General features: G+C 63.1%; 51 protein-coding genes and 1 pseudogene (2 of these 52 running past the window's edge). 26 read left to right on the plus strand and 26 right to left on the minus strand.

The window, feature by feature from the left end:
- The 7 genes from NLY42_RS18350 to NLY42_RS18380 all read left to right on the plus strand — a co-directional run.
- Window positions 1–839, plus strand: partial view of an ABC transporter substrate-binding protein gene (locus NLY42_RS18350; protein WP_023670774.1) — the 3' portion only. The gene continues 166 nt to the left of window position 1, outside the view; only the last 839 of its 1,005 coding nucleotides appear in the window; its start codon lies off the left edge, out of view; the stop codon is at window positions 837–839.
- Window positions 840–841: 2 nt separating this feature from the next.
- A complete protein-coding gene (locus tag NLY42_RS18355) occupies window positions 842–1,666 on the plus strand; it encodes an ABC transporter ATP-binding protein (protein WP_023733788.1) in 825 nt (274 codons plus the stop codon).
- Window positions 1,653–2,504 carry an ABC transporter permease gene (locus NLY42_RS18360; RefSeq protein WP_023753453.1) on the plus strand — a complete coding sequence of 284 codons (852 nt, stop codon included), beginning with the start codon at window positions 1,653–1,655 and terminating at the stop codon, window positions 2,502–2,504. The genes NLY42_RS18355 and NLY42_RS18360 overlap by 14 nt, the downstream gene beginning before the upstream one ends.
- Before the next feature lie 198 nt (window positions 2,505–2,702).
- The gene (locus NLY42_RS18365) at window positions 2,703–4,004 is read left to right on the plus strand and encodes a cytosine deaminase (RefSeq protein WP_023753452.1); all 1,302 of its coding nucleotides are present in this window, start codon (window positions 2,703–2,705) and stop codon (window positions 4,002–4,004) included.
- Window positions 4,004–5,407 (plus strand): FAD-binding oxidoreductase, encoded by a 1,404-nt coding sequence (locus NLY42_RS18370; protein ID WP_031196359.1) that lies wholly within the window; start codon window positions 4,004–4,006, stop codon window positions 5,405–5,407. Before NLY42_RS18365 ends, NLY42_RS18370 begins: the two co-directional genes overlap by 1 nt.
- Before the next feature lie 286 nt (window positions 5,408–5,693).
- Window positions 5,694–6,275, plus strand: coding sequence for an NAD(P)H-dependent oxidoreductase (locus tag NLY42_RS18375; protein WP_023753451.1), 582 nt, complete (start codon window positions 5,694–5,696; stop codon window positions 6,273–6,275).
- On the plus strand, window positions 6,275–6,856 hold the full coding sequence (locus tag NLY42_RS18380) for an NAD(P)H-dependent oxidoreductase (protein WP_023753450.1): 582 nt from the start codon (window positions 6,275–6,277) through the stop codon (window positions 6,854–6,856). The genes NLY42_RS18375 and NLY42_RS18380 overlap by 1 nt, the downstream gene beginning before the upstream one ends.
- Before the next feature lie 169 nt (window positions 6,857–7,025).
- Here NLY42_RS18380 and NLY42_RS18385 read toward each other — a convergent pair whose 3' ends face one another.
- From NLY42_RS18385 to NLY42_RS18405, 5 genes are all read right to left on the minus strand, one after another.
- The gene (locus tag NLY42_RS18385; RefSeq protein ID WP_023753449.1) at window positions 7,026–9,473 is read right to left on the minus strand and encodes a GcvT family protein; all 2,448 of its coding nucleotides are present in this window, start codon (window positions 9,471–9,473) and stop codon (window positions 7,026–7,028) included.
- Window positions 9,470–10,651 (minus strand): pyridoxal phosphate-dependent aminotransferase, encoded by a 1,182-nt coding sequence (locus tag NLY42_RS18390; RefSeq protein WP_023753448.1) that lies wholly within the window; start codon window positions 10,649–10,651, stop codon window positions 9,470–9,472. The genes NLY42_RS18385 and NLY42_RS18390 overlap by 4 nt, the downstream gene beginning before the upstream one ends.
- Window positions 10,651–11,550 carry a homocysteine S-methyltransferase family protein gene (locus tag NLY42_RS18395; protein WP_023744691.1) on the minus strand — a complete coding sequence of 300 codons (900 nt, stop codon included), beginning with the start codon at window positions 11,548–11,550 and terminating at the stop codon, window positions 10,651–10,653. The genes NLY42_RS18390 and NLY42_RS18395 overlap by 1 nt, the downstream gene beginning before the upstream one ends.
- Window positions 11,547–14,000, minus strand: a complete 2,454-nt coding sequence (locus NLY42_RS18400) for a GcvT family protein (RefSeq protein WP_023753447.1) — start codon at window positions 13,998–14,000, stop codon at window positions 11,547–11,549. The genes NLY42_RS18395 and NLY42_RS18400 overlap by 4 nt, the downstream gene beginning before the upstream one ends.
- Before the next feature lie 94 nt (window positions 14,001–14,094).
- Entirely contained in the window at window positions 14,095–14,637 is a 543-nt protein-coding gene (locus NLY42_RS18405) for a helix-turn-helix domain-containing protein (protein WP_023753446.1), read from the minus strand.
- 282 nt (window positions 14,638–14,919) lie between these two features.
- On the opposite strand from NLY42_RS18405, the gene NLY42_RS18410 reads away from it, so the two are divergent.
- Window positions 14,920–15,624: a nitroreductase gene (locus NLY42_RS18410; RefSeq protein ID WP_023733781.1), complete on the plus strand. Its 705-nt coding sequence runs from the start codon at window positions 14,920–14,922 to the stop codon at window positions 15,622–15,624.
- A gap of 18 nt (window positions 15,625–15,642) precedes the next feature.
- Here NLY42_RS18410 and NLY42_RS18415 read toward each other — a convergent pair whose 3' ends face one another.
- From NLY42_RS18415 to NLY42_RS18435, 5 genes are all read right to left on the minus strand, one after another.
- Complete coding sequence (locus tag NLY42_RS18415) at window positions 15,643–17,085, minus strand: MFS transporter (protein WP_023733780.1); 1,443 nt, start codon at window positions 17,083–17,085, stop codon at window positions 15,643–15,645.
- Between the two features lie 153 nt (window positions 17,086–17,238).
- A complete protein-coding gene (locus tag NLY42_RS18420) occupies window positions 17,239–17,856 on the minus strand; it encodes a sarcosine oxidase subunit gamma (RefSeq protein ID WP_031244522.1) in 618 nt (205 codons plus the stop codon).
- Complete coding sequence (locus NLY42_RS18425; protein WP_023753445.1) at window positions 17,849–20,860, minus strand: sarcosine oxidase subunit alpha; 3,012 nt, start codon at window positions 20,858–20,860, stop codon at window positions 17,849–17,851. Before NLY42_RS18425 ends, NLY42_RS18420 begins: the two co-directional genes overlap by 8 nt.
- Window positions 20,857–21,153 carry a sarcosine oxidase subunit delta gene (locus NLY42_RS18430; protein ID WP_023753444.1) on the minus strand — a complete coding sequence of 99 codons (297 nt, stop codon included), beginning with the start codon at window positions 21,151–21,153 and terminating at the stop codon, window positions 20,857–20,859. The genes NLY42_RS18425 and NLY42_RS18430 overlap by 4 nt, the downstream gene beginning before the upstream one ends.
- Window positions 21,154–21,164: 11 nt before the next feature.
- Entirely contained in the window at window positions 21,165–22,424 is a 1,260-nt protein-coding gene (locus NLY42_RS18435) for a sarcosine oxidase subunit beta family protein (protein WP_023670368.1), read from the minus strand.
- A gap of 318 nt (window positions 22,425–22,742) precedes the next feature.
- On the opposite strand from NLY42_RS18435, the gene NLY42_RS18440 reads away from it, so the two are divergent.
- From NLY42_RS18440 to NLY42_RS18510, 15 genes are all read left to right on the plus strand, one after another.
- Window positions 22,743–25,232 carry a mechanosensitive ion channel family protein gene (locus NLY42_RS18440; RefSeq protein ID WP_023750170.1) on the plus strand — a complete coding sequence of 830 codons (2,490 nt, stop codon included), beginning with the start codon at window positions 22,743–22,745 and terminating at the stop codon, window positions 25,230–25,232.
- 145 nt (window positions 25,233–25,377) lie between these two features.
- The gene (locus NLY42_RS18445; RefSeq protein WP_023670370.1) at window positions 25,378–25,641 is read left to right on the plus strand and encodes a hypothetical protein; all 264 of its coding nucleotides are present in this window, start codon (window positions 25,378–25,380) and stop codon (window positions 25,639–25,641) included.
- Window positions 25,642–25,846: 205 nt separating this feature from the next.
- Window positions 25,847–27,280 (plus strand): UbiA family prenyltransferase, encoded by a 1,434-nt coding sequence (locus NLY42_RS18450; protein ID WP_023733775.1) that lies wholly within the window; start codon window positions 25,847–25,849, stop codon window positions 27,278–27,280.
- A 3-nt stretch (window positions 27,281–27,283) separates the two neighbouring features.
- Window positions 27,284–28,636 (plus strand): FAD-binding oxidoreductase, encoded by a 1,353-nt coding sequence (locus NLY42_RS18455; protein ID WP_023753443.1) that lies wholly within the window; start codon window positions 27,284–27,286, stop codon window positions 28,634–28,636.
- A gap of 124 nt (window positions 28,637–28,760) precedes the next feature.
- Entirely contained in the window at window positions 28,761–29,204 is a 444-nt protein-coding gene (locus tag NLY42_RS18460) for an EamA family transporter (protein ID WP_023699265.1), read from the plus strand.
- Window positions 29,201–30,208, plus strand: a complete 1,008-nt coding sequence (locus NLY42_RS18465) for an NAD-dependent epimerase/dehydratase family protein (RefSeq protein WP_023688098.1) — start codon at window positions 29,201–29,203, stop codon at window positions 30,206–30,208. The genes NLY42_RS18460 and NLY42_RS18465 overlap by 4 nt, the downstream gene beginning before the upstream one ends.
- A gap of 67 nt (window positions 30,209–30,275) precedes the next feature.
- Window positions 30,276–31,706, plus strand: a complete 1,431-nt coding sequence (locus tag NLY42_RS18470; protein WP_245263487.1) for an aspartate aminotransferase family protein — start codon at window positions 30,276–30,278, stop codon at window positions 31,704–31,706.
- A gap of 33 nt (window positions 31,707–31,739) precedes the next feature.
- The gene (locus NLY42_RS18475) at window positions 31,740–32,975 is read left to right on the plus strand and encodes a glycosyltransferase 87 family protein (protein WP_023753441.1); all 1,236 of its coding nucleotides are present in this window, start codon (window positions 31,740–31,742) and stop codon (window positions 32,973–32,975) included.
- Window positions 32,972–33,727 carry an FkbM family methyltransferase gene (locus NLY42_RS18480; RefSeq protein WP_023753440.1) on the plus strand — a complete coding sequence of 252 codons (756 nt, stop codon included), beginning with the start codon at window positions 32,972–32,974 and terminating at the stop codon, window positions 33,725–33,727. The genes NLY42_RS18475 and NLY42_RS18480 overlap by 4 nt, the downstream gene beginning before the upstream one ends.
- A gap of 153 nt (window positions 33,728–33,880) precedes the next feature.
- On the plus strand, window positions 33,881–36,442 hold the full coding sequence (locus NLY42_RS18485) for a GcvT family protein (protein WP_023753439.1): 2,562 nt from the start codon (window positions 33,881–33,883) through the stop codon (window positions 36,440–36,442).
- A 138-nt stretch (window positions 36,443–36,580) separates the two neighbouring features.
- Window positions 36,581–37,405 carry a M50 family metallopeptidase gene (locus NLY42_RS18490; RefSeq protein WP_023710779.1) on the plus strand — a complete coding sequence of 275 codons (825 nt, stop codon included), beginning with the start codon at window positions 36,581–36,583 and terminating at the stop codon, window positions 37,403–37,405.
- A 94-nt stretch (window positions 37,406–37,499) separates the two neighbouring features.
- Window positions 37,500–38,345, plus strand: coding sequence for a DUF1194 domain-containing protein (locus NLY42_RS18495; protein ID WP_023691008.1), 846 nt, complete (start codon window positions 37,500–37,502; stop codon window positions 38,343–38,345).
- A 99-nt stretch (window positions 38,346–38,444) separates the two neighbouring features.
- Window positions 38,445–39,395, plus strand: a complete 951-nt coding sequence (locus tag NLY42_RS18500) for an ABC transporter substrate-binding protein (RefSeq protein ID WP_023688106.1) — start codon at window positions 38,445–38,447, stop codon at window positions 39,393–39,395.
- A 101-nt stretch (window positions 39,396–39,496) separates the two neighbouring features.
- A complete protein-coding gene (locus NLY42_RS18505) occupies window positions 39,497–40,270 on the plus strand; it encodes an ABC transporter permease (protein WP_023670383.1) in 774 nt (257 codons plus the stop codon).
- Window positions 40,267–41,064, plus strand: coding sequence for an ABC transporter ATP-binding protein (locus NLY42_RS18510; RefSeq protein WP_023753438.1), 798 nt, complete (start codon window positions 40,267–40,269; stop codon window positions 41,062–41,064). Before NLY42_RS18505 ends, NLY42_RS18510 begins: the two co-directional genes overlap by 4 nt.
- Before the next feature lie 13 nt (window positions 41,065–41,077).
- Here NLY42_RS18510 and NLY42_RS18515 read toward each other — a convergent pair whose 3' ends face one another.
- From NLY42_RS18515 to NLY42_RS18525, 3 genes are all read right to left on the minus strand, one after another.
- The gene (locus NLY42_RS18515) at window positions 41,078–42,016 is read right to left on the minus strand and encodes a GlxA family transcriptional regulator (RefSeq protein WP_348524244.1); all 939 of its coding nucleotides are present in this window, start codon (window positions 42,014–42,016) and stop codon (window positions 41,078–41,080) included.
- 349 nt (window positions 42,017–42,365) lie between these two features.
- On the minus strand, window positions 42,366–42,500 hold the full coding sequence (locus NLY42_RS18520) for a hypothetical protein (protein WP_023681787.1): 135 nt from the start codon (window positions 42,498–42,500) through the stop codon (window positions 42,366–42,368).
- Window positions 42,501–42,863: 363 nt separating this feature from the next.
- Window positions 42,864–43,049, minus strand: a complete 186-nt coding sequence (locus NLY42_RS18525; RefSeq protein WP_023681786.1) for a hypothetical protein — start codon at window positions 43,047–43,049, stop codon at window positions 42,864–42,866.
- A gap of 202 nt (window positions 43,050–43,251) precedes the next feature.
- Between NLY42_RS18525 and NLY42_RS18530 the strand changes: the two genes are divergently transcribed.
- Window positions 43,252–44,151, plus strand: a complete 900-nt coding sequence (locus tag NLY42_RS18530) for a LysR substrate-binding domain-containing protein (RefSeq protein ID WP_023670389.1) — start codon at window positions 43,252–43,254, stop codon at window positions 44,149–44,151.
- Window positions 44,152–44,275: 124 nt separating this feature from the next.
- On the opposite strand, the gene NLY42_RS18535 is transcribed toward NLY42_RS18530, so the two are convergent.
- The 12 genes and pseudogenes from NLY42_RS18535 to NLY42_RS18590 form a co-directional block, all read right to left on the minus strand.
- Window positions 44,276–45,241 (minus strand): alpha/beta hydrolase, encoded by a 966-nt coding sequence (locus tag NLY42_RS18535; protein WP_023688109.1) that lies wholly within the window; start codon window positions 45,239–45,241, stop codon window positions 44,276–44,278.
- 251 nt (window positions 45,242–45,492) lie between these two features.
- A complete protein-coding gene (locus tag NLY42_RS18540) occupies window positions 45,493–45,660 on the minus strand; it encodes a hypothetical protein (protein WP_196813564.1) in 168 nt (55 codons plus the stop codon).
- 186 nt (window positions 45,661–45,846) lie between these two features.
- A complete protein-coding gene (locus NLY42_RS18545; RefSeq protein ID WP_032895446.1) occupies window positions 45,847–47,976 on the minus strand; it encodes an ASKHA domain-containing protein in 2,130 nt (709 codons plus the stop codon).
- Window positions 47,927–48,901, minus strand: coding sequence for a methyltetrahydrofolate cobalamin methyltransferase (locus tag NLY42_RS18550; protein WP_023681781.1), 975 nt, complete (start codon window positions 48,899–48,901; stop codon window positions 47,927–47,929). Before NLY42_RS18550 ends, NLY42_RS18545 begins: the two co-directional genes overlap by 50 nt.
- Before the next feature lie 80 nt (window positions 48,902–48,981).
- Window positions 48,982–50,073 carry a methylenetetrahydrofolate reductase gene (locus NLY42_RS18555; RefSeq protein WP_023681780.1) on the minus strand — a complete coding sequence of 364 codons (1,092 nt, stop codon included), beginning with the start codon at window positions 50,071–50,073 and terminating at the stop codon, window positions 48,982–48,984.
- On the minus strand, window positions 50,070–50,693 hold the full coding sequence (locus NLY42_RS18560; protein WP_023753436.1) for a methylenetetrahydrofolate reductase C-terminal domain-containing protein: 624 nt from the start codon (window positions 50,691–50,693) through the stop codon (window positions 50,070–50,072). Before NLY42_RS18560 ends, NLY42_RS18555 begins: the two co-directional genes overlap by 4 nt.
- The gene (locus NLY42_RS18565; RefSeq protein ID WP_023670397.1) at window positions 50,686–50,988 is read right to left on the minus strand and encodes a virulence factor; all 303 of its coding nucleotides are present in this window, start codon (window positions 50,986–50,988) and stop codon (window positions 50,686–50,688) included. Before NLY42_RS18565 ends, NLY42_RS18560 begins: the two co-directional genes overlap by 8 nt.
- A gap of 273 nt (window positions 50,989–51,261) precedes the next feature.
- Entirely contained in the window at window positions 51,262–51,777 is a 516-nt protein-coding gene (locus tag NLY42_RS18570) for a GNAT family N-acetyltransferase (protein ID WP_081731010.1), read from the minus strand.
- Window positions 51,765–52,031 carry a type II toxin-antitoxin system TacA family antitoxin gene (locus tag NLY42_RS18575; RefSeq protein ID WP_023735234.1) on the minus strand — a complete coding sequence of 89 codons (267 nt, stop codon included), beginning with the start codon at window positions 52,029–52,031 and terminating at the stop codon, window positions 51,765–51,767. Before NLY42_RS18575 ends, NLY42_RS18570 begins: the two co-directional genes overlap by 13 nt.
- Before the next feature lie 56 nt (window positions 52,032–52,087).
- A pseudogene (locus tag NLY42_RS18580) lies at window positions 52,088–52,869 on the minus strand (formyl transferase).
- Window positions 52,870–52,979: 110 nt separating this feature from the next.
- A complete protein-coding gene (locus NLY42_RS18585; protein ID WP_023670399.1) occupies window positions 52,980–53,555 on the minus strand; it encodes a DUF4893 domain-containing protein in 576 nt (191 codons plus the stop codon).
- 114 nt (window positions 53,556–53,669) lie between these two features.
- Window positions 53,670–54,299, minus strand: coding sequence for a DUF1638 domain-containing protein (locus NLY42_RS18590; RefSeq protein WP_023753434.1), 630 nt, complete (start codon window positions 54,297–54,299; stop codon window positions 53,670–53,672).
- Window positions 54,300–54,364: 65 nt separating this feature from the next.
- Between NLY42_RS18590 and NLY42_RS18595 the strand changes: the two genes are divergently transcribed.
- On the plus strand, window positions 54,365–54,505 hold the full coding sequence (locus tag NLY42_RS18595) for an entericidin A/B family lipoprotein (protein ID WP_023670401.1): 141 nt from the start codon (window positions 54,365–54,367) through the stop codon (window positions 54,503–54,505).
- Window positions 54,506–54,594: 89 nt separating this feature from the next.
- On the opposite strand, the gene NLY42_RS18600 is transcribed toward NLY42_RS18595, so the two are convergent.
- Window positions 54,595–55,293: a cobalamin B12-binding domain-containing protein gene (locus tag NLY42_RS18600; protein ID WP_023753433.1), complete on the minus strand. Its 699-nt coding sequence runs from the start codon at window positions 55,291–55,293 to the stop codon at window positions 54,595–54,597.
- 262 nt (window positions 55,294–55,555) lie between these two features.
- Here NLY42_RS18600 and NLY42_RS18605 point away from each other — a divergent pair, with 262 nt between their 5' ends.
- On the plus strand, window positions 55,556–57,036 hold the 5' portion of the coding sequence (locus tag NLY42_RS18605; RefSeq protein ID WP_023670403.1) for a trimethylamine methyltransferase family protein. 94 nt of this gene lie beyond the right edge of the window; the window shows 1,481 of its 1,575 coding nt (coding positions 1–1,481); its start codon is at window positions 55,556–55,558; its stop codon lies beyond the right edge, outside the window.

Here is a 57,036-nt window from a genome sequence, read left to right on the forward strand (position 1 = left end):
GCCTCGACGTGACGATTTCGCAGGGAGGTCCGCAGGTCAGCGGGCGGCCGCTGCTGCTGGCCGGCAAGCTCGATTTCTACATGGGCGGCAATCTGCTGTCGGCCTTCGACGCCGTCCAGCAGGGCATCCCGATGCGCGTCGTGGCCGCCGATTTCCAGAAGGACCCTCAGGTCATCATGTCCCACCCGGGGCAGGGGCTGGACAAGTGGGAGGATTTGAAGAACGCCGACCAGTACATTCTCGGCGACGAGGGCGTCCAGACCTTCTTCCAGTGGATGGTCATCGAACTCGGTTTCGATGCCGCCAAGCGCGTGCCCTACACCTACAACACCGCTCCATTCCTGGCCAACAAGAAGTCGATCCAGCAGGGTTACGTCACCTCGGAGCCTTTTGCGGTCAAGAAGGAAGGCGGCTTCGTGCCCAACCAGTTCCTGCTCGCCGACTATGGCTGGGACACCTATTCGACGACGATCGAGGTGATGCAGGACACGATCGACAAGCGGCCGGAGGTGGTCCAGTGCTTCGTCGATGGCTCGGCCAAGGGCTGGTACAACTACCTCTACGGCGACAACAAGGCCGCCAACGAGATGATCAAGAAAGACAACCCCGACATGAGCGACGAGCAGATTGCCTTCTCGATCGAGCAGATGAAGAAGTTCGGCCTGGCCGATTCCGGCGACACCGAAAAGCTCGGCATCGGCGCCATGAACGAAGACCGGATCAAGAGCTTTTATGACAAGATGGTCAAGGCCAAGGTCACGCCCGAGGGCATCGACATCAAGAAGGCCTATACGCTGGCCTTCATCAACAAAGGTGTCGGAATCGAGCTGAAGAAGTAATCGTGAAGCTGGAAAAGATGGCGCAGGCGCCCATGACGGCATCGGGTGAAGGCCCGATGCTGCTGACGCTGCGCCATGTCGGCAAGGTGTTTTCCAATGGCGTGACTGCATTGAGCGACGTCGATCTCGCCATCCGCGAGGGCGATTTTGTCAGCCTGCTCGGGCCGTCCGGCTGCGGCAAGTCGACGGCGTTGAGGCTGATCGCGGGCCTGTCGACGCCGACATCCGGTCAACTCGACTGGGGCGGTTCGATCGACCGCGCCAATATCGGCTTCGTCTTCCAGGAACCGACGCTGCTGCCCTGGGCCGATGTCTTCGACAATGTCTGGTTGCCGCTCAGGCTGAAAGGCGTGTCGCGCGCCAAGGCGGCGCCGGTGGTGACGGAGATGCTGGAGCGGGTGCACCTGACCGGTTTCGAAAACGCCGTGCCGCGCGAGCTTTCCGGCGGCATGAAGATGCGCGTCTCGATCGCACGCGCCATGGTGACGAAGCCGCGCATTCTGTTGATGGACGAGCCGTTCGCGGCACTCGACGAGATCACCCGCTTCAAGCTCAACAACGACCTTCTGGAGCTGTGGCAGGACGAGCGCTTCACCGTCGTCTTCGTCACCCACAGCGTCTTCGAAAGCGTGTTCCTGTCAAACCGCGTCGTCGTCATGGCGGCGCGGCCGGGCCGCGTCCATGCCGAGCTTGCCATCCACGCCTCCTATCCGCGAGACGAGGTTTTCCGCACTTCGCCCGACTATGCCGCGCTCTGCCGCCAGGCCTCGGACATCCTGGTCAACGCCATCAACACATCAGCCGGACCGCACCATGACGGCCATTGACCAGAATGCCGCAACGCTCGACGCGGAAGAGGCCGGCCGCGTACGCCAGGAGCGGCTGGAGCGGATCGGCCGGTGGGTCTTGCCGCTGGCGATCATGATCCTGGCGATCTGGCTGTGGGACCGCATCTGCGTGTGGAACGCGATCCCGCAATATATCCTGCCGCGCCCCGGCGTGGTGCTGTGGACGCTCTATAGCGATGCCGGGCTCCTGTTCTCCGCGCTGCTGGTCACGTTGCGCATAACCTTTCTCAGCCTGCTGCTCGCGGTCGTCGGCGGCGTCGGACTGGCGGTGCTGTTTGCGCAATCGAAATGGGTGGAGATGTCGTTCTTTCCCTTCGCCATCGTGCTGCAGGTAACGCCGATCGTGGCGGTCTTCCCGCTCATCAACATCTATGTGGACAACCAGACGGTGAAGCTTTTGCTTTGCGCCTGGATCGTTGCGTTCTTCCCGATCCTGTCCAACACCACGCTCGGCCTCAATTCGGTCGACCGCAATCTGCGCGACATGTTCAAGCTCAACGGCGCGACGCGCTGGCAGCAATTGCGCTATCTCAGACTGCCGGCGGCCATGCCGTATTTTCTAGGAGGCTTGAAGATAGCCGGCGGCCTGTCGCTGATCGGCGCCGTGGTGGCCGAGTTCGTCGCCGGCGCGCAGGGGCAGTCGTCGGGGCTGGCGTCGCGCATCATCGAGGCCGGCTACCGCCTCAACGCGCCAAGGCTGTTCGCGGCGCTGATCCTGATCTCGCTCACCGGCATATTGATCTTCCTGGTGCTGTCGCTGATATCGCATCTCATCCTGCGCCGCTGGCACGAGAGCGCGCTGAAGCAGGAGCGGTAGGGGGTTGGGTGACGTGATTGAGATGCTGGCGCGAAACACCCCCCTCTGGCCTGCCGGCCATCTCCCCCTCAAGGGGGGAGATTGGACGTCATCCGGGATTTCGCCAATTATCGACGTTGGAAGACGGGTGCTGTCGGAAAAGCTGCCAATCTCCCCCCTTGAGGGGGAGATGCCCGGCAGGGCAGAGGGGGGCGGTCCTTGATACCGACCTCTGGCTCGTACCATCTCACCAACGTCCGCCTTCACCGGTCGCTGACATCAGGTCTTGCCACCACTTACGATACCGACGGCTTCGCGCTGGCCGACATCGCCGTCGCCGACGGTAAGCTCTCCAGCATCGCCGCGCACAAGAAATCAAAAGCGCCAGCCACCGCCATCGACCTTGCCGGCCGCATCGTGCTGCCGTGCTTCGTCGATTGCCACACCCACATCGACAAGGGCCATATCTGGCCGCGCAAACCCAATCCCGACGGCAGTTTCATGGGCGCGCTCAATGCCACCGGCGCAGACCGTGCAGCGCGCTGGAGCGCCGAGGACGTGGCGCGGCGCATGGATTTCTCTTTGCGCTCGGCCTACGCGCACGGCACCAAGGCCTTGCGCACTCATCTCGACAGCGTGCCGCCACAGGAGGAAATCTCCTGGCCGGTGTTCGAAGCGATGCGGGAGAAATGGCGCGGCCGCATCGAATTGCAGGCAGCCTGCCTGCTCGGCATCGAAGGCGTGCGCGACAGAAAGTGGTTCGAGAGGCTGGCCAAGCGTGTGGCTGCGGCCAAGGGCGTGCTCGGCGTCGTCACCTATATGGTGCCGGATCTCGAAGAGCTTCTCGACAAGGTGTTCGCCGAGGCGAACAAGCACGGGCTCGATCTCGATTTCCACGCCGACGAGACCGACGATATCGCGGCGATATCGCTGAAGAAGATCGCCGAGGCGGCACTGTGGAACGGTTTTGAGGGCAACATGCTGGTGGGACATTGCTGCTCGCTGGCGCGCCAGCCGGATCTCGACGTGCTCGACACGCTGGACAAGGTCGCCAAGGCCAAGCTTGCCGTGGTGTCGCTGCCGATGTGCAATCTCTATCTGCAGGACCGGCGCGCCGACCAGACCACGCCTCGCTGGCGCGGCGTGACGCTGCTGCACGAGATGAAGGCGAGGGGCATCCCGGTCGCGGTCGCCTCCGACAACACCCGCGATCCGTTCTATGCCTATGGCGATCTCGACATGCTGGAGGTCTACCGCATGGCGACGCGCATCCTGCATTTCGACCATCCGGTCGGCGACTGGCCGCAGACGGTGGCGGCGACGCCGGCCAAGGTGATGCGGCTCGACGGTGTCGGGACACTGACAGCCGGTGGCAGCGCCGATTTCATCGTCTTCAAAGGGCGGAGCTGGACGGAATTGCTGTCGCGGCCCGAATCGGATCGCATCGTCGTGCGCGACGGCCGAGCGATCGACAGGCAATTGCCCGACTATGCCGAGCTCGACGAACTGATGGTGGAATGATGGATGTTTCGGCGCTCAAACGCGATCTCGACGGGATAAAGCTCGACGACAATCCGGCCATCGTCCAGCAGAAGAGCCGCGACTTCTACTGGTACAGCCCGGTGCTGAAGCAGCAGCTCGACCACGTCACCGGCGACCTGATCGTGACGCCCAGGAACGAGGCCGAACTGATCCGCGTGCTTGCCGCTTGCCACCGTCATGGCGTTCCGGTGACGCCGCGCGGCAGCGGCACCGGCAATTACGGCCAGGCGATGCCGCTGTCGGGCGGCGTGGTTTTGAACCTCGCCGAGATGAACGAGATCAAGGCCATAGCGCCGGGCCGCGTCGTCACCGGGCCGGGCGCGATCCTCGCCGACATCGACAGAGCGACGCGCGCGCATTCCGGGCAGGAACTGCGGCTGTCGCCGTCGACCTACAACACCGCCTCGATCGGCGGCTTCATCGCCGGCGGCTCGGGCGGCGTTGGCTCGATCAATTTCGGCGGTCTGCGTGATTTCGGCAATGTGCTGCGCCTGCGGGTCGTCACTATGGAGGCGGAGCCGAAGGCGCTCGAACTCGCCGGCGAGGACCTGCACAAGGTCACCCACGCCTATGGCACCAACGGCATCATCACCGAGGTCGAGATGCCGCTGACTGCAGCCTATGAATGGACCGACGTGATCGTCGGCTTCGACGCTTTCATGCCGGCAGCCCGCTACGGCAACGCGCTGGCACGCCAGGACGGCATCCTGACCAAGCTGATCACGCCGATCGCCGCGCCCGTGCCGCAGCTCTATTTCAAGCGCCACCAGAAGTTCTTCCGGGACGGGCAAAGCATCTGCGTCGTCATGGTTGCCCGGCATGGGCTAGACGCGTTCCTCGCCTTCACCCGCCGCGCCGGCGGCGAAGTCATCTTCAATGCGGCGACGGCAACGGACGAAGAGAAAAAGGGCCTGCCGCCGGGCTTCGAACTGGCGTGGAACCACACCACGCTCAGGGCACTGCGGGTCGATCCCGCGATCACCTATCTGCAATCGCTCTATCCGTTTCCCAACCAGCTGGCGCTGGTGGAGAAGATGGACGCGATGTTTCCGAACGAGGTCTTTTCGCATCTCGAATTCGTGCGCCTCGACGGCAACATCACCTGCTTCGGCCTGCCGCTGGTGAAATTCACCACCGAGGCGCGGCTCAACGAAATCATCCGGCTGCACGAGGAGAACGGCTGCCCGATCTTCAACCCGCACCGCTACACGCTGGAAGAGGGCGGCATGAAGCAGACGGATGAAATCCAGCTCGCCTTCAAGCGCGAGACCGATCCGCAAGGCCTGCTCAATCCCGGCAAGATGATCGCTTGGGAAAATCCGGATTACGACTATCGCTCGGGCCGGACTTTTTTGTTCAAGGGTTTGCAGAAAGCAGAATGAGCAGAGGTTTGAGCTTGAGCACCCCCCTCTGTCCTGCCGGCACAGGCCCTACGCTGCCGCTTCGGGCGTTCGTCGTTTGGAAAGCCAAGCAATTGGCTTCCCATCGGCTTCGCCGACCACTTCTCACCCCTCGCAAGGGGGGAGATTGGCAGCCTGAACGCCGCAGCCAATCTGACACGCTGACAATTAGTGAAAGCGATGCGGCAGTCCGATCTCCCCCCTTGAGGGGGAGATGCCCGGCAGGGCAGAGGGGGGTGCCTCGCGCCGACCCCGGCAATGCCTTCCCATGAAAGTCCTCGTCCTTTACGCACACCCGGTGGAGACCAGCTTCAATGCCAGCCTGCACCGCACGATCGTCGAGCGGCTGACGACCGCCGGCCATGAGGTCGACGATTGCGATCTCTATGCCGAGGATTTCGACCCCAGGCTGACGCGCGGGGAGAGGCTGGATTATCATAACCAACGCAGCCCTGCGGACCCGGCCGCGCCCTATGTCGAGCGGCTGCTCAAGGCCGAGGCGCTGGTGCTGTCATATCCCGTCTGGAACTACGGCTTCCCGGCCATCCTGAAAGGCTTTTTCGACCGCGTGTTTCTGCCCGGCGTGTCGTTCAAATTGGTCGACGGCAAGGCGCAGCCTTCGCTCCACAACATCCGCAAGCTGACCGCCGTCACCACCTATGGCGGCAGCCGCTTCCGCGCCATGCTGATGGGCGATCCGCCACGCAGATTGGTCAAGCGGATGCTGCGCGCGACGATCAGGCCCGGCGCCTCGGTGTCCTACCTCGCTCATTATTCGATGAACCTGTCGACCGACGAGACGCGGGCAGCCTTCATGGCCAAGGTCGCGGCCGGGATGGATGAATTCTGATGCGCGTGCTGGTGGTCTATTGCCATCCGGTGCCCGAAAGCTTTTGCGCCGCCATCAGAGATGCCGCAGTCGATGTGCTGAAGGCACGCGGCTGGGAGGTGCGGCTGCTCGACCTCTATGCGGAGAAATTCGATCCGGTGATGGGCTGCGAAGAGCGACGCGCCTACAATGAGCGGGCGCCGGAGGATCCGGCCCTAAAACCGCATTTCGAGCATCTCGCCTGGGCTGAGGCGATCCTGTTCATCTATCCGACCTGGTGGTACGGGCTGCCGGCCATGCTGAAGGGCTGGCTCGACCGGGTCTGGGCTTCCGATGTCGCCTTCAAGCTGGGCAAGGGGCGCATCACGTCGCTGATGACACATGTCACCAGGGTCGGCGTCATTACCACCTGCGGCGCGCCGACCTGGTGGAGCGTCGTCGTCGGCCAGCCCGGCCGCAAGACCTTGCTGCGCGGTATGCGCGCGCTGTGCGCCCGCCGCTGCCGGACGTTTTTCCTGGCGCACTACCTGATGGACGCCTCGACGCCAAGGACGAGGGCGGCGTTTCTGGTGAAAGTGCGGGCGAAGCTGGAGCGGTTTTGAGCTTCTTCACCCTCGCCCTTGTGGGGAGGGTCGCGCAGCAAATGCCGCAAGGCGGCATTTGCGAAGCGGGGTGGGGGGTCTCGTAGGGCGCACCCCCACCCCGTCTCGCAATCGCCGCTTCGCTCCGACTGCGAGCCGACCCTCCCCACAAGGGGAGGGTAAAAAGGTGCTACATCCTCGTCCGTTCCGCCTTGGGATCGTACATCGGCTTCAGCGATGCTTCCGCCGCAAAACGCTCGCCGGCGATCTCGATCTCGTAGGACGAGGCCAGCACATCCGCCTCGCTCTCGCCCTGGCAGGGCACATAGCCCAGTCCGATCGCGCCGCCGAGATGGTGGCCGTAATTCCCCGATGTGATCGGGCCGACGATCTTGCCGTCGCGCAGGATCGCCTCGTTGTGGAAGAGCAGGGGTTCAGGGTCTTTCAAACGGAACTGCACCAGCCGGCGCGACAGGCCGGCTTCTTTTCTCTTCAGCACCGCATCGCGGCCGATGAACTCGCCCTTGGCGGTTTTGACCGCAAAGCCGAGGCCGGCCTCCAGCACATTGTCCTCGTCGGTGATGTCGTGGCCGAAATGCCGAAACGCCTTTTCGATGCGACAGGAATCGAGCGTATGCAGGCCGCAAAGTTGCAGGCCGACATCCGCCCCCGCCTCATCGATCGCCTCGAAGACATGGGCCGCCTGGTCGGTCGAGACATAAAGTTCCCAGCCGAGTTCGCCGACATAGGTGACGCGGTGCGCACGGGCGAGGCCCATGCCGATCTCGATCTCCTGGAAGGTGCCGAACGGATTGTTCTCGTTGGAGAAATCGTTAGGGCTGACTTTCTGGATCAGCTTTCGCGCATCCGGACCCATCAGGCAGAGCACGCTTTCTGCCGCCGTCACATCGGTGATGACAACGAATTCCTCGCCGACATGCCGCCGCAGCCAGGCGAGATCGCGTTGCAACGTCGCGCCCGGCACGACGAGGAAGTAGGCGGTCTCAGATAGCCGCGATACCGTCAGATCGCTCTCGATACCGCCGCGCTGGTTGAGCATCTGGGTGTAGACGATCTTGCCGGGCGCCCCATCCATATCGTTGGCGCAGAGCCTTTGCAGGAAGGCGCAGGCGTCGCGGCCTTCGACACGGATCTTGCCGAACGAGGTCATGTCGAACAGGGCGACCTTGTTGCGGACCGCCAGATGTTCCTCGCGCTGGTTGTCGAACCAGTTCTGCCGCTTCCAGGAATAGCGATATTCGCGCTCCTGTCCCTCGCGGGCGAACCAGTTGGCGCGCTCCCAGCCGGCGACTTCGCCGAACACGGCGCCGCGCGCCTTCAGCTGTTCGTGCAGGGGCGAGCGCCTGACATTTCTGGACGTTGCCATCTGCCGGTAGGGGAAGTGATCCGCATAGAGCAGGCCGAGTGTTTCGGAGACACGCTCCTTGAGATACCTACGGTTCTTCTGGAATGGCTGGGCGCGGCGGATGTCGACTTCCCAGAGGTCGAAGGGCGCTTCGCCGTCATTGATCCACTGCGCCAGCGCCATGCCGGCGCCGCCGGACGAGACGATGCCGATGGAATTGTAGCCGGTCGCCATCCAGTAGCCCGACAGCTCCGGCGCTTCGCCGAGATAGTAGCGGTCGTCGGGGGTAAAGCTTTCGGGGCCGTTGAAGAAGGTGTGAATGCCGGCGGTTGCCAGCATCGGCATGCGATTGACGCCCATTTCGAGGATCGGCTCGAAATGCTCCATGTCCTCCGGCAACTGGTCGAAGCAGAAATCCTCGCTTATGCCGTCCATGCCCCAGGGCTTGGCCACCGGCTCGAAGGCGCCGAGCATCATCTTGCCGGCGTCTTCCTTGTAGTAGGCGCATTCATCGGGAACGCGCAGCACCGGTAGACGACCGAGCCCGGGGATCGGCTCGGTGACGAGATAAAAATGTTCGCAGGCATGCAGCGGGATGGTGACGCCGTTCTGGGCGCCGAGCTCGCGCGCCCACATGCCGGCGCAGTTGACGACGATGTCGGCCTCGATCGTGCCCTGGTCGTCGCCTTGCGCCCACGACACGCCGGTGACGCGACCGGCCTTGGTATGGACCTTGGTGACCTTCACATTCTCGACGATGGCGGCGCCACGCTGGCGGGCGCCCTTGGCCAGCGCCATGGCGATGTTGGCCGGATCGCACTGGCCGTCGAGCGGCAGATGCACGGCGCCGACCACATCGGACACGTTGAGATGCGGGTACATCTCCTTGACTTCACCAGGCGAAATCTCGCGCACATCGACATCGAAGGCGCGGGCGAGCGAGGCCTGACGGTAAATCTCGTGCTTGCGCTCCTCGGTCAGCGCCACGGTGATCGAGCCGACCTGGCGCATGCCGGTGCCGACTTCGGTCTCGGCCTCCAGCTTGACGTAGAGGTCGGCCGAATATTTCGCCAGCCGCGTCATGTTCTGCGAACCGCGCAGCTGGCCGATCAGGCCGGCGGCGTGCCAGGTCGTGCCCGAGGTCAGCTGCTTGCGTTCGAGCAGCACGATGTCGGTCCAGCCGAGCTTGGCCAAATGATAGGCTACCGAGCAGCCGGAGACGCCGCCACCGATAATAACCGCGCGGGCCTTGGTGGGAATGCTTCTGGTCATGCGGCCTCGCGGCGATAGCCGGATGCGAAGCGGCGCAGGCGTTTTGCGGCTTCCTGAAGCACCGGCTCCGGTTGGCAGAGGCTGATGCGGATGTGGCCGGCAGCGGCCTTGCCGAAGCTGGAACCCGGCATGACGCCGACACTCTCCTGGTCGAGAAAGGCCCAGGCGAATTTCTCGTCGTCGGGCTCGACGGCGGAGATGTCGAGCATGACATACATGCCGCCCTCCGAGCCGTGCACGCTGATATTGTTCATGCCGCGCACGGCGTCGAGCAGGACGGTGCGGCGCGCCGCATAGCGCTCGGCGATTTCCTTGACGCCATAGCGGTTCTCCAGCGCCTCGGCGCAGGCGATCGAGATGAAGGCCGGCAGGCCGTAGGTCGTCACCAGATTGAGATTGGTCAACAGCGTGATCATCTGCGTCGGGCCGGTCAGCCAGCCCATGCGCCAGCCGGTCATGCCGTGGCTCTTGGACATCGAATTGATGACCAGCGTGCGCTCGGCCATGCCGGGCAGGCCGCGCGGCGAGATGTGCTCGCCGCCGCCGAGCGTCCAGTAGACCTCGTCCGACAGCAGCCAGAGATCGTGCTCGCGGCAGATCTCGGCCAGCTCTTCCAGACGCTCACGCGAATAGACGGCGCCGGTCGGGTTGTTCGGCGTGTTGATCAAAATGGCGCGCGTGTTGGGCTTGAGCGCCGCGCGGATCATCTCGGCGTGCGGCTGGAAACCGTCTCCGGCCGGCGTCTCGACGACGGTGAAGCTGGCGCCGGCGGCGCTGAACGTGTTGGGATAAGTCGCGTAGTAGGGCGCCACCACGATAGCGTGGTCGCCCTGGTCGAGAACGGCCTGCACGGCAGCGTAAAGGGCGGCCTGACCGCCCGGCGTGGCGATCACCTGGTCGGCGCTCGTCTCGACCCCGGTGCAGGCGGTCGAGGCCGCCGCCATCGCCCTGCGCAGGCGCGGAACGCCGGGAAGCGGGGTGTAGTGGTGGTTGCTGCCGCGAACCGCCGTCACGCAGGCTTCGATGGTCTGGCTCGGCGTATCGAAATCATGGTCGCCGACCGACAGCATGATGATGTCCTGGCCCGCCTCCTTGCGGGCCCATGCCTCGGTGTGGACCTCCCAGCCATCCTTGCCCGAAGGCACGATGCCGGAAATGCGCGATGATGGTCTGGGCATCAGGATACTCCCGAGATTTCGTGGCCGGCCTGTTCGAGCCGGTCGCGCAAGGCGGCGATGTGGGCAGGGCCGACTTCGCAGCAGCCGCCGACGATGGTGGCGCCAGCGGCGACCCAGCCGAGCGCCTGGTCGGCATAGGCATCCGGATCAAGGTCGTGGCGTGCGTGCAGCACTTCCACCGTTCCACCATGCTTGAGCGCTTCGACAGAGGTGAAGCCATTGGCATAGGCGCCGACCGGGCCGCCGAGAGCAATCAATTCGGGCAGTGCCGCGGCGATAGCTTCTGGCCGGCAGCAATTCACCAGGCGCGCTGCAACCGTCAGGCCGTCGAGGGCGTCCGCCGCTGCCGCTATTGTTTCGCCGCTGCGCAGCCGCGGCGCGCCGTGATCGGCGAGCGTCCAAGACACCCAGACAGGTTTGCCGCTTTCCGACGCAGCGGTGACGGCCGCACGGCCTTCCTCGGCTGAGGCCATGGTCTCGCACAGGAACAGGTCGACGCCATCGGCCTGCTCGGCGACGATGCGGCGATAGATTTCCAGCGTCTCCTCGAACGATATGGTCAGCGCCGGCGCATAGCTGCCGAACAGCGGTGACAGGCAGCCGGCGATCGCTGCATCGCCTGCCTCCTCGCGTGCCTGTCTTGCCAATTCGATGCCGCGCTTCTGCAAGGGCCTGAAGAGGTCTTCTGCTCCTTCCCGCGCGAGCCGCTCCGGCGTCGCCGAATAGGTGTTGATGGTGATGACGCGAGCGCCGGCCCGGATGAATTCGGCATGCAGGCCACGCACCAGATCCGGCTCGTCGATCAGCACCCTGGCCGACCAGAGCGGCGTCGGCTCGGAGCTGCTGCGGCGGACCAGTTCCTGGCCCATGCCGCCATCGGTGAGAATGACTTTCTTCATGCTCTCAATCTTTCGTTTTTCGGATCCCACAGCGGCTCGTCTTTCTGCACGACCGCCTTGAAACGATCGCCAAAAATTTCAATCTCGATCGCGGTATCGGGTTCAGCCAGGTCGGCGCGCAGCATGCCGAGCGCGATCGATTTGTCGATGCGATGCCCCCAGCCGCCGGACGTCGTCTCGCCGACGATCTTGCCGTCATGCCAGAGCGTCGACACGGACGGCGCGTCGCAATCGCCGGGGTTTTCGACCACCAGCGTGACGAAGCGCTTCTTTACGCCTTGCTGCTTTTCGTTCTGCAGGGCTGCCTTGCCGCGGAAGTCGGGCTTGTCCCATTTTACGAAGCGCTCGAGCCCGCCCTGCAGGACCGTATAGTCGGTCGACAGGTCGCCCTTCCAGGTCCGGTAGCCCTTTTCGAGGCGCAGCGAATCCAGCGCATACATGCCGAACGGTTTCAGACCGTGTTTTTGTCCCGCCGTCCAGACGGCGTCGAAGATGGCGGCGGTGTCTCCCACCTTGGTGTGGATTTCCCAGCCGAGTTCGCCGGCGAAGGATACCCGCACCAGCTTCGCCCAGCGGCCGGCGATGGTGGTTTCCTGATGCGTCAGCCAGGGCAGCGAGAGATCCGCGCCACAGACCTCGGCCAGGATCTTGCGCGAATTGGGGCCGGCGAGGATTTGCGTCGAATAGTCTTCGGTCCTGTCGGTGAGGGTGAAAGCTGCGTCCTTCGGCAGGCGCGACTTCAGCCATTCGAAATCGTGCCACTGCGCTACCGCCGCGGTGATCAGGGTCATCTGCTCTTCGCCATGGCGCACCACCGACATCTCGGTGACGATGCGGCCCTTGTCGTCGGCGAAATAGGCGAGGCCGATGCGGCCGGGCTTGGGCACCAGGCCGGTGACCTGCAGCGCCAGCCATTCGGCTGCGCCAGGACCTTCGAGGTTGAAGCGCGAGAAGCCGGGCAGGTCCAGAATGCCGGCGGCGTCGCGCACCGCCAGGCATTCTTCGCGCACGCGGTGCTGCCACGGCCCGTCGCGGCGGAAGGTGAGTGTTGCTTCTTCCGACGTGTCGTCACCGGGTTGCGCATACCAGGTGGCACGCTCCCAGCCATTATAGGCGTCGAACTGGGCGCCGAGCGCCTTGATGCGATCGTGGATCGGCGACAGCTTGCGGTCGCGCCCGGCCGGCCAGGCATGGCGCGGAAACTGGATGGCGTATTCGTTGCCGTAGATCTCCATACCCTTGGCGACGCTATAGTCGGGGGCGGCCGCAAATGAGGTGAAGCGGCGCGGGTCGCAGGACCACATGTCCCATTCGGTCTGGCCTTGCGTCACCCATTCGGCCAGCACCTTGCCGGCACCGCCGCCCTGGGCGATGCCGAAGGTGAAGACACAGGCCTCGAACGCGTTGGGAACGCCGGGCATCGGACCGATCAGCGGATTGCCGTCCGGCGCGTAAGGGATCGGCCCGTTGATCACCTTGGACAGGCCGGCAGTGCCCAGGATCGGCACGCGGGCTACGGCATCGGCAAGGTAGTGCTCGAGACGGTCGAGATCGTCGGGGAAGAGCTGGAAGGAAAAGTCCTCCGGCATCGGGTCGTTGTGGGTTGCCCAATGCGCGCGGCAATTGCGCTCATAGGGACCGAGATTCATGCCGTTCTTTTCCTGGCGCAGATAGTAGGATGTGTCGACGTCGCGCAGCAGCGGCAGTTTCTTGCCCTGCTCCTTCGACCAGGCCACCAGTTCGGGGATTTCCTCGAACAAAATGTACTGATGGCTCATCACCATCATCGGGACGTCGCGGCCGAACATTTTGCCGACTTCCGCGGCTCGGTAGCCGGCGGCGTTGACGACGATCTCGCAACGGATCTCGCCTTGCGGCGTCCCGACAACCCATTCGTCGTTCTCGCGGCGCACACCTGACACCGGACAGAAGCGGACGATCCTGGCGCCCATGTCGCGCGCACCCTTGGCCAGTGCCTGCGTCAGCTGCGCGGGGTCGATGTCGCCGTCGTTTGGATCGTAGAGCGCACCTTTGAGGTCATGCGTCTCGATGAAGGGATAGCGGCGCTTGATCTCGTCGGGGCCGACGATGTCGATGTCCATGCCCTGGTAGCGGCCCATGCCCTTGGCGCGCTGGAACTCCTGCATGCGCTCCTTGGTGTGGGCGAGGCGGAGCGAGCCGGTAACGTGGTAGTTCATGGGATAGTCGACGGCATCAGCCAAGCCGCGATAGAGCTCGGTCGAATAGCGCTGCATGTTCATCAGCGACCAGGACGACGAGAAGGTCGGCACATTGCCGGCGGCATGCCAGGTCGAGCCCGATGTCAGCTCGTTCTTTTCAAGCAGCACGCAGTCGGTCCAACCCGCCTTGCACAGATGGTAGAGCGAGGAGGTGCCGACGACACCGCCTCCGATGATCACCACGCGTGCCGTGGTCGGCAAACCGGCCATATTCTTCTCCCAAACCTGAAGCGCGCTGCGCTTCTATCTTTTTGCTTGATGCATGTCGTTTCCCAAACCGCTGCACACTTTGGGCGACATGCATTCAATAAACAGGCGGCGAAACCACCCAGATGATTACGGCCGGCTCGCTGCCGGGATTGCGCCAGCGGTACGGCTTGCGCTCGAAGCGGAAGGAATCGCCTTCGCCGAGCCGGTGCCAGACGCCGGCTATCTCGATCTCGAAAATGCCAGAGGCGATGTAGCCGGCTTCCTCGGTCGGCCGCAGCTGCTCGCTCTTCATCTCGGCGCCCGGCGCAAAGATCGAACGCACCATCTCGAAACTACCGCCGAGATCGGGCGACAGAAGCTCTTCCACGAGGCCGGATTCGCTTGTGCCAAGCGTGCGCCGGCTGCCGGCGCGCACGACAAAGCCGCGCTCCTTTTCGATCGGCACGTCGTGGCTGAAGAACAGGCTGAGCGGCACGCCGAACAGGTCTGCGAAAGCCCTGAGGTCGCCAAGCGAAGGGATAGACAGGCCGCGCTCGACCTGGCTGACCCAGCCGACGGAGCGACCAAGCTTCAGCGCGATCTCAGCCAGCGTCAGCCCGCGCGCCTTGCGCAGCGCACGGATGTCGCTCGCCAGCAGGCGCTCGTCGGGTCCCTGCAATGTTTTGGGGATAGCTGGGGGCAAAAACGCTCACTTGATGAAAATCTGGAAACGAATTTCATGAGAGCTCATATCCGTGAAAAAATCAAGCAAATTTTCATGGACACACAAGATTTGCTTGCGCGATTTTGGCGGTTCATGCAAAGGCTCTGGCACGAGCGGCGGTGTGGGAATGCGGGTCGGCGACCAAGGATTCAAATCTGCGCAAGGTCTTCTCCGATAGCCGGTTCGGCTTTCGAAGTGTGCGCAAAGGGACGGCCCATGCTGGAAAAAAACGGCCTGGCAGCGCATAACGCCGCTGTTGTCGACGAGGCGATCATCTCGCGCCGTTCAGTGCGCGCCTTCCTGCCCGACATGGTCGATGACGAGACGATCCGAGCCATTCTCGGCGTCGCCTCGCGCGCGCCTTCGGGCACCAATATGCAGCCTTGGCGGGTCTATGTCGTCAAGGGCGAGGTCAAGCAGCAGATCACCGATGCCATCCTGAATTCCGGTATCCGCGCCGAAAAGGCCGATTGGGACGAGTATCGCTATTACCCCACCCAGTTCTTCGAGCCGTATCTCACCCGCCGCCGCGCCAACGGTTTCGGGCTCTATGGGGCACTCGGCATCGGCCGCCGCGAGGTCGACAAGATGCGCGCCCAGCACGACCGCAACTTCGTCTTCTTCGACGCGCCGGTCGGCATGATCTTCACCATCGACCGGCGGCTGAACCAGGGCTCGTGGATCGACTACGGAATGTTCCTGCAGAACATCATGGTGGCGGCGCGAGGCAGGGGCCTGCACACCTGCCCGCAGGCCGCCTTCGCGCCCTATCACCGGCAGATCCGGCCGGTGCTCAACATCCCCGACGAGGAGATCGTCGTCTGCGGCATGGCGCTCGGCCTCGAGGATACGTCGAAACCCGAAAACGACTTCCGCACCGACCGCGTGCCGCTGGAAGAGTGGGTGACGTTCAGCGGATAGGGCTCGGCTACCGGGGCCTCATTCCACGTTCATCTGCGCGCCATGGCCGCTGACATGGGCGCCGTCCTGCGGTGTCAGTCTGAGATAGGCGATCAGCGCGCACAACGTGATGACGCCCTCGACCACGAACAGGATGCGGAAATCGTTGGTCACCGCCGGCCTGCCGCCAGCCAGGAACGACAACAGCGCCGCCGCCAGGCCGACGCTGATCGCCACCCCCAACTGCCACAGTATGTAGTAGAGCGCGCTGAAGCGGGCGAGCTGGTCGGGCGCGATGTCGGAATAGGCGAGATTGCCGGTCGAAGCCCACTGCGCCGAGCGCAGAACGCCGAAGGCAAAGATATAGACGAGCACGATCCAGACCGGCGTTGTCGCGTCAATCAAGGCGAAGCCCGCTACCATGGCAGCAACGATCGGCGTGTTGACGACCAGCACGCGGCGAAAGCCGAAACGGTTGAGCAGGCGCGGCATGAAGACACGCATGATCAGCGAGCCGATTGCGGCGACGAAAGTCAGCGATCCCGCCTGCACCGCGCTCATGCCGAAGCCGAGCTGGAACATCAGCGGCAAAAGGAAAACGACCGAGCTCAGGCCGATCGTGTCCAGCCCACCACCGGTGAGGAATGAGATGCGAAAGGTGCGGATGTGCAGGAGTTTCAGGTCAAGCAAGGGGTTGCGGGCGCGCAGGCAGTAGAAGGAGGCAAGCGTCAGGATGACGATCGCCAGCGCCAGCTCGGCCGCGATCATGCTGCCGGCAGCGTCTTTGGCCGCAAGCGAATCCATGCCGAAGACCAGCAGGACCATGCCGCCGCCGACCAGCAGGAAGCCCGGAAAATCGAACTGCGTGCGCACCGGTTTGGTAACAGTCGGAAACAGCGAGGCGGCAAGAACGGCCGCCGCCAGCGCGAACGGCACGTTGATGAAGAAGATCCAGCGCCAGGAGATATAAGTCGTCAGCGCGCCGCCGACCAGCGGGCCGACCAGCGGTCCGGACTGGCCGGCCAGCGAAATATACATGTTGATCTTCAGCGTGCGGCTGCGCGGGAAGGTCGACAGGATGACGACCTGGCCGAGCGTCCCCATCAAGGCGCCGCCGAAGCCTTGCAGCGCGCGGGCGCCGACCAGCGTCCAGATGTCGTTGGACAATCCGCACAGCGCCGATGACGCGGCGAACACCAGCAAGGCGAAGCAGTAAACGTTGCGCAGGCCGAAGCGGTCGGCGGCCCAGCCGCCGAGCGGCATCGAGATGATCAGGCTGGCGACATAGACGGTGATCAACAGGCCGAGCTGGCTCGGCGGCCGGCCGAGGCTGTCGCTGATGCCGGGCAGGGCGGTGACCACGACATTCTGGTCGAGGCTGGTCATGAACACGCCGCAGGCGACCGTCAGCGGCAGCAGGAGCAAGGCTCTAGCCGACACATCGGCGCGATCCGTGGCGCCGGCGGATAGTTCTGCGGTCATGGGGATGTTCGAACCAAACGACGATGCCGACTATGAGACGGGATCTTTTTAATCCCCTGGGCCGGTTGGGCCACGTTCCCCACCATGGGCTTCCATTGGAGCATTCTCTAGCGGCAGAACCGGCTGGCCTTGAGGCCAGAACGGCTGTCGGCCCTACTGAACCTCGTAGCCGACCTCCTCGCTGGCATGGCAGAGCGCCTTCCAGAACGAGCGGGCAAAGGAGCGGAAGACATAGATGTCGAACTGGTCGGCGCCGGTGCGCTGGATCTGCGCAAAGACGTCGTGATGGGTGGTCGAACGGCCGGAGCCTATGGGGAAGGCGGGCAGCGCAAAGTCGATGGCGAAGAATTTCGCCAGCACCCATTCGGCCTTAGGGCCGGCGATGCGGATAGCGGTGCGGCCATGCGACAGGTCGGTGATCGTGCCGATTGCCGGGGTTACGTCCCCGGCAAAACTCGCCGCCAGGCCCTCGGCCTCGTCGACGACCGTGAATTTTCCAGGCGCGAAACCGAACACGGCCTTGCCGTCCTTGGCGAGACCGCCGCCGGCGCCATCGGGCAAATCGAGCCCGGTGACCTTGCCGATCACGTCGATCAGTTGCTTTTCCGCGCCCGGCCACGCGGCCAGCTGCAGGATCGAGCCCGGCCGGGTCTCGGTCAGGATGACTTCAACGCCATGCTCGAAATTGCCGTGCGAACCCGGATGGGACACCGGCTCGAGCGGCGAGAGGCGCTCGGGTAATTGGCGTTCGGGTGATTGGCGCTCAGCCATGCATGCGGCTCCCGTCCGGGTCGTAGAAATGGTTGGAGACGATCTCGACCGGCCCGAACCGGTTGCGCAGCGGATCGGAGACAAACGCGCGGGTGCCATGGCGCGCCTTGCCGCCTTCGACCAGGGCCAGCGCGATGTGCTTGCCCAGCGCCGGCGAATAGCAGCAGGCGGTGATGTGGCCGATGGAATCGTGCGGATTGGCTTCGTCCAGTTGCTCGACGAGGTGGGCGCCGCCATTGAACGGCCGGTTGTCGAGCGAGACTAGGCCGACCAGCTGCAGCCGCTCGGGCGCGATCAGGCCTTCGCGGTCCATCATCGCCGAGCCGATGAACGGCTTCTTCTTCGACAGCATCCAGTCGAGATGCAGGTCGCGCGCCGTAGTGCGCCCGTCGATCTCCGCGCCGGTGACATGGCCCTTTTCGATGCGCATCGTGCCCAACGCCTCCAGCCCGTAGGTGACCAGGCCGAACGGCTTGCCGGCTTCGACAAGGGCTTGCCAGACACGGGTGCCGTAGTCGGCGCCGCAATAGACCTCGAAGGCCATTTCTCCGGAGAAGGACAGCCGGCAAATCATCACCGGCACGCCTGATATCTCGCCGCGCACGATGCCCATGAAGGGCAGGGCCGTGTTGTCGACGGCGGTGCCTGTGACACAGGCGGCGAGGATGGCCCGCGCCTTCGGCCCGCCGATGGCCGCGCCCGCCCATTCGTCGGTTACCGAGGTGACATGCACTTTGAGTTGCGGCCAGATGACGTCGAGGAAATATTCCAGATGCTGCATCACTTTGCCGGCGTTGGCCGTGGTGGTCGTCATCAGGAAATCCTGTTCGCCAAGCCGCCAGGTGGTGCCGTCGTCGAAGGCCAGGCCATCCTCGCGCAGCATCAGGCCGTAGCGGGCCTTGCCGACGGGGAGGGTAGAAAACATGTTGGTGTAGACGCGGTCGAGGAATTCACCGGCATCCGGTCCCTGCACGGCAATCTTGCCCAGCGTCGAGACGTCGACAATGCCGGCGCTTTCGCGTGTCGCCCTGGCTTCACGGACATAGGCCTGTTCGACCGTCTCGCCGGCAAGGCCGTAGATCATTGGCCGATACCAGAGCCCGGCGGAATACATCGTTGCACCATTGGCGAGGTGCCAGTCATGCATCGGCGTCAGCCGCTCCGGCTTCAGATCGCCGAAACGCTCGGCAGCGAGCGAGCCAATCGACACCGCGGAGTAGGGCGGGCGGAAGCGGGTCGTGCCGACTTCGGGGATCGGCTTGCCCAACGCCTCGGCCATGATGGCGAGACCCGGAACGTTGGAGTTCTTGCCCTGGTCGGTCGCCATGCCGAGCGTGGTGTAGCGCTTCAGGTGCTCGACCGAGACGAAGCCTTCGCGATGCGCCAGCCGCACGTCTTCGGCGGTGACATCATGCTGGAAGTCGACGAAGCTTTTGCCTTTCGCCTTGATCTCGAACACCGGGGCCGGATCTGGGTTTCCCGGGGCTGCTTCGACATCCGGCAAGGCTGCCGGCGCAGCCGCTCCGCCCGCTGCGGACAAGCCGGCTGCGCGGCCCTCAGTGATTGCTTCGATGGTCGAGAAGCTTCCGTTGAAAGCACCCGCACCAATCCATTGCTGATTTGGCCAGCGCTGTTGCGTTTGCTTTGGCGGCAGGAAGGCCTGGCGGGCAGGATTCCACTCGGCTCTGGCGCCAGCCTGGCTGGCGAGGTGGATGGTCGGCGACCAGCCGCCCGACATCAGCAGGCTATCGGCGTGGATGCTGCGGGCGTCACCGCTCAGTGTGCCCGAATTCATGTCGAAGCGCTGTACCTTGAGGCCGGAGAGCGCCTTGCCGCCCTCGGTGGCGACCACGGCATGGCCGGAGAGGATTTCGGCTTCGGCCTCGGTGGCCAGGCTGCGCATCTCGGCCGACAGTTCGGGGCGCACATCGACGATGGCAACAATCGCCGCGCCGGCCTTTTTCAGCGCCAGCGCCGAGCGATAGGCGCTGTCATTGTTGGTGAACAGCGCGATCCTGTCGCCGGGCAGCACGCCATAGTCGTTGGCATAGCGGTCGGCGGCATGCGCCAGCATGACGCCCGGCCGGTCATTGCCGGGGAATACAAGCGGCCGCTCGAAAGAGCCGGTGGCCAGCACCACCGTTTTGGCGCGGATGGCCCAGTAGCGGTGGCGCGGCTCGCCCTTGCCGGGCGTTTCCTTGTGGTCGGTGACGCGCTCGAGCGCGGCTAGCGTGTTGCCGTCATAATAGCCCCACACCGTGGTGCGCGGCAGCAGGCGGACCGTGTCATGGCCTTCGAGCTGGCTGACGGCGCGCGCAGCCCAGTCGGCGGCCGGCGCGCCGTCGATGGCCTCGCCGGACCAGTTGGCCGAGCCGCCGAAACGCGGCTCGAGTTCGGCCAAGATGACGCGCGCGCCCTGGTTGGCAGCGGCCTTGGCGGCTGACAGGCCGGCCGGGCCGGAGCCGACCACCAGCACGTCGCAAAACGCGTTCATGCGCTCGTAGCGCGAGGTGTCGGCGGCAATACCGGCGCGGCCCAGGCCGGCGGCGCGGCGGATGAAATGCTCGCAGAACATCCAGAAGCGGGTGCCTTTCAAGGGGCCGAAGACAGGGCCCATGAAGGTCTTGTAGTAGAAGCCGGCGGCCAGGATCTTGCCGCCGAACTGGTTGACGGCGTTGATGTCCCAGGCGAGCGAGGGAAAGCGGTTCTGGCTGACGGCCACCAGCCCGTCATAGATCTCGACCATGGTTGCGGCGATGTTGGGCTCGCGCACTTCGCCGCGCAGCACCGTCACCAGCGCGTTCGGTTCCTCGACGCCGGCCGAGAGCAGGCCGCGCGGGCGGTGGTATTTGAATGAGCGGCCGAAAAGCGTGACGCCGTTGGCAAGCAGCGCCGAGGCCAGCGTGTCGCCGGCATGGCCGGTGTAGGGCGTGCCGTCGAAGGTGAAGCGGATGGTGCGCATGCGGTCGACGCGGCCGCCGGTCTCGGTGCGGCGCGGGCTCACGACTTCCCTCCGGCCTTGTGCCGGGCACCGGCATTGTGGTCGCCGCGGGCGAAACCGGTGCTGGAAATCTCATGCGTGACCGTGTTGCGCACCATCCTCAGATGGGTGCGGCAGCCGCCGGAATGCTGCCAGATCTCATTGTGGTCGCCGGCCGGGTTCAGGCGGTCGTAGACATAGGCGTTCCAGGCGTCGAGGTCCTGCGAGTTGGGCTGCGGGCGCTCGCGGTTGCCGTCGCCCTGATAGGTGAACTCGATGACGTCGCGCGGGCCGCAATAGGGACAAGTGATAAGCATTTGTTTGAACCCTAATGCAGCCGGGGCGTTGCGCCCTGGCCCTTGTCGTCAATCACCAGGCCGCGATAAAAACGGTCGAGCGTGAACGGCGCGTTGAACGCGTGCGGTTCGTCCTTGGCGATGGTGTATGCGAAGCACCAGCCCGAGGCCGGCGTCGCCTTGAAGCCGCCATAGCACCAGCCGCAGTTGAGATACATGCCCGGCAGCGGGCCGGTGGTGATGATCGGCGAACCGTCCATCGACATATCGCAGACGCCGCCCCAGGAGCGCAGCATGCGTACACGCGCAAGGCCGGGAAACAGCGCCAGCATCTCGCTCATCACCTCATCGACGATGGGCAGGTTGCCGCGCTGAGCGTAGCTGTTGTAGCCGTCGATGTCACCGCCATAGACGAGGCCGCCCTTGTCGGACTGCGACATGTAGAAATGACCCATGCCGAAGGTCAGCACCGTGTCGACGAAAGGTTTCAGCGATTCGGTGACGAAGGCCTGCAGCACATGGCTCTCGATCGGCATCCTGTCGATGCCGGCAAGCTGCATCACCCGTCCGGTGCTGCCGGCAACGGCCACGGCAACTTTCTTGCCGCGGATCTCTCCGCGCGTCGTCTGCACGCCGGTGATGCGGTCGCCGTCGCGCAGGAAGCCGGTGACCTCGCAATTCTCGACGATGTCGACGCCGCGTCGGTCGGCGCCGCGGGCATAGCCCCAGGCAACCGCATCGTGACGGGCGGTGCCGGCGCGCGGCTGCATCAGGCCGCCGACGATGGGAAAGCGCGCGGAGGCCGACATGTCCAGCGCCGGGACCAGGCGCGCGATCTCGGCGGTGCTCATCAGCTCGGCATCGACGCCGAGGTGGCGCATGGCGTTGCCGCGCCTTGCCAAGTCGTCGAACTGGCCCGGCGTGTGAGCCAGATTCAGGCAGCCGCGCTGCGAGAACATGACGTTGTAGTTGAGGTCGTGCGAAAGGTTCTCCCACATCTTCATCGAATGTTCGTAGAAGCGGGTGTTGGACGGCAAAAGGTAGTTGGAGCGCACCGCAGTGGTGTTACGGCCGACATTGCCGGAACCCAGCCAGCCCTTTTCCAGCACCGCGACATTGGTGATGCCGTGCTCCTTGGCCAGATAGTACGCCGTCGACAGGCCGTGGCCGCCGCCACCGATGATGATGACGTCATAGGAAGCCTTGGGGTCGGGCTTGCGCCAGGCCGGCTTCCAGTCCTTGTTTCCCTTGAGCGCGTTCGTGAGAAGCGAAAGGGCTGAATATTCCGCCATTCTTCATGTCATCCCTAGAGCATGATGCCGAAAAGTGTGAAGCGGTTTTCGGACGACATCATGCTCTATATCTTTGATTTCTAGAGCCGGAAGGTTTCAGGTCGGACAGACCTGAAACCTTCCGGCTCGGCGCGATGCGGCAGACTATAGAGCAGGCGGCGGGCGCAAAGCCAAGATTGCGCCATGGCTTTTCGACTGGCCGACTCCCGCAAGGCGCCCAACTGCGATGACTTCGCCACGACTTGCCCCACGGGATGAGCGTCTCTATCAAGGACCGCTTTAGAGGCGGCCTTTGCCGCCCTTTGAGTCGCCACCATTATGTTTTTTCGCTTCTTTCGCCTGATCCTGGTCCTAGCGCTCGTTGCCTTGGCGCCGCATTCGTTCGGCGCCATGGCGCAGGGGCTGGGCCAGGCGCCTGCCGGGCTGGTCGCCGACCAGCAGAAAATCCTGCAGGGTTTGGCGACGAAGACCGACGCTCTGGAGAAGAAAGTCCAGGAGGACGGCGTCGACGACACCACCCTTGTCGAGATCCGCCTGCAGCTGGAAGAGCTGTCGCGCGCTGCGCTGAACAGCGCGCTGGCGTTTCGTTCGCGGCTGGGAGAGATCAATTCGAGGCTCGAGCAGCTTGGCGCACCGCCGGCTGCCGGACAGCCGCCTGAACCGGACATCGTGACCGGCGAGCGCCAGGCGCTGGCGTCGGAAAAGGCGGAGATCAACGCCGTCATCGCCGGCGCGCAGAACCTGTCGATCCGCATCAATGCGCTGATCGAGAAGATCGGCAACATGCGCAGCGAGCTGTTTCGCAGCGGGCTGACCAAGCGCTACGTGCTGTCCGATGCACTGAGCCCGCAGGTGTTTTCCGACGCAAGGGACGAATACGCCAATTTTTACAGGGCGGTGTCGTCGTGGCTGAGCTTTGCCTTCAAGTTCAAGTTCCAGGCGATGCTCGCGGCGACCCTCATGGCGCTTGCGTTGGCCGTGGTGCTTCTGGTCGGTGGGCGCCGCCTGTTTGGGCGCATCTTCGAGCCCGACGCGTCGGTTGAAGATCCGACATATCTCAGTCGCCTGTCGGTGGCGTTCTGGTCGACCTTGCTGCCGACGCTGGCGGTCAGCGCCTTCCTCGCCTCGACGGTGTTCCTGTACAATTACTACAATGTGCTGCGCGGCGACATAGGCGTGTTCCTCAACGCTCTGGCAGCCGTCATCGCCATAGTGTTCTGTGTCAACCGCCTGACCAATGCGGCGCTGTCGCCCAGCATGCCGAACTGGCGCCTGATCCAGGTCGAGACCGGCCCGGCGCGTTGGCTGGTGCGACTGACGACGGCCATGGCAGTCGTCATCGGCATCAACAATTTCCTGTCGATCGTCAACGACAAGATGGGCTCGCCCCTGTCGCTGACGGTGGCCAGGAGTTTTGTCGCCACCGTCATCGTGGGCGTCATCCTGATCCTGATGGCGCTGCTGAAGCCTTACAAGGACGCCGACGGGCGCTGGCGCCCCTGGCCGGCCTGGCTGCGCTACACCTGTGTCGCGCTCGGCCTGTTCACGATTGCGGCGGCGCTGTTCGGCTATATCGGTCTTGCCATCTTCGTCTCGTTGCAGGTCGTGGTCACCGGCACCATCCTGCTCACCGCCTATATCGGCTTCCTGTCGGCGCGCGAGATCGGCGAGGAGGGTGGTTTCGCCGGCACGTCCATCGGGCGCTGGCTGAAGACCAATTCCAGCTATGAGGACACCGCGCTCGACCAACTCGGCCTCGTCGTCAGCGTCGCCATCAACCTGATGATCGTGCTGGTGTTCCTGCCGCTGATCCTGTTGATGTGGGGCTTCCAGCCCGGCGATATCCAGGCCTGGGGCTATAAATTGGCGACAGGCGTCACCGTCGGTTCGGTGACGATTTCGGTCACCGGCATCCTCACCGGCATCGTCGTCTTCATCATCGGCTATTTCCTGACCCGCTGGTTCCAGGGCTGGCTCGACGGCTCGGTAATGGCGCGCGGCAAGGTCGATACCGGCGTGCGCAACTCGATCCGGCTGGCGGTCGGCTATGCCGGCGTCGCGCTCGCTGGGCTCGTCGGCATCTCGGCGGCGGGCATCGATCTCTCCAACCTGGCGCTTGTTGCCGGCGCACTTTCGCTGGGTATCGGCTTTGGCCTGCAGAATGTCGTGTCCAACTTCGTGTCCGGCCTGATCCTGCTCGCCGAGCGGCCGTTCAAGGTCGGCGACTGGATCGTCGCCGGCGACACATCAGGCACGGTCAAGAAGATCAGCGTGCGCGCCACCGAAATCGAGACCTTCCAGCGGCAATCGGTGATCCTGCCCAATTCGAACCTCATCAACAACGCCGTCGGCAACTGGACGCACCGCAACAAGCTCGGACGTGTGGAGATCAAGGTCGGGGTCGCCTATGGCAGCGACGTCAAGCGGGTACACGCGGTTCTGCTTGAGATTGCGCGCGGCCATGCGCTGGTGCTGAAGAACCCGGAACCCTTCGTGCTGTTCACCAATTTCGGGCCGGCAGCACTCGAGTTCGAGATCCGCGTGTTCCTGGCCGATGTGCTGAACGGCGCCATCGTTCAGAACGATATCCGCTTTGCCGTTCTCGATGCTTTTGACGCCGAGCACATAGAAATCCCCTCGACGCCGCGCGCCGAGGTCAAGGTCAAGAAGACCGACGCATGGCCGATCGACGACGACAAGATCGAGGTCGAGTTCGCCGAGAAGGAGCAGGCGGAGGCCAGAGCCGCCGCCGAGGCGAAGCGGCTGGCCAAAACTGGTCGCAAGGCCCGCAAACCCGATCCCAGCTAAGGCCCCAAGCTCTTCCCAAACCAATTGCGGCATGAATGCGGCATTCAGTTGCGGTTCAGCTTGCATCTCATATAAGCTCACATGCAAGGGCGAGAATGCCTTGCGAAATGCAACAGAGGCGGTGTGGAAACACCGATATTGCAAAATGTGGAAGTCGCTCGTCGTCGCCATCGCTCTTACCGCAGCGAGTGGCTCGGCCTTTGCCGCCAGCGCGGTCAACAAGGATGCTGAGACCCGTACGCTGATCGTGACGGAAGGCGGCGGCAAGACGGAGTTGGCGCTGGCCGCTGGCGAAACCGTGGAATTCTGCCCGAACGGCTGTTTTGTCACCTTGCCCAATGGTGACCTCGAGGCCCTGACCGGCTCGGAAACGGTCGAAATCTCGGGTGGCGTTGCCCGCATCAAGTAAAGTCGGCAGGCAAATGTAGTAGAGGCCGGGCAATGCCCGGCCTTTTATTGTTCGCGGTAGCGATTGCTTAACAATGACGCGGGAAATATCGTGGCGCCTACCGGCTGCAACCGTGCGTTTTAACGTTCGCTACGCCGTTCCGCCGCTATACCGGTGCGAAGACGCCGAAACACGGCGCAACGGTTATGAATAGGGCAGAACGGACATGGATGCGCGGTCGGACAAGAACGCAATCCCGCTTGCGGTCGACCTCGACGGCACGCTGATTGCGACCGATCTTCTTTGGGAAGGCCTGTTCATCCTGCTCAAGAAGAATCCGCTCTATGTTTTCCTGGTTCCGTTCTGGCTGGCCGCCGGCCCGGCGCGGCTGAAACAAGCCATCGCCGACCGCATCGACATCGATCCGGCCTCGCTGCCCTATCGCGAAGCGCTGCTGCAGCGGCTGCTCGCCGACCATAGCGACGGACGCAAGATCGTGCTGGCGACCGGTACGCCACGCAAGTTCGCCGAGACGATCGCCGCGCATCTGGGCGTCTTCGACTATGTGCTGGCGACCGACGGTCCCCACAACATGACCTCGGGCCGCAAGCGCGACGCGCTCATCGCCGCCTATGGCGACGGCGGTTTCGACTATGCCGGCAACAGCCGGCACGACCTCAAGGTTTTCGGAGCCGCACGCAACGCCATCGTCGTGGCGCCCGACCGCCATGCGAAGCGCTGGCAGGCCGCGCATAGCGCCGAAAGGATGCCGGCGCCGAAAAGGACATTGAAGACATACGTCAAGATGCTGCGGGTGCATCAGTGGCTGAAGAATTCGCTGATCGCGGTGCCGATGGTGCTGTCGCATGAATACTTCAACATCAACATGATCTGGCAATGCCTGCTGGCGTTCGTCTCCTTCAGCGCCGTGGCTTCCGCCATCTACATTCTCAACGATTTCTTCGACCTTGCGCTCGACCGCAAGCATCCGACCAAACGCAACCGGCCTTTCGCCAGCGGCGCTTTGTCGATCCCGTTCGGTCTCGGCGCGATGGCGGTGCTGCTGGCGATCGGCATTGCCGCCGGGCTTCTGTTGCCGATCGAGTTCCTGGGCGTGCTCGCCGGCTATCTGGTGGTGACCACAGCCTATTCGCTGTCGTTCAAGCGCATGCTCCTGGCCGACGTACTGACGCTGGCCGGGCTCTACACGGTGCGTGTGCTGGCAGGTGCTGCGGCGACCGGGGTCGAAGTCTCGTTCTGGCTGCTCGCCTTCTCGATTTTCTTCTTCCTGTCGCTGGCGCTGGTGAAGCGCTATGTCGAACTGCGCACCACAGCCATTCCGGTGGGCGAGCGCATTGCCGGTCGCGGCTACCGCATCGAAGATCAGGAGATCGTCGCCCAGGCAGGAATGGCGTCGGCCTTCTCCTCGGCGCTGGTGCTGGCGCTCTACATGGACAGCGTCGCGGTACGCGAACTCTATCCGCATCCCTGGCTGGTCTGGCCGCTGGCGCCGATCGTGCTGTATTTGACCATGCGGGTCTGGATCCTGGCGCGCCGCAACGAGATGAATGACGATCCGGTCATCTTCATCATTCGCGACTGGCGAAGCCAGATCGTCGTGGTGATCGGCGCCGCCCTTCTGGTCGCGGGAGGCTGGTAGGGCATGGCCGGCGAACGGTACCGGAGTTTTGGCCTCGCCACGCCGGCCGCAAAGCGAGCCATCGCGGCCGACGATGCCATCGCGCTGATGCGGAGCGGCAAGGCGACAAAGAACGCCTTGCTCGCCTATGGCAATGGCCGCTCCTACGGCGATTCCTGCCAGAACGAGCCAGGTGCGGTCGTGGACATGCGGCCGCTGAACCGCATCGGCGCCTTCAATGCCGAGACCGGCCTGCTCGAGGCGGAGGCCGGCGTGTTCCTCTCCGATATCATTGCGCACACTGCACCTTACGGTTTCTTTCCGACTGTGGTCCCAGGCACCCAGTTCGTCACCCTTGGCGGCGCGATCGCCAATGACGTCCATGGCAAGAACCATCACCGGCGCGGCACCTTTGGCTGCCATGTCGAGTCGTTCACGCTGCTGCGCTCGGATGGGCGGACCTACACCTGCTCGGCAACCGACAATGCAAGGCTGTTTGCGGCGACGATCGGCGGCATGGGGCTGACCGGCCTGATCCTGTCGGCCTCGATCCGGCTGATGCGGGTGCATTCGCTCGATATCGCCGAGAAGGTAACGCGGTTTGCCGATCTCGGCGAATTCTTCGAACTGGCCGAGGCCGCCGACCAGGCCAATGAATATGCCGTCGCCTGGATCGACCAGCTTGCCGGCGGCCATGGCCGCGGGCGCGGCCTGTTGTTGACAGGCAATCATGCCGAGTATGGCTCGCATGCGGCGTCTCGCGCCGGCTCCCGTTTTTCAGTGCCGTTCCAGCCGCCGTTCAATGTGCTCAACCGGCCGTTCCTCACCGCCTTCAACGCCGCCTATCGGTGGAAGAAGGGGCGCTCGCCGGGGCCGAGCCAAACCGGCTACCAGGGCTTTTTCTTTCCGCTTGATGGTGTCGGCGACTGGAATCGGCTGTATGGCCCGAAAGGTCTCTACCAGCACCAGAGCGTGGTGCCGGAAAATGTCGCGCGTCAGACCGTGCCGGCGCTGCTCGAGGCGGCGCGATGGGCCGGGCAGGGCTCTTTCCTCACCGTGTTGAAGCGCTTCGGCTCGATCCGCTCGCCGGGGCTGCTGTCCTTTCCGCGGCCAGGCTTCACGTTGACGCTGGATTTCCCCAATCGCGGCGACAGGACGCTGGCCCTGCTCAGCGAACTCGACCGCATCACGGTCGCGGCCGGCGGCGCGGTCAACCCGTACAAGGATGCGCGCATGGGCGCTGATACTTTTGCGGCCTCCTTCCCGAATTGGCAGCGGCTTGAAGCGCTGCGCGACCCGGCGTTCGTGTCCAGTTTCTGGCTGCGGACGGCGAAAAAGCTCAACGTCCGGCCAGGGCGTGTCGAGGCAGCTGAATAGGTACAATCCGAATAAGTCATGGTGAATAGATCGTAAGTTCCGTGGGTTACTCAAAGCATTGTCGTGACTTCACGAAATGTTTGCAGGTTCGTAATAGGACCGTTGCGAGTGGCGGGTGCAAAATATGAAATACATCGTCTTCATTCTGTTCACGGTCATGACCAATGCCGCCGCGCAGCTGATGCTGAAGCAAGGCATGATGTCGCTCGGTCCCATTTCGTTCGAAGGCACCAATCCGCTTTTGAAGCTGTTGCAGGTCGTTTTCAGCCCATGGGTGTTTCTCGGCCTGTGCACCTTCGTCATCTCGATGGCTTCGCATCTCTATGTGCTGTCCAAGGTCGAGCTCAGCTTTGCCTATCCGTTCCTCAGCCTTGCCTATGTCGCGGTTGCGATCTTCGCCTATTTCATCTTCCGCGAGGACCTCAATGCCTGGCGCATTGCCGGCATCGCCTTCATCTGCGTCGGCACCGTGCTGATCGCGCAAAGCGGTCGAGACTTGGGCGGGCGCGGGCATGACGACCAAACCGCTTCCATCATCCCCGACAAGACCAGCGAGATCGTTCGATGAGACATGTTATTTTCGGCGGCGACGGCTTCGTCGGCCGTCATCTTGCCCCGAAGCTTGTGGCCGATGGCGAAGAGGTTGTCGTTGCCGACATCGTCAAGAGCGACCTGACGCACTATCGCAACGTTCGCTTCGTCACCTGCGATGTCACGGATACGGCCTCGGTGGCCAACATCGGATTGAAGGCCGACGACATGGTCTACAACCTGTCGGCCAAAATGCTGTCGCCGATCCAGGTGCGGGCCAAGCGTCACGACTTCTTCTTTCCGGTGAATTTCCACGGCACCGAACACATCATGCAGGCGATGGACAAGGCCGGCGCGTCCAAGCTCGTCCACTACACCACCGACATGATCTACGGCCACACGGTCACCCAGCCGATGACTGAGGAGCACCCGGTCGCGCCGCTCGGCGAATATGGCTGGTCGAAGCAGAAGACCGAGGAGCTCGCCGCTCAATGGCGCAAGCGCGGCATGTCGATCTCGCTGTTTCGCCCGCGTCTGATCATCGGTCCCGGCCGGCTCGGGATCCTGGAAAAGCTGTTCAAACTGATCGACTGGAATTTTCCTGTGCCGATGATCGGCTCGGGCAAGAACCCCTATCAGTTCATCTCGGTGTTCGATTGCGCGGAAGCTGCCCGCGCGGCCTGGAAGGCAGGCGTGCCCAACCAGGCCTATAATCTGGGCTCCCTCAATCCGCCGCCGGTGAAGAAATTGCTGGGCGACCTGATCAAGCATGCCGGCTCGAAGTCGCTGCTGATCCCGACGCCGGGCTGGGCGGTCAAGCGCACCCTCGACCTGCTCGATCTCATGAACATGCCGATCATGGATCCCGAACAATATCTGATCGCCGATGAGGAGTGCGTGCTCGACGTATCCAAGGCCGAGCGCCAGCTCGGCTGGGTGCCGCAATATCGCGACGAGGACATGCTGATCGCCGCCTACAGCGAATACCGCGCCAAGAAAGACGGGCTTGCCGTCACCGCCAATCATGTCCCCGCCGAATAAGTGGGACGACCAGGAGAACTCCGAAATGACCGTCATGGCCAAGCCTGAGCAGACGAACGCGCGCACCATGGTCGGCGCGCCGGCGTTGTCGCCTACCGCCATCGCCAAGCCCGACCTGATCAGCGTCGAGCAGGCGAAGGCGATGGATGTCGCGCGCATGACCGACCTGTTCAAGGCGCATCTCAATCCGGGCCAGCTGCATTTCATGAAGTTGCTCGGCTTCCACAAGATCAAGATCGAGCGTGCCGAAGGCATGTTCTACATCGACCAGAACGGCCGCAAGATTCTCGACTTCTTCGGCGGCTTCGGTTCGCTGGCCTTCGGCCACAACCATCCGCGCATCCTGGAGGCCCGGCGCAAATTCCAGGAGGAGAAGCGCCAGGAAATCGCCATCGCCTTCATGTCGCAATATGCATCGGCCCTTGCGCACAACATCGCCAAATGCTCGCCCGGCGATCTCGACATGGTGTTTCTGGGCTCGTCGGGTTCGGAAGCGATGGAAGCGGCGGTGAAGCTCGCCGAGCGCGCCGCCGGGCCGAAGAGGCCAAAAATCGTCTATGCCGAGAATTCCTTCCACGGCAAGACCAAGGGCGTGCTCGGCATTACCGATGGCCAGCTCTACCGCGCGGACTTCAAGATGGCTGAGAACACCGTTCGCATTCCGTTCGCCGATATCGAAGCGGTCGAGCGGCTGTTCCGCTCCGACCCGGAGGTCGGCGTCATAGTGCTTGAGACAATCCAGGGCGGCGGCGGCATCATCCAGGCAGAGGCGCAATACTGGCAGAAATTGCGCGTGCTCTGCGACCAGTATGGCGTGCTGTGGGTGGCGGACGAAGTGCAGTGCGGCTATGGCCGTTCGGGACGCTTCTATGCCTTCGAGCATTATGGCGTCGTGCCCGATGTGACGGCGCTCGCGAAATCGCTCGGCGCCGGCAAGGCGGCGGTCGGCGCGATGATCGCCCGGCGCGAGGTCTATATGAAGGCCTATGGCACGCCGAAGACGGCGATGATCCATGCCATGGCCACCTTTGGCGGCATGGGCGAGGCCTGCGTCACCGCGATCGAGGGCATCAATGTGCTCTATGATGAGGGGCTGATCGACAACGCCGCCACTACCGGCGACTATCTGCTTCAGCGCCTGCAGGCGCTGAAGGAGAAGTACCCGAAGATCATCAAGGATGTGCGCGGCAAAGGCTTTATGGTCGGGCTCGAGTTCCACGACTTCTCGCAGACCTTGCCGATGGTGCTGCGTCCGATCGTCAGCGTCCTCGACGACAAGCTGAAGGGCTCGCTGTCGGGCTTCGTCGGCGCGCTGTTGCTGCGCGACTATGACGTGCTCGTCGCCTTCACCGAATACAACCGCAACGTCATCCGTCTCGAGCCGCCGCTGATCTGCCAGCGCGAGCATGTCGACCGTTTCGTCGATGCCTTCGATAGCCTGCTGTCGCGCGGCATCGTGGGGATCGTGAAGGATTTCGTCAAAAGCCAAGTCCGTTAAAGAAGTCCGTTGAGCGAAGTCCCGAGTCCGACAATGCTGAGCAAGTCTCCCGCCCCGCAAAACACACTCGACCGGCTGACCGCGGCCGCTCTGGCGTGGGGCGAGGGGACTTATGCGCGATGGGCCGCGCCAATCGGCGCGATCGCGTTTTCGCTCTATATCCTGCTGACGGCGTTTACCGCCTGGACGATGCCCGATGCCAATTGGGACATGCTGCCTTATCTCGCAATCGCCGAGGAGGGCGCTTACCCAGATGCGCAGGCGCTGCATGACTATGCCTACAGGACGGTCCAGGCCGGCGTTTCGGCCGCCGATTACAAGGCGCTGACAGACGATGGCGGCGGTTTCCGCAGCCATATGGCGCAAGATGCCGCCGACTTTCATTCGCTGCTTGGCATGTACCGGATCAAGTTTCTCTATGCCGAGATGCTGTCGACTATGAGTTCGGTGATGTCGCCGGTCGAGGCGATGCGGGTGCTGCAGGTGGTCTCGGTGCTGCTGTTCGGGATGATCACGCTGCTTTGGCTGCGAACCGAAGGCGCGCTTGCGCTGGCGCCTGTGGTCGGCGCGGTGCTGATCATGGCCGATTTCGGCGATGCCGCACGCGCCTCGACCCCGGATCTGTTGTGCTCGGCGCTGTTCCTCGGCGGGCTGCTTGCCTATGTGCGCGGCCGCGAGGCAGCGACCGCTGTCCTGCTTTTCCTGGCCTTCATGGCGCGGCCGGACAACATCGTGTTCCTGGCCATTTTCGCCGTGCTGCTGCTGGTCTTCCGGCAGCGGGCGTGGGGCGCGCTGGCCGGCTTTGCCGCGTCCTTCGTCGCCTATTTCGCGATTTCGCACTGGGCCCAGCATCCCGGCTGGTGGCCGCATCTGTGGTTCTCCAGCATCGAGCAGCACTACAATATGGATGGCTTCGAGCCGCCGTTCTCGGTTGGCGCCTATCTCAAGGCGTTTGCCGCATCCTTCATTCGCGCTATCAGCATCAACAGCTGGGTCGGGGTCTCGGTTCTGGCGCTGGCCGCGTGGTTTGCGCTCGGCCGCGCCGGCTTCCGGCTCGATCGTCGCGCCGGCATCCTGCTTGCAGCACTGGTGCTTGGCGTGCTGGCGAAATTCACCGTCTTTCCGATCCACGACACCCGCATCTACTTCCCGAACCTTCTGCCGCCCTACCTTTTGCTCGTCGGCCCGATCATGGCGCTGTGGGCGTCGGCAAGCCTGAATGGAAGGCGGCCCATCGCCTTGCAGGCCATACCTGGAGATAATCCATGAGTTCCATTTCCGGCCTGGCGCGCATCGCCCTTTCGCTCGGCCTGCCCGCCGGCCTGCTCGATCGCGGGCCGGCGTTGCGTGGCACGAAATTCCTGGCCAAGGCGGCGCTGAAGGCGCGGTTTGGCGGTGGGCAACCGTTCCAGATGGTCAATGTCGGCGCTTGCGACGGCGCGCTGTTCGACGACGTCACGCCGTGGCTGCATCGCATCCCGCGCGCAAAGGCCGTGCTGGTCGAGCCGATCCCGTACAATCAGAAGCGGCTGCGCGCCAACTACCCCGACACGAACCGTTTCATCATCGAGCCGGTCGCGGTGACCAAAACCAAGGGCACGATCACCGTCCACACTTTCGATGCCGCGGCACTCGAGGCCGGCACGCTGCCGGTCGAGTTCATCGGCTGCTCATCGATCACCGATACCAATCTGATGTCGGGCAAGAATGCCTGGGGCGAGGCCGACGCCAATTTCAACAAGTTCGCGCCGCACCTCAGGGATATCGAGGTGCCGTCGGAAACGCTGCAGACGCTGCTCGACCGCAACGGCATCACGCATATCGACGCCTTCCTGGTCGATTGCGAGGGCGCCGACTGGATCGTCTTCGAACAGCTCGATCTCAAGCGCTATCGTCCGGGCATGATCAAGGTCGAGGTCGGCGCGCTGCCGGCGGCCGAAATCGGCGAGGTAGTGGTCAAGCTCAAGACATCAGGCTACCAGGTCGGCTTCCAGGCCGAGGACATCTGGGCCTTCGCCTGAGATAGATCGCCACTGGCGGCACGCCGGCGCGCCGGGTCGCGTCGCATCCGCGACGTGTCGCAAACAGGCGGTAGCTGCATCCACGTCCTCTGCATATTGTGCGCCATTCGAACGGGCGCGGACACGCCTGCTTTATCCCTTGGAGTCGCGGCAATGGCAGAGTTTCCGAAACAGGCGAAGGTCGTCATCGTCGGCCTGGGTGGCATTGTCGGCGCATCGATCGCCCATCATCTGATCGAACGCGGCTGGACCGACATTGTCGGCATCGACAAATCGGGCATTCCGACCGACATCGGCTCGACCGCGCACGCCTCGGACTTCTGCTACACCACCAGCCATGATTTCCTGTCCTGCTGGACGACGCTCTACTCCATCGATTTCTACGAGAAGATGGGCCACTACGCCCGCATTGGCGGCCTCGAAGTGGCGCGCGTCGGCGACGACAGCCGCATGGACGAGATCAAGCGCAAGATCGCCTCGGCCAAATCCTTCGGCACCCGCGCCCGGCTGATCGAACCGGCCGAGATCAAGGAAAAATTCCCGCTGATCGAAGAGTCCATGGTGCAGGGCGGCCTGTGGGATCCGGACGCCGGCCTGGTCATCCCGCGCTCGCAGACTGTCGCCGGCAAGCTGGTCGACCAGGCGGAAGCTACGGGGAAACTCAAATCCTTCGCCAACACGCCCGCCAAATCTCTCATCGTCGAGGAAGGCCGCATCAAGGGCGTCGTCACCGACCGCGGCACGATCATGGCCGATTATGTCATCGTCTGCGCCGGCATCTGGGGCCGGCTGATCGCCGAGATGGTCGGCGAGGACCTGCCGGTCATGCCGATCGACCATCCGCTGACCTTCTTCGGGCCTTACAATCAATTCGCCGGCACCGGCAAGGAGATCGGCTGGCCGCTGCTGCGCGACCAAGGCAATTCGGCCTATATGCGCGACACCGGCGATCCCAAGACCGCCGAAGGCGGCCAGATCGAATGGGGTTACTACGAAGAGACCAATCCGCGTCTTTGCCATCCGCGCGATTTGCTGGAAAAGGATCAGGCGCGGCTGTCGCCGTCGCAGCGCGATCTCGACATGGAGCAGATCCTGGCGCCGCTTGAGCGCGCCATGGAGCTGACGCCGATCCTGGGCGAACTCGGCTACAATGAAAGCCATTCCTTCAACGGCCTGTTGCAGGTGACCGCCGATGGCGGCCCGTCCATGGGCGAGAGCCAGAAGGTGAGGGGCCTCTGGTACGCCGTCGCCATCTGGGTCAAGGACGGCCCCGGCATGGGCAAGCTGATCGCCGACTGGATGACGGACGGCCGCACGGAAATCGACCATCACGCCATCGACTATGCGCGCTTCTATCCGCACCAGACGAAAGAGCAGTTCATCTGGGATCGCTGCACCGAGACGGCGATGAAGGTCTACAATCCGGCGGTGCATCCGCGCGAGCCGTTCTCCAAAGGCCGCAACATCCGCCGCTCGCCATTCTGGGAGCGCGAGAAGGAGCTTGGCGGTTACTTCATGGAGCTGGGCGGTTGGGAGCGCGCGCATGGCTATGCCGCCAACGAGCATCTGCTGGAGAAGTATGGCAACCGGGTTCCCATACGTGAGAACGAGTGGGACAATCGCCATTTCTGGCGGGTGTCCAATGCCGAGCACCTGGCGATGAGCGAGGATTGCGGCATCGTCAACCTCTCGCATTTCTCGATGTACGACATCGAAGGGCCGGATCATGTCGCGCTGCTGGAGTGGCTGTGCGCGGCCAAGATCGGCGGCGACAACAACATCGGCAAGGGTATCTACACCCACTTCCTCGACGAGGAAGGCATGGTGCGCGCCGACTTCACCGTCATCCGCATGGCCGACCGCTGCCGGCTGATCGACGGCGCCGACGCCGGTCCGCGCGATTTCCGCTACATGCAGCGCACCGCGCAGGATAAAGGCTTTGACGTCACCATCACCGACGTGACGGAAAAATATGTCACCATTGGCATCTGGGGACCGAACGCCCGCACGACACTGCGGAAAGTGGTCGAAAATCCGGATGGTCTCTCGCTCGAGAACTTCCCGTTCGCGGCGATCAAGCCGGTCAGGATCGGCGGCAAGGATGTCACGGCATTCCGCATCTCTTATGTCGGCGAGCAGGGCTGGGAACTGCATATGCGCTACGAGGACGGCTTGGCCGTTTGGGACGCGCTGCGCTCGACCGGCGTGATGCCGTTCGGCGTCGAGACCTATGCCAACACCCGGCGCATGGAAAAGAGCCTGCGCCTGCAGAACGCCGACCTTCTGACCGAGTATAATCTGCTCGAGGCCGACCTTGCCCGACCGAAGGTCAAGGAGAACGACTTCTGCGGCAAGGCCAAACATGTCGAATACCGCGCCCGCGAACACCAGCCGGCGATCCTGTGCACGCTGGTGATGACGGAAAACGTCGATTCGAAGGGTGTTGCCCGCTATCCCGTCGGCACCATGCCGGTGATGGATCCGAAGACCGGCGAAACCCTTGTCGACGAACTCGGCCGCCGCTCCTTCACCACGTCGATGGCCTATGGCCCGACCATCGGCAAGAACATCGGCCTCGCCTATCTGCCCTGGGCCTATGCCCAGGAGGGCCGCAAGTTTGCCATCGAATATTTCGGCGAGACCTACCCGGTCGAGGTGGCTGCCGTCGGCTACAAGCCGCTCTACGATCCAGAGAATTTGAAGCCGAGGAGTTGAGCGCCGTCGATTTCTCGGCAGCACCGCTCATATTGGTGTGACGCAAAACGAACAGATGAATGCCCGGCTCCTTGCCGGGCTTTTCTCTTTGTAAGCTGGCAATTCTCGCCTACCGTCGCTTCGGGCGGAGTGAAGCACTTGCGGCGATTTGGCTGGGACAGGAAGAGCGATGCGCTGGTGTTCAGCGTGAATGGGAACATCCCCGTTCTCGTCAGCTGGACCTTTGCCATCCCGGTTGTCCTGCCCTTTCTGCACGAGTGGTCGACGCGTCCCAAAACCGCGCTGATCCACACATCGATCTTTGCCGCACTGTTTTTCGTATCGGTGTTCCTGCACGAACTGGCGCACACATGGGTTGCCCACCGGCAAGGGATCGGCACCAACAGGATTGAGCTTTATCTGTTTGGCGGGGTTGCCTACTTCAAGCGCGGCGCCACGTCGTCCTATGGTTGGGCGTGGATTGCGTTTGCCGGACCCCTGACCAACATCCTGTTGGCGGCGTTTTTTGCTGCTTCCTATTATCTGATCGCCAAACCTTTGGCGCCTGTCGAATCGGACAGCTTGTTCAGTGCGCCGCCTCCGATGCCGATGACTTATCTTGCGTGGACGCTATGGATCGGCGCCATGTTGAATGGGGTACTCGCCGTCCTCAACATTCTACCGGCATACCCTCTGGATGGTGGGGTGATCGCGCGGCATCTGCTTGCGCGGCGCTTCGGCGAGGGGCGGGCGGCGCGTATCGTCGGGTTCTGCGGTGTCGTGCTGTCGGTATTGCGTTTCGCCGTGATCCTGCCCGCCGCGATAGCAGGCATCCTGTTGTGGCTGCCGCCATCATTCAAGCCGAACTGGAGGGCGCTTCGTGGCACCGGCAGAAAGAAGTCCCGTCCAAACCCGGAAGCGGCGAAGGCCGGAGCCGACGACGTGGAATGGCGCGGCAAAGGTGGGCGACCCATCAACAAATGAGGCCGAACCGCGCCGCCGTTTCGGGGTTAGATGTAGAAGCCCTCAGTCCCGGCTTTTTGCTTTGTCAGCAGCCGGTTTTCGCTTACCTTCGGGTATGTCTGCTTTTTCTTGCGCACGACATTTCCTTTCAGGCAGCGCCGCGCTGGCGCTGGGGCTCTGGCTGGTGCCGCCGGTTCAAGCCGCCGAGCCGGTCGACGTCGAGCTGGTGCTGGCCGTCGACGTGTCGCTGTCGATGTCGCCGGGCGAACTTGAAATCCAGCGTCACGGCTATGCTGCTGCGCTGACGCACGACAATGTTCTGCAGGCCATCGCCGATGGCGCCTACGGCAAGGTCGCCGTCACCTATGTCGAATGGGCGGGAGCGACCACGCAGCAGGTCGTCGTGCCGTGGACGGTGATCGCCAGCCGGGCCGATGCCGAGCGGGTGGCCGCGCAGCTTTCCGCCCATCCGCCGGCCAGCGCCCGGCGCACCTCGATTTCCGGCGCGCTGGAATTCGGCAGCGATCTGTTCGCCGAAAGCGGTTTTCAGGGGACAAAGCGCGTCATCGATATTTCCGGCGACGGGCCCAACAACCAGGGCGCGCCCGTCGACATCACCCGCGACGCGGTGGTCAAGCAAGGCATCATCATCAACGGCCTGCCGCTGATGACGCGCGGCGGGTTCGGCGGCGCCTATGACGTCAACAATCTCGACCGCTACTACAGCGACTGCGTCATCGGCGGTCCCGGATCCTTCATGATCCCGGTCAATGACTGGACGCAGTTTCCCGAAGCCATCCGCCGCAAGCTGGTGCTGGAGCTGGCCGGCGCCGCTTCGCCGCAACGGGCGCGCGAGGAGGCCGGGCATCCGCCGGTGGTGCTGGCGCAGGACCGGCCGACCGACTGCCAGGTCGGCGAAAAGATGTGGCGCGACCGCAGCTGGATGTTCGATGCGCGTTAGCGTTCGAATCATCACGCTGCCGTGAAGGGCCGGTTTCATTGACAAGCCCATGGGCGTCTGTGACACAATTCGGCATCCGAAAAAACAAGGGGAACCGACATGAACAAGACCATCGTCGCTGCCGCGGTATTGGCGCTTGCGGCTGCAATATCCGTGCCGGCCGAGGCTGCCACATCGGTCACCATCGGCATCAGCGGATGGACCGGCTTTGCGCCGCTGACGCTCGCCAAGCAGGCCGGCATCTTCGAGAAGCATGGCCTCGACGTGACCCTGAAGAAAGTGCCGCAGGCCAGCCGGCCGCTCGCCATCGCCAGCGGTGACCTGCAATGCGCCGCCACCACGGTCGAGACCTGGCTGGTGTGGAACGCCTCAGGGGTGACCACCAAGCAGATCTTCCAGCTCGACAAATCCTATGGCGCCGACGGCATTGTCGTGCGCAACGACATCAAGACCGTCGCCGACCTCAAGGGCAAGAATGTCGCGTCCTCGGCGCCGGGCACGTCGCCCTATTTCATGCTGGCCTGGGTGCTGAACAAGAACGGCCTGTCGACCAAGGATGTGACCGTCGTCAACCTGGAACCGGATGCGGCGGCGCAAGCCTTCCTGGCCGGCCAGAACGATGCGGCGGTCACCTATGAGCCGTTCATCTCGGCGGTGCGCGACAAGTCCGATCAGGGCCACATATTGGCGACCACGCTCGACTACCCGATGGTGCTCGACACGGTCGGCTGCACGCCTGAATTCCTCACCGCCAATCCCGACGCCGCCAAGGCGCTGGCCGACAGTTATTTCGAAGCGCTCGACCTGATCAAGAGCGATCCGCAGAGATCCTACGAGATCATGGGCGCCGACGTGAAGCAGTCTGCGAAAGAATTCGAGGATTCGGCGAAATACCTGAAATGGGCCGACAAGGCGGAGAACAAGCAGTTCTTCACCAAGGAATTCCAGGACTTTTCCAAGACCGCCGGCGAGCTTCTGCTGCAGATGGGGTTGATCAAGGAAGCGCCAGATGTTGCCACGCTGGCCGACACCAGCGCGGTGGCGAACTGATAGTCCGGCCTTTGACCATCATGCGGCGGTGCCAGCGCGCCGCCGCTTTCGGGCAACGCGATTGAGCATGGGGACGATCTGACGATGCGGACGATCTGACGATGCGCCCCTTGCACCCGGTGTCGCCGGGCATTCGAACCGTGCTTGGCATTTCCTTCTTCGTGCTGTTCGTCGCCTTCTGGGCGTGGATCACGCTTGGCGGCCACGTCAACCGCATCTTCCTCGCCGATCCGCTGTCAATGCTGCGGGATGGCTGGCGGCTGCTGGTCGAGGACCGCTTCTGGCTCGACATATTGATCACCATCTGGCGCGTCTTCGGCGGGTTCCTGCTGGCCTCGATCGTCGCCGTGCCGATCGGCATCGCCATGGGCGCCTGGAAACCAATAGAGGCGTTTCTGGAACCGTTCGTCTCCTTCGCCCGCTACCTGCCGGCTTCGGCCTTCATTCCGCTGCTCATCCTGTGGGCCGGCATTGGCGAACTGGAAAAGCTGCTGGTCATCTTCGTCGGCTCCGTGTTCCAGATCATCCTGATCGTCGCGGTCAAGGTTGGCTCGACCCGGCGTGACCTGGTCGAAGCGGCCTATACGCTGGGCTCGACCAACAATGGCATCGTCAAACGGGTCATCATGCCGGCCAATGCGCCCGAGATTGCCGAGACGCTTCGGCTGGTGCTCGGCTGGGCTTGGACCTATGTCATCGTCGCCGAGCTGATCGGTTCGTCCTCAGGCATCGGCTACATGATCATCAACAGCCAGTCGCGGCTGGCGACAGGGCAGATCATCTTCGGCATCATCGTCATCGGGCTGATCGGACTGTTGTCCGACTTCGCCTTCAAGGCGTTCAATCGCTGGCTCTTTCCCTGGAGCCTGGCATGAGCAAGTTGCTTATCGAAGGCGTCTCGCGAACCTTCGCCGGCGTGCGCGGCGGGCAGCCGGTCAAGGCGCTGATGCCGGTCGACCTTGCGGTCGCGGCCAACGACTTCATCACCATTCTGGGGCCGTCCGGCTGCGGGAAGTCGACGCTGCTCAGGATCGTTGCCGGCCTGGAAGCGCCGAGCGAAGGCCGTGTGCTGCTTGACGGCAACGCGGTGACGCAGCCGGGACCGGATCGCGGCATGGTGTTCCAGTCCTACACGCTGTTTCCGTGGCTGACGGTGGCGCAGAATATCGCCTTCGGCCTGCGCGAACGCGGCATGGCCGAAAAGGAGCGAGACGGGATCGTCGCTTCCTATGTCGACCTCGTCGGGCTCAAGGGCTTCGAGAACCATTGGCCAAAGCAGCTGTCCGGCGGCATGCAGCAGCGCACGGCGATCGCCCGGGCGCTCGCCAACGACCCCGAAATCCTGTTGCTGGACGAGCCGTTCGGTGCGCTCGACAACCAGACGCGCGGGCTGATGCAGGAACTGCTGCTCGGCATCTGGGAGCGGCGCAAGAAGACAGTGCTGTTCGTCACCCACGACATCGAGGAGGCGATCTTCATGGCTTCGCGGGTGATCGTGATGAGCGCGCGGCCAGGCCGCATCAAGTCGGATGTCGCCATCGACCTGCCGCATCCGCGTCACTATACGCTGAAGACCAGCCGGGAGTTCTCGGCGCTCAAGGCGCGGCTGACCGAGGATATCCGCGTCGAGGCGATGCGCACAGTACAGGCGCAGCCCGCCGAAGCCTGAGTGCGTTTTCGGATCAGGCCGCCAGCAATTGCTTGCGGTCGACGCGCTCCTGCTGCGGCGAGCGGGCATAGAGTTCGCGGTAGCATTTGGAGAAATGCGACGCCGAGACGAAGCCGCAGGCGACCGCTACCTCGACCACCGGCATCGAGGACTGGATCAGCAGGTGCCGGGCGCGGTCGAGGCGGATTTCCAAGTAGTAGCGGGCAGGGGATCTGCCCATCTCGGTGCGGAACAGGCGCTCGATCTGGCGGCGCGACAGGTCGACATGGTCGGCGATCTCGATCAGCGACAGCGGTTCGGAAAGATTGCCTTCCATCAGTTCGATGATGGTCAGCACCTTGGAATTCTGCACGCCGAGGCGGGCGCGCAGCGGCAGGCGCTGGCGGTCGGTGGGGCTGCGCACGCGGTCGGTCAGCACCTGCTCGCACACGCGGTTGACCAGATTGTCGTCGAAATCGTCGCCGATCAGCTTGAGCATCATGTCGAGGGCGGCGGTGCCGCCGGCGCAGGTGTAGATGTTCTGGTCGATCTCGAAGAGGTCGGCAAAGACGTTGGCCTTGGGAAAGGCCTCGGAAAAGCCCGGCAGGTTTTCCCAATGGATGGCGCAGCGCTTGTTGGAGAGCAGGCCGGCGGCGGCAAGGATATGCGCGCCGGTGCACAGGCCGCCGACCGCGACGCCTCTGTTGTATTCCTCGCGCAGCCAGGCGAAGGCCGACCTATTCTGGTAGCGCTCGACATTCATGCCGCTGCAGACGATGGCCATGTTCGGCCGATCCGGCCCGGCCATTTTCTTGCGCTCTTCCTCGAGCGAGGTGTTGACGGCGCATTCGACGCCGTTGGAGGCGCGCACCGGCTTGCCGTCGATGCTGGCGAGGCGCCAGCGATAGGCCTCATAGCCGAGCATGCGGTTGGCCGAGCGCAGCGGGTCGAGCGCCGTCGCAAAGGCGATCATGGTGAAGTCCGGGACAAGGAAGAATACAAACGATCGCTTGATCGGATGCTTTACGGCGTTCAAGGGAACCTCACGCGGCCATGGCGCGAACAGGATGTCGCGAACAGCACAGCGACATCAGGAAAAACCATTCCTGTCAATCGGCTAGGGGGCTAAGCGGAAACTATATTTGCGACATGGGTCGCAAATGAGCAATCGTCCGGGATGACAGGCACGGGCTGCCGACGGATTGGGCATGGTGGCGGCGGCATAGGTGCCAAAAATGAGAAACGCCGCTTCGGTCAAGCCGAAGCGGCGCTGTTATCGACTATCGGCAGCGGCAGGGAAGCGCTGAGCGCTAGCCGTTATCTCAGGCAACGAAACCGAGGCGCACCGCATTCATGGCACCGGTCTGGCCGGGCATGGTATTGGCAAGGCGCTGGCGCTCGAGAGCGGTCGTCAGGTTCATTTCGCGGCGGGCAAAGAGGCGGGCAAAAAGCTTCATCATCATCTCCTATCGGTTGCTCAGACGGGTCGCCTTCGCTTGATGGAGTGGGGCAGCTCGTTTGCTGACGGTGATATAGGCCTGCGTGAGCAGAAACTAAATCGCAAATGCGAAGCGCTTGAATGGAAATGCGACATCGTTTGCGACATTATTGGGCATGGTGCCCAAAATTTACGATTACTTACAGTGTGTTACCGGCGACATTGAGGCGCCATGCAAGTGACGCATATGCGCCATGCAGCGGCGACACGGCTCTGAAAATCATTTGAGTGCAAATAAGTTGGAGAAAGCCTGCAGGGCCAATAGAGAAGGCCTGCCGGGCTGGTCTGCGCGGCAGGCCTTCAGCACAAGGTACACAATGGTTTACTTTGCTCCAGCCCAGGATCCGACGCCGTGGCGTGCACCGGTCTTGGTGTCGGCAGCTTCAGGCCAGCCGATATCCTTCTGCAGTTCGATCGGCAGCGAGCGGATCGCACGTTCGGTCTGGAAGCGGGCGCGGGCCGCGCTCAATTCGGTCGCAAGCCGACCGATGGATGACAGGATAGACATTTCATTCTCCTTTGGTTGTGGCACGTCCCGCATGAACGCGTTCCGTCGCCTGGATATTCCGCATCGAGTGCAATTCCGTGTCAGGAGCGTTGGAGCCATGGCACGTCCTGCCTTCGATGGAGTTGACTATCCTCCCAATCTGATGTTCAATCAAACGAAATGGAATGATGCTTCACATCAGAAAAATTGAAGGTCGATCCCGATGAACGCCCCACTCAATCATCCGCTGCCGCTGCTCGATCTCGACGTTTTGCGCACCTTCGTGGCCATTGCAGAGACCGGCAGTTTCACCACGGCGGCCAATGCGGTGTTCCGCACGCCGTCGGCGGTCTCCATGCAGATCAAGAAGCTCGAGGACATTCTCGGGCGGTCTGTTTTCGCGCGGGATGCGCGCTCGGTGACGCTGACCACGGATGGCGAGATGCTGCTCGGTTATGCCCGCCGGCTGTTGTCGATCAACCGCGAGGTGGTGTCGAAGTTCATCATCCCCGAGATCGTCGGCGTGGTGCGGCTCGGCTCGCCGGACGACTATGGCGAGCGCGTGTTGCCGCATGTGCTGAAGCGTTTCGCGCAGTCGCATCCGTCGATTGCCGTCGACGTCACCATCGACCAGAGCAGCAATCTGCGCCGCCGCATGGACGACCGGGCGCTCGACATCACGCTGCTGACCAATTCCTACAAGACCAGCGCACTCGGCGCCGAGGTGCTGCTCACCGAGCCGATCGTCTGGGCCGGCGCCAAGGGCGGCAGCGCGCATCTGCGCGAGCCTTTGCCGGTGTCGCTGTGGGAAGAGGGCTGCGCCTGGCGGGCCGGCGCGCTCGATGCGCTGAGCCGTGAAGGCCGCAATTACCGCATCGCCTATATGAGCGCCCACACGGCAGGCCAGCGCGCCGCCATCATGTCGGATCTCGCGGTTGCACCGTTGCCGAAGTCGTTCCTGGGCAACGACATGGTCGAGCTTTGCCCGAAGGACGGCATGCCCGATATCGGCACCTACAATCTGGCGATGGTGGTGTCGCCGGACGCCAGCGCGCCGGTCAAGGCCGTCGCCGACCATATCCGTGCGACGTTCGAGCTTTTCCGCGAAACCGGCAAGTTCTAGAGCGGTTCACCGTTTCACGGAAACGGCGAGCCGCTCTAACTCCTTGTTTTGACTCAATTCCCAAGGGAAAGCGCTACACGCTTTCCCGGGAAAACCGTTTTACACTTTTCCTGGAATTGCTCTGCTATTCCGCTGCTTGGGCGGGGCGCGCCGCGAGAGCGGGTCGCGCCGTGCGCCGCGCAGTTGCGCGCCGCTTGGTGGGCTCACCTTCAAGGAAGGCGACGATGCTGTCCCTGGCGCGACGCGCCTCCGGCATCTCGATCAGCGGCCAGACGTGGAACATGCCTTCCTCATAGACGACGTCGATATCGACGCCGGCAGCGCGTGCCTTTTTGGCGAAGATCAGATTGTCGGGGCTGAGCAGGTCGTGCGAGCCGGTCAGAAGCAGGGTCTGCGGCAGCACCGAGAGGTCGCCATAGAGCGGACTGATATGCCAGTCCCTGCGATCGATGCCGGCACTGTACATGCGGATCGCTTCCAGCCCGCCGGAAATGCCGAGCCACGGATCGTTGCGTTCCGCCTCGAACACTTCGGGGTTGGACAGCGACATGTCGAGGCCGGGTGAAATCAGCACGTGGCGCGACGGCAAGGGCAGGCCTTCCTCAGCCGCCATCATGGTCAGCACGACGGCCATGTTGCCGCCCGCGGAATCGCCCATGAAGACGATGTCTTCAGCGTCGGTCTCATCCAGCATCTGCCGGTAGACGTCGCCGACCATGCCGAACATGGCGTGGAAATCATGCTCCGGCGCGATGGGATAGATCGGCACGGTGATGCCGAAACCCAAGCGCTCGGCCACCTCGGCGATCAACCCCCAATGATAGGATGTGATCTGGAAGACATAGGCGCCGCCATGCATGTAGAGGATGCGCCTGCGTTCGCCGGCCTTCGGCGCGATTTCATAGACAGGGAAGCCATCGACGCTGCGCTCGGTGATATCGAGCTGCTCCCGCAGCAATGCCGGGGGATGATGATCCTCGGTCTTGCGGGCATAGGCGATCCAGCGCTGCAGGTTTTCCGGGCTGGCAAATGCCTTCTTGCGGCTGTGCCGGAGGATGAAGGAAACGAGGTGGCTTTTGAAACTGGGCATTCGCGTACACAAGCTCGGCCGCAGCCGACTAAGAGAATTCCCCCACTGTCTCGAAGATCGTACCTCCAGCCGAAATGTCAAGATTCTGGCCCAAGCCAACACGGTTGTTTGATCAGCCAGGTCCGCTGTTTTGCGCAGCGCGGCTCAGCGCCGGGGCAGCAGCGCGGCGCGCAGCTTGACGTCGGTCGCAGCCGGGACCATGCGGCGGCCCCGGCGCTTGGTCAGCAATTTGCACTTGTCGGCGAAGGTCATCAGCGGCCCGAGCCCAGGATCAGACGCGACAGGTTGGTCTGGGCGTCGATGCGCGGCGACACGGGCCAGCCGATGTCCTTCTGGATTTCGGGTGGCAGGTTGTTCATGGCGCGCACGGCCTGTGCATTCTTCATGGCCGCACGAAAACGGCCCAGGGTCTCGAACATCTCTATTCTCCTTTGGAGCGTTGTGGCGGCGGAATAGTCCGGTCCGCCATTCGATGTCCGTTAAATGCTTCACGTCTGTATCGGACGGATTGCGCCAAAACAGCGTTTCGGTTTCCAGATCGGTGCGATCTGGAAACATTTGCATACAAATGAAATTGGGCGAATTGGCGGCCTTCGTAAGGCGGCTTATTCCCGGCTGCGCCTGGCGGCATGGCCTTCGCGCGAACGCCGGCGCGGGGCGGCGTCGCCGGCGACGCCATCCTCGCTGACGGTCTTGCGTGGCGGCAATTTCACCGCCGCCGACAGTTTCGGGAACGGATCGACCTTGTTGGGAAGCGCCATGGCGTAGACGAAATGCTCCTGGAATTTCGGCTCCAGTGCGGTCTCGATCTTCTCGATGTGGCTGACCGTGTCCTCGATCTCGCGGCGATAGCCGCGGTTGAGCAGCGCCATCCGCGCACCGGCGCCGGCGGCGTTGCCGACGGCCGAGACCTTGTCGAGGTCGCAGTCCGGGATCAGGCCGAGCACCATGGCGTATTTCGGATCGATGAACGAGCCGAAGGCGCCGGCGAAATGGATGCGGTCGACGTGTTCGGTGTTCTGCTTTTCCATCAGAAGCTTGGTGCCGGCATAGAGCGCCGCCTTGGCAAGCTGGATGGCGCGCACGTCGGTCTGCGTGATGGTGATCTTGGGTTCGCCTTCCTTCAAGACATAAGAGAAGGTGCGGCCGTTGACCGTGACGCGCGGCGACCGCTCGGCCAGCGACCCGTCGATGACGCCATCCTCGGAGATGATGCCGGCGAGGTACATTTCGGCCACGATCTCGATGATGCCGGAGCCGCAAATGCCGGTGACGCCGGTCGCCTGCACGCTATCCAGGAAGCCGGGGTCGTCGGACCAGAGTTCAGAGCCGATGACGCGGTATTTCGGCTCCAGCGTATCGGGGTCGATGCGCACGCGCTCGATTGCGCCGGGGGCAGCGCGCTGGCCGCCGGAGATTTCCGCGCCCTCGAAGGCGGGACCGGTGGGCGAGGAGGCTGCGACCACCCGCTTGCGGTTGCCAAGCACGATCTCGGCATTGGTGCCGACGTCGACGATCAGCATCATCTCGTCCTGGCGATGCGGGCCTTCCGACAGCGTCACGGCTGCGGCGTCGGCGCCGACATGGCCGGCAATGCAAGGCAGCATATAGAGGCGGGCGCCCTGGTTGAGCTTCAGGCCGATATCGGAGGCCTTGATGCGCACCGTGCCCGAGACGGCGAGTGCGAAGGGCGCGCCGCCGAGTTCGGTCGGATCGATGCCGAGGAACAGATGGTGCATGATCGGATTGCCGACAAAGACGGAATCCAGGATGTCGTTGCGCTGGACATTGCCTTCCGCGCAGACCTTGTCGACCAGGCCCGAGATCGCCTCGCGTACGGCGACCGTCATGCCTTCGCGGCCGTCCGGGTTCATCATCACATAGGAGACGCGGCTCATCAGATCCTCGCCGAAGCGGATCTGCGGGTTGGAGGTGCCCGACGAAGCGGCGACGCGGCCCGACAGCAACGACACCAGATGCATGGCGATGGTGGTCGAGCCGATGTCGCAGGCCAGTCCATAGGCCTCGTTCTTGAGGCCGGGCCAGAGTGCTATGACGCGGGCGATGTCGCTTTCGGCATCCTTGTGGATGGCCGCGGTCGCGGTCCAGTTACCCTTGCGCAGTATGCCTTGCACCTGCGGCATCAGGTAGAAGTCGAATTCGAGGTTTTTAAAGCCCCAATCCTTCATCAAGGCGATCTTGAGGCGGTCGAGATCGCCCAGCGGCTTGTGCATGTCGGGCTCTTCGATCTCGACATAGCACATGCGGATTGCCGCATCGCGGGCGATGACGCGCGTGTCGGCATCCTTGCGGATGGTCTGGGCGTTGATGACCGTGTCCTGCGGCACGTCGATGACGAGGTCGCCGAGGATCTGCGCCGAGCAGGACAGGCGCCGCCGCTCGGGCAGGCCGCGGACGCGCTCATATCGCTCTTCCTTGGCGCCCTTGGGCGAGATGTGGTCGTTGGACGAGACGATCTTGTGCTTGGCGAAATTGCCTTCCTGCACTTCGATCTGGCAGCGACCGCAGGTGGCGCGGCCACCGCAGACGCTCTCGACATAGACGCCGAGCTGACGCGCGGCATCGAGCACCGGTGTGCCGACGGGAAAGCGCCCGCGCTTGCCTGACGGCATGAACAGCACGAGCGGATCAGTAATGTTTGCAGGCGAGTTCACGATTGCGCGCTTATCCCCTGGCCATGCGGGCTTCACGGCCGCCGCGCCGGCGACCGCCATTGCCGCCGCCTTCGCCCGGAGCGTTAACGGCGGTGGGCGCTGCGACCGCCTGGCCGCCTTCGGCCGGTTTGTAATCCTTGTAGGTGCGGATCCAGTTGGTGCAGTTCTCGTCGGTGCCGTTGAGCACATTGGCGCCGCGCACGGCTTCCATTTCCTGCGGGCGAACCGGGTTCATGATAGCGCTAGTCATGCCGGCGCCGATCACCATCGGGATGAAGGCGGCGTTGATGCCGTGGCGGTGCGGCAGGCCGAACGAAATGTTGGACAGGCCGCAAGTGGTGTTGACCTTGAGCTCTTCGCGCAGACGGCGCAGCAACGCGAAGACCTGGCGGCCGGCATCGCCGAGCGCGCCGATCGGCATCACCAGCGGGTCAACGACGACGTCATGCGCAGGAATGCCGAAATCGGCGCAGCGCTGCACGATCTTCTTGGCGACGGCGAAGCGCACATCCGGATCCATCGAAATGCCGGTCTCGTCGTTGGAGATGGCGACGACCGGAACGTTGTACTTCTTGACCAGCGGCAGGATGGCTTCGAGCTTTTCCTCTTCGCCGGTCACGGAGTTGACCAGCGGCCGGCCCTTGGCGACCTTGAGCGCTGCCTCGATGGCGGCGGTCACCGACGAGTCGATCGACAACGGCAAGTCGACAAGGCCCTGGACGATCTCCAGCGTCTGCACGAGCAGGCCGGGTTCGGTTTCGTTCGGATTAACGGAGGTGACGCCGGCATTGACGTCGAGCATGGTGGCGCCGCAGGCGGCCTGTTCCAGCGCATCCTTGACGACGGTCTCGAAATTGCCGGCGATCATCTCGGCGGCCAGCTTCTTGCGGCCGGTCGGGTTGATGCGCTCGCCGATGACGCAGAAAGGCTGGTCGAAGCCGATGATGATCTCTCGTGTCGCCGAGGCGACGATGGTCCGGGTCATGAAGACTCTCCGCCTGATATAAAGATTTCTTTATATCGTTGTCTGGTTTCATTCAAGCGAATGGCTGGCCGTCCGCGCTGTCAGTGCGCGGTCTTCACCATATCCACCTGCGTTTCGGTAATGTCGTCGTGCAGTATGCTCTCGAGCCGGTCGGCGACCATCTGATCGTCGTGGCGGATCTCGCGTTTCCATGGCTGGCGGCCTTTCAGCACACCCGATTCATCGACGATCTCGGCGACATATTCCTCCTGGCGGTAGGCCATCACATGGATGCCGGAGACACCAGGAATTTCCTTCACCTCGTTGATGATGTCGGTGCAGAGCTGCTTGCCTTCCTTCTTCTGGTCCTGCGCACCTTCCAGCCGCTTGATGATGGCGTCGGGAATATGAATGCCCGGCACGTTGGAGCGGATCCATTTGGCCGTCTTGGCCGAAGCCAGCGGGCCGACGCCGCACAGGATGAAAACTTTTTCCGTATGCCCCAAGTCCCGCGCCCTCTGCATGAAGGTTCTGAACATCGGCACGTCGAAGCAGTATTGCGTCTGCACGAATTGCGCGCCGGCGGCGATCTTTTTGCCGAGATGGATCGGGCGGAAATCGAAGGGTGGCGCGAAGGGGTTGACGGCGGCGCCAAGGAAAATTTGCGGCGGCGTCGTCAACTTGCGGCCGGACAGGAACTTGCCGTTGTCGCGCATAATGCGGCAGGTTTCCAGCAACGACATGGAATCGAGGTCGAAGACAGGCTTGGCGCCGGGCTGGTCGCCGGCCTGGACGCCGTCGCCGGTGAGGCACAGCATGTTGGCGACCCCCATGGCGGCACCGCCCAGCACGTCGCCCTGGATGGCGATGCGGTTCCTGTCGCGGCAGGCGATCTGCATGATCGGCGCGTAGCCCATGCGGGTGAGCAGCGCGCAAATGCCGACCGACGACATGTGGCAGTTGGCGCCGGAGGCATCGACGGCATTGATGGCGTCGACCCAGCCGTCGAAGATTTTCGCCCTGTTGTAGACGTCTTCGGGATCGGCGCTGTCGGGCGGGTTGAGCTCGGTGGTAACGGCGAATTCGCCGCGTCGCAGCACGCGCTCCAGTCGGCCACGCGAGGAGTGGCCGGGCAGGGGATCTAGCGGCAGATGGATGCCGGCCGGGTTTTCATCGCGCTGACGGCCGATCACGCGCCCGCTCCAGTGTTGGCTTTGGCCGCTGCTTCACGGGCCGCTGCCGACTGGGCCGTCACCCGCAGCCAGGCCGAGGTTTCGCGCAGCGACTGGTCGACCGGCTTCTGCACGGTCAGGATCCTGTCGCCATGCTCCATGTTCCGCGAGCCTTCCCAGGCCTTGACCCAGACGCAAGGCATATCGGGCTCGACCTCGCAATTGCCGTTGGCGCGCACACCGCCGCAAGGGCCGTTGCGCAGCTGCTTGGGGCAGTTCATCGGGCACGACATGCCGGTCGAGGACAGGATGCACTGGCCGCACATGCGGCAGTCGAACATGAAGCCCTTGACGCGTTTTTCAACGAACTTGATCGGCGCTTCGACGCGGCCGTAGCCAAGGCCTTTCCACAGCGGATGGAGCAGCAGGAACATGTCTGCGAACCTGGAGTAGAACCATTCGAGCAATCGCGAATGGCGGATCGACCACAGCCTGATCGCAAACGAGCGCTGCACGCGCCGCTGCGGCGATACGACGGCCGGCTTGTAGTCGGATTTCGGCGCTGCTTTCTTGACCTGAGTGGCCTGGGTAACCGGCTGGGTAACCCTTGGCCCCTCTTTGGCAGGAGTGGTTTCAGACATTTTCTTTCCCGCCCGCCTTGACCAGAGCGACCAGCCGCTCGCGGTCGTATTTCGCGTCGATGTCGCTGAATGCCTTCTCGACCTCGGCTTCGAGGTCGTCGCCGACGGGGATCGGATCGGCCTTGCGCCATTCGGCGAGGTAATCGTCGGTGCCGCCGGCGCCGGTGCGCATGGCGCACATGTCGATCGCCTCGGTGAAGCGCAGCGGCAGTTCGCGCTTGGCGTTCTGCCGGCCCTTCTTGACGATGACCTGGGCGGGGATGTCGCGCCAATAGACGACAATCAGATCGGCCATGAATTCTCTCACTCCCTGTAGAGCGCCGTGCGTCCATGAGGGAAACGACGCTCCACCACTTTGTCCAGCAGGTGCGAGCATTGCCGGATGCGCAGTGGGGCTGCTTGTTATGGGACGACGCGCGCGCATTCAAAAGCGACGCTATTGGACGTCGCAAAAAGAAAGGCAAGAATCTTTGACTTTGTTACGGGCTGAGATGGCCTGAGGCGAGGGTAAGAGGGTGCGTACAAACCGCCTGGCAGGGTGAACATCGCCGCTTTTCCAACAGCGTCGTCATTCGTCCTCGAAGCCGTTTTGTTTCAAATCCGCGATCCGAACAATCATGCTGCGTTTTGGGTCGAATGGGAGATCTTCAAAGTCGAAGGCGAGATAGAAGCCTCTTACATCATCATCGAGCGGATGCGTCAGGACACCGAAGCAGCCTATTTCCCTTGAGAACCGCACCGCTGTTCTCAAGGCGAAAAGGAGAAGCGAACGTCCACAGCCATGACCTTGATACCGCCGGTCCACGGCAAGCTGGCCGAGCAAGATAACTGGAATGGGATCGGGGCGGTTGCGTTGCGCCGATTTTGGCAGATGGGCGCGCTCGATTTGACCCGTGCTTAAGGTGACATAGGCGGCGATAGCCCCGGTCGCGAGATCACAAATGATGCTGGTGCGCGAGGTCCCATCCTGTTGATTGCGCCAGGCATGGCGGCGAAGCCAGTTGTTGAGCGACTCGCGACCGCAATCGAAGGCCTCTCTGTCGTCATCCGCCGCAAGAGGCCGGGGAGGCGTTAGTCCTGCCATACAGGTCGTGAGGCAGCGAGCCTCCGCAGCCCAGGACGGGTTTTCGCGGGAGACTTCGCCCACGCCTCGAACTTTTCCCAATCGGCGGCCGGAATCGTCACGATACGTCCGTCCAGTACCTCCATTTCGGCGGCTTCGACCGCCTTGCGCCTGATAAAGTCGCTGAGATTGGTGTTTGCCTGACTGGCGGCGGCTTCAAGAATGTCACGTTCATCAGAGGTGACGCGGACACTGAGGGGGGCCATATTTGACATCGGCAAACTCGCTTTCTGTATGACAATAGCGTACAAGCCGTCAGATTGACAGTGCCTTACCACACACCCCGGCGCACACCGGTCCAGAGATGGAACCAGATCGTCGGGTGGTACCATTGTTTCGACGGCAGGCCGGGGTCGATCGTGACAAGCTTGCCGTCCAAGGCACCGCGGACCGCCTCGACGCAGATGTCGCGCGAGAACGCCGCCTGGCGCAACGCATAGCTCGAAATAGTGTCGCCGGGCTCCGGCTTGCCGCGCGCCTGTTTCAACACGCCGCCGGTGTCGACGCCGGCGTCGACCAGATGCACGGTGGTGCCGAAATTCTGGAGATCGCCGGAGGCCAGCGCCGAGTAGCCGCCATTCATGCCGCGGTATTTGGGCGCGATGCCGGCGTGGTAGTTGAGCACCGGGCAGGGCATTTGCGCCAGCGTCTGCCGGGACAAAATCCGGCAGCCGGCGAGCAGCACCACGCCCGGGCGGATGTCGGCGACCGCCTGCAGGCAATCGGGCCCGTCGGCGGAGGAGACGTGGATGATCTTTTGTCCCGGCCTCGGCTCTGTCTGCAGTTTTGCGCTGCGATCAGCCGCTCCGCGTGCCCGGCGAAGAGGCGTTTGCCGAGCCTGGTCAGCACCATCGTGCCAAGCTGGCCGATGGCCGAAAACAAGCCCTGGCGGCGCGCCCGGCCGAGCAGCAATTGTTTTTTGGATTCAGGGCTTTCGAGGATGACGCTGACAGGACCGAACTGGTCGGCGATGGCGTTGACGATGGCCCAGATGTGCGGCCCGCCTTCGGTGACGATGACGATCGCAGCACTTTTTTCAACCGCTGATGCCATGGCGCGCTTTCTTGCCGGCGCGCAGCCATTTGCCGTGCGCTGCCCGGCTCAATTCTGTGCCGGGCGAGGTTAAATCTTGATGACCGCCCGGCCAGCGAGAGACCAACGGATCAGCGCTTGAACTCGATGATGTCGAGTTTCGATTCGTAGTAGGGCGCCGGGAATTCGATGCGCCATTCATTGGCGCTGGTGCGGAAGGCATAGCCGACCTGGTCGCTTTCCGGGCCGCTGCCATAGGGTTTTGGCTTGTTGTCATTGACATAGCCGGAGCCGAGATAGATCGCGCGTTTTTCGCTATCGTCGAAGAAACGGCCCTTGGTGCGTTGCGAGCCGCTGACCTTTTCCAGCTGCCAACCGGAGCCATCGTCCGTGACCTTGCACTTGAACCAGCCATAGATGACCAGCGGGCCGGTCAGGCCCACCTTGATGGTTCGGCATTGCCAGTTGCCGCTCAGGTCCTTGTCGGAAAAGGCCACTATCGGCTTTGCCAGCAGCGCGTCGAGTTGGCTGACCTCAGCCGGGTCTCCCGCTTTTGCCTCGGCCAGCGCCGCCTTGCGGGTCTCGCCATATTTGTCGAGGCGAACCTTGTCGGCAGGCGTGATGATCTTCTGCACCTCGCCGTCGGCGCGAGCGGGCAAGACGAGGCAGAGGAGGCCAAGGGCGGCGAGCAGGACGCGAGGGGTCATCGGGACGTTCCGTGTTCGGATGGCTGAATCAGCCTGTTTGCTTATGGCTCACAACTTAACCATTCGCGGCGGCCTGTCATCTGTTCTCGACAGCGTCCCGGCTCAAGAACCGCTTCAGGCGTGGGCGGCGGCCTGCGCCAGCCCGGCCGTCAGGTCGCCATAGCCCGTCGAGCGGCGCTCATAGGCGAGGCCAAGCATCTTCGCGGCCTTCTCGGCGACCTTGTCGAGTTCCGGATCGTCGGTCTGGGCGATGTAGATCAGCTTCTGGTAGTTGCCGAAATAGTCCTTGATCAGCTCCGGGTGCTTGTCGAGGCCGAGCGGCTTCATGAAGAAGGCGTCGAACTGGCGGCACAGGAAATCGGTCATGTAGAACGACATCATGTCGGCGTCGGCGACCTTCGCATAGGCGTCCATGCCCTGGTAGAAGGCAAAGCAGTGCGGCCCGGCCATGCGTTCGACGCCGTGCTTCTCCAGAACCCGGTCGAGCATGCCGCCGGTACCGCAATCGGCATAGCCAACGAAGATGTTGCTATAGCCTTCCGCCTTGGCCTTTTCGATCGCCTTGTCCATCGCCGGTGCGATGCGGTCGGGGTAGAAATGGAACTCCGCCGGCAGGCAGGTCAGGTCGAGATGGTCGAGCTTGAGCTGCTCCTTGACGGCCAAAACTTCGCGCGCAATCATTCCACAGGCGATGACCAGCAGCCTGTCGTCCTGATTCGGTTTCGTTTTTTGCATTCTGGCCATGGAACCCGGTCGAAGCGGCCTTCGTTGCTGTGGGGCGAATCTATCGAGAGAGGGATAAACCGTCCATGAAACTGTTACGCGTTGCGCCGATTGCAATCCTTGCCTGCGTCCTGGCGCTTACGGCCTGTGCCAACACCGTCCGTGGTGTCGGCCGGGATATCAAATCGACTGCGAAAGCCGTCGACGACACCGTCACCAAACCCTGACGCAGCCATCCGTTCCAATAGCTGGGAACAAAAAAGCCGCGCTGCAAGGCGCGGCTTTCGATTGTGGGCCAGACGCCTTGCGGAAGAGATCAGGCTGAAGCGCGCATATTATGCTTGCGCTTCATGAAGTCCTTGGCGGTCTCGACCGCCACAGCCGCGTCGCGGCAATAGGCATCGGCGCCGACGGCCTTGCCGAATTCCTCGTTGAGCGGCGCGCCGCCGACCAGGACGACATAGTCGTCGCGGATGCCCTTTTCCTTCATCGTGTCGATGACGACCTTCATGTAGGGCATGGTCGTGGTCAAAAGCGCCGACATGCCGATAATGTCGGGCTGGTGCTGCTCGATGGCGTCGAGGTATTTTTCCACCGCATTGTTGATGCCGAGATCGATGACGTCGAAGCCGGCACCTTCCATCATCATGCCGACGAGGTTCTTGCCGATGTCGTGGATGTCGCCCTTGACGGTGCCGATCACCATCTTGCCCTGCTTCGGCGCGCCGGTGGCGGCCAGCAGCGGGCGCAGGATGAACATGCCGGCCTTCATGGCGTTGGCCGACAGCAGCACCTCGGGAACGAACAGGATGCCGTCGCGAAAGTCCTCGCCGACGATGCGCATGCCTTCGACCAGAGCTTCGGTCAGCACCTTGTAGGGCGCCCAGCCGCGCTCGAGCAGGATGTTGGTGCCTTCCTCGATCTCTTCCTTCAGCCCGTCATAGAGATCGTCGTGCATCTGCTGCACCAACTCGTCGTCGGAAAGCTCGGAGAGGATGATCTCGTCGTCGGCCATTTTTTCTCGGGCTCCTTGCCGCGCGGATGCGATCACGGCGGCTTAAAATAATCGCGTCAATACCTAACCCGGCAGGGGCAGGTATCCATAGCTGATTTGCGACTTCCCGCAAAAGGAAAGCGACCGCAAATCTATTGGAATTCTTGTCGATTTTGCGACAGGCGTTGGCGCTGGCGGGCCGTTTCGAATAGGGTGCATGACTACGATCCGGGCGAGAAGCCGCCATACGCGGCCGCAAACGGTTTTTAGGGAAAAAACGATCATGAGTGAAAACGCGTCAGTCGACCAGGAAGCGTCCAATGCGCGACGTGGACGTGCTGCCAGCGGCGGCGCGGCTGCAAGGCGGGCGGCGCGCTCGGGCGGCGGACCGGGCACCCAGCTCACCTATATCAAGCGCAAGATCAACATCTATGAGGTCCTCAACGAGGAAGGCCTGGCGATTATCGAAAACAACACCGATACGGTGCTGGAAGAGATCGGCATCATCTTTCGCGACGACGCCGAGGCGCTGCAGCTTTGGAAAGAGGCGGGCGCCGACGTCAAGGGCGAGCGCGTGCATTTTCCCAAGGGCCTCTGCCGCTCGCTGCTGAAGACCGCGCCGCCCATCTACACCCAGCATGCGCGCAACGCCGAACGTTCGGTGCAGATCGGCGGCAACGCCACCGTCTTCGCGCCGGTCTATGGTCCGCCCTTCGTGCGCGATCTCGACGGTGTCAGGCGCTACGCGACGATCGAGGATTTCCGGAATTTCGTGAAGCTCGCCTATATGGCGCCGTCGATTCACCATTCGGGCGGCACGGTTTGCGAGCCGGTCGACGTGCCGGTCAACAAACGCCATCTCGACATGATCTACAGCCACATCAAATATTCGGACAAACCGTTCATGGGTTCGGTGACGGCGCCAGAGCGGGCCGAAGACACCGTCGCCATGGCCAAGATCGTGTTCGGCGACGATTTCGTCGAAAACAACACCGTGCTGACCAGCCTGATCAACGCCAATTCGCCGATGGTGTTCGACGAAACCATGCTGGGCGCGCTGAAGGTTTATTCGCGTCACAACCAGGCTTGCATCGTCACGCCGTTCATCCTTGCCGGCGCGATGAGCCCGGTCACGGTGGCCGGCACGCTGACGCAGGTTCTGGCAGAGGTGCTGGCCGGCGCCTCTTTCACGCAGTTGATCCGTCCCGGCGCGCCGGTGCTGTTCGGCACCTTCGCCTCGTCGATCTCCATGCAGTCTGGTGCGCCGACCTTCGGCACACCGGAGCCGTCGCTGGTTTCCTACGGCGCCGCACAGCTTGCCCGCCGGCTCGGTCTGCCGTTCCGCACCGGCGGCTCGCTCTGCGCCTCCAAGGTTCCGGATGCGCAGGCCGCCTACGAGAGCGCCAACACGCTCAACTCGACCATTCTTGCCGGCACCAATTTCGTCCTGCATTCGGCCGGCTGGCTCGAAGGCGGACTGGCGTCCTGCTACGAAAAATTCATGATGGACATCGATCAGCTCGGCATGACGCAAAAGTTTTCCGAAGGCGTCGACCTCTCGGAAAACGGCCAGGCGATGGACGCCATCCGCCAGGTCGGCCCGGGCAGCCACTATCTCGGCTGCGACCACACCCAGGCCAATTTCCAGACCGCCTTCTACCGCTCCAGCATCGCCGACAACAATTCCTACGAGCAGTGGCTGGCCGAGGGCGAGAAGACAGCGCCGCAGCGCGCCAACGAACTCGCCCGCCGCTGGCTGGAGAC

Origin of the sequence: Mesorhizobium sp. C372A (assembly GCF_030323245.1) — a bacterium.
Taxonomy (GTDB): domain Bacteria; phylum Pseudomonadota; class Alphaproteobacteria; order Rhizobiales; family Rhizobiaceae; genus Mesorhizobium.

Excerpts from the sequence above, each read along its gene's own strand:
- NLY42_RS18360 (WP_023753453.1), top strand. The coding sequence starts at position 1,653 with ATGACGGCCATTGACCAGAATGCCGCAACGCTCGACGCGGAAGAGGCC.
- NLY42_RS18370 (WP_031196359.1), top strand. The coding sequence starts at position 4,004 with ATGGATGTTTCGGCGCTCAAACGCGATCTCGACGGGATAAAGCTCGAC.
- NLY42_RS18375 (WP_023753451.1), top strand. The coding sequence starts at position 5,694 with ATGAAAGTCCTCGTCCTTTACGCACACCCGGTGGAGACCAGCTTCAAT.
- NLY42_RS18380 (WP_023753450.1), top strand. The coding sequence starts at position 6,275 with ATGCGCGTGCTGGTGGTCTATTGCCATCCGGTGCCCGAAAGCTTTTGC.
- NLY42_RS18385 (WP_023753449.1), bottom strand. The coding sequence starts at position 9,473 with ATGACCAGAAGCATTCCCACCAAGGCCCGCGCGGTTATTATCGGTGGC.
- NLY42_RS18390 (WP_023753448.1), bottom strand. The coding sequence starts at position 10,651 with ATGCCCAGACCATCATCGCGCATTTCCGGCATCGTGCCTTCGGGCAAG.
- NLY42_RS18395 (WP_023744691.1), bottom strand. The coding sequence starts at position 11,550 with ATGAAGAAAGTCATTCTCACCGATGGCGGCATGGGCCAGGAACTGGTC.
- NLY42_RS18400 (WP_023753447.1), bottom strand. The coding sequence starts at position 14,000 with ATGGCCGGTTTGCCGACCACGGCACGCGTGGTGATCATCGGAGGCGGT.
- NLY42_RS18410 (WP_023733781.1), top strand. The coding sequence starts at position 14,920 with ATGCTGGAAAAAAACGGCCTGGCAGCGCATAACGCCGCTGTTGTCGAC.
- NLY42_RS18415 (WP_023733780.1), bottom strand. The coding sequence starts at position 17,085 with ATGACCGCAGAACTATCCGCCGGCGCCACGGATCGCGCCGATGTGTCG.
- NLY42_RS18420 (WP_031244522.1), bottom strand. The coding sequence starts at position 17,856 with ATGGCTGAGCGCCAATCACCCGAACGCCAATTACCCGAGCGCCTCTCG.
- NLY42_RS18430 (WP_023753444.1), bottom strand. The coding sequence starts at position 21,153 with ATGCTTATCACTTGTCCCTATTGCGGCCCGCGCGACGTCATCGAGTTC.
- NLY42_RS18435 (WP_023670368.1), bottom strand. The coding sequence starts at position 22,424 with ATGGCGGAATATTCAGCCCTTTCGCTTCTCACGAACGCGCTCAAGGGA.
- NLY42_RS18440 (WP_023750170.1), top strand. The coding sequence starts at position 22,743 with ATGTTTTTTCGCTTCTTTCGCCTGATCCTGGTCCTAGCGCTCGTTGCC.
- NLY42_RS18445 (WP_023670370.1), top strand. The coding sequence starts at position 25,378 with ATGTGGAAGTCGCTCGTCGTCGCCATCGCTCTTACCGCAGCGAGTGGC.
- NLY42_RS18450 (WP_023733775.1), top strand. The coding sequence starts at position 25,847 with ATGGATGCGCGGTCGGACAAGAACGCAATCCCGCTTGCGGTCGACCTC.
- NLY42_RS18455 (WP_023753443.1), top strand. The coding sequence starts at position 27,284 with ATGGCCGGCGAACGGTACCGGAGTTTTGGCCTCGCCACGCCGGCCGCA.
- NLY42_RS18460 (WP_023699265.1), top strand. The coding sequence starts at position 28,761 with ATGAAATACATCGTCTTCATTCTGTTCACGGTCATGACCAATGCCGCC.
- NLY42_RS18465 (WP_023688098.1), top strand. The coding sequence starts at position 29,201 with ATGAGACATGTTATTTTCGGCGGCGACGGCTTCGTCGGCCGTCATCTT.
- NLY42_RS18470 (WP_245263487.1), top strand. The coding sequence starts at position 30,276 with ATGGTCGGCGCGCCGGCGTTGTCGCCTACCGCCATCGCCAAGCCCGAC.
- NLY42_RS18475 (WP_023753441.1), top strand. The coding sequence starts at position 31,740 with ATGCTGAGCAAGTCTCCCGCCCCGCAAAACACACTCGACCGGCTGACC.
- NLY42_RS18480 (WP_023753440.1), top strand. The coding sequence starts at position 32,972 with ATGAGTTCCATTTCCGGCCTGGCGCGCATCGCCCTTTCGCTCGGCCTG.
- NLY42_RS18485 (WP_023753439.1), top strand. The coding sequence starts at position 33,881 with ATGGCAGAGTTTCCGAAACAGGCGAAGGTCGTCATCGTCGGCCTGGGT.
- NLY42_RS18495 (WP_023691008.1), top strand. The coding sequence starts at position 37,500 with ATGTCTGCTTTTTCTTGCGCACGACATTTCCTTTCAGGCAGCGCCGCG.
- NLY42_RS18500 (WP_023688106.1), top strand. The coding sequence starts at position 38,445 with ATGAACAAGACCATCGTCGCTGCCGCGGTATTGGCGCTTGCGGCTGCA.
- NLY42_RS18505 (WP_023670383.1), top strand. The coding sequence starts at position 39,497 with ATGCGCCCCTTGCACCCGGTGTCGCCGGGCATTCGAACCGTGCTTGGC.
- NLY42_RS18510 (WP_023753438.1), top strand. The coding sequence starts at position 40,267 with ATGAGCAAGTTGCTTATCGAAGGCGTCTCGCGAACCTTCGCCGGCGTG.
- NLY42_RS18515 (WP_348524244.1), bottom strand. The coding sequence starts at position 42,016 with ATGATCGCCTTTGCGACGGCGCTCGACCCGCTGCGCTCGGCCAACCGC.
- NLY42_RS18520 (WP_023681787.1), bottom strand. The coding sequence starts at position 42,500 with ATGAAGCTTTTTGCCCGCCTCTTTGCCCGCCGCGAAATGAACCTGACG.
- NLY42_RS18525 (WP_023681786.1), bottom strand. The coding sequence starts at position 43,049 with ATGTCTATCCTGTCATCCATCGGTCGGCTTGCGACCGAATTGAGCGCG.
- NLY42_RS18530 (WP_023670389.1), top strand. The coding sequence starts at position 43,252 with ATGAACGCCCCACTCAATCATCCGCTGCCGCTGCTCGATCTCGACGTT.
- NLY42_RS18535 (WP_023688109.1), bottom strand. The coding sequence starts at position 45,241 with ATGCCCAGTTTCAAAAGCCACCTCGTTTCCTTCATCCTCCGGCACAGC.
- NLY42_RS18540 (WP_196813564.1), bottom strand. The coding sequence starts at position 45,660 with ATGTTCGAGACCCTGGGCCGTTTTCGTGCGGCCATGAAGAATGCACAG.
- NLY42_RS18545 (WP_032895446.1), bottom strand. The coding sequence starts at position 47,976 with ATGGCGGTCGCCGGCGCGGCGGCCGTGAAGCCCGCATGGCCAGGGGAT.
- NLY42_RS18550 (WP_023681781.1), bottom strand. The coding sequence starts at position 48,901 with ATGACCCGGACCATCGTCGCCTCGGCGACACGAGAGATCATCATCGGC.
- NLY42_RS18560 (WP_023753436.1), bottom strand. The coding sequence starts at position 50,693 with ATGTCTGAAACCACTCCTGCCAAAGAGGGGCCAAGGGTTACCCAGCCG.
- NLY42_RS18565 (WP_023670397.1), bottom strand. The coding sequence starts at position 50,988 with ATGGCCGATCTGATTGTCGTCTATTGGCGCGACATCCCCGCCCAGGTC.
- NLY42_RS18570 (WP_081731010.1), bottom strand. The coding sequence starts at position 51,777 with ATGGCAGGACTAACGCCTCCCCGGCCTCTTGCGGCGGATGACGACAGA.
- NLY42_RS18575 (WP_023735234.1), bottom strand. The coding sequence starts at position 52,031 with ATGTCAAATATGGCCCCCCTCAGTGTCCGCGTCACCTCTGATGAACGT.
- NLY42_RS18585 (WP_023670399.1), bottom strand. The coding sequence starts at position 53,555 with ATGACCCCTCGCGTCCTGCTCGCCGCCCTTGGCCTCCTCTGCCTCGTC.
- NLY42_RS18590 (WP_023753434.1), bottom strand. The coding sequence starts at position 54,299 with ATGGCCAGAATGCAAAAAACGAAACCGAATCAGGACGACAGGCTGCTG.
- NLY42_RS18595 (WP_023670401.1), top strand. The coding sequence starts at position 54,365 with ATGAAACTGTTACGCGTTGCGCCGATTGCAATCCTTGCCTGCGTCCTG.
- NLY42_RS18600 (WP_023753433.1), bottom strand. The coding sequence starts at position 55,293 with ATGGCCGACGACGAGATCATCCTCTCCGAGCTTTCCGACGACGAGTTG.